This window comes from Bradyrhizobium cenepequi (assembly GCF_020329485.1).
GTDB lineage: Bacteria > Pseudomonadota > Alphaproteobacteria > Rhizobiales > Xanthobacteraceae > Bradyrhizobium > Bradyrhizobium cenepequi.
This window is the reverse complement of record NZ_JAGKJI010000051.1, coordinates 1-48,310: the sequence shown is the minus strand read 5'-3', so window position 1 is coordinate 48,310 and position 48,310 is coordinate 1. Positions and strand designations below refer to the sequence as shown.

Below are 48,310 nucleotides of genomic sequence, written 5' to 3'. Positions count from 1 at the left end.
AAACATTCCGCTTCCGCCGTCGGGCAAATCAGTGATTTAACTCCGCGCGTCTCACCCGAAATGAGGGGCGGCTCGCGATCGTCACGAACGTTGCGGTGAGATGCGGTGGACGCGGGTGTCGCGACTGACGAGCGCGGCACTCGCGGACGGCGAAGTCGTGTGGTTCTGGCGCCCCGACGCTGGCGCTAAGTACGCGAGCAGCAAGAGCTGCCGCGGATGACGGTGGCAAGAAAGCCCGGTCACCGGGAAGAGCACGAAGTAAGCCGTAAACCACTGCGCAGGGAAAGCCGGTGTTGCTCCGGTTGACCTGTGGTCCTACCCCCGTGCTTTTTGTTGCACGGGGCCTACGGGTGCGACCGGCACCCGGCTTTCCCTGCGCCCTCTGCTATCGAGGAGGGCGAACGAGACGCAAACCTCGGGCACATCATGCCGCGAGAATATAGACTCACATCCCCTCCGCTATTTGACAATTGAATCAGATCTCTCCTCCCGTCGTCCCGGGCTTGACCCGGGGCCCATAACTACAGGCGTTTGTCCTGTGCTCCGCTGCAACAGCTTGCCTGCGCCACAACATCTTCCTGTGGTTATGGGTCCCGCTTTCGCGGGAACGACACCGGTGCGAGGCGTGAGAGAATCGTAGGATGGGTAGAGCGCAGCGAAACCCATCAGTCGCGCAGCTTGCTCCATCGCGATGGGTTTCGCTTCGCGAAACCCATCCTACGGGGCGCCCGTCACGACAGCCGCATCTCGAGCAGTCGCCTGCCTTCGCCCTTGAGCAGCTTCTTCACCGCGCTGGAGGCGATCACCTCGCCGTTGTTGGCATAGGCTTCGTGATTCTTCTCGATATCGTCGAGGCGATAGAGGTAGTTGACCATGACGCCGGCGGATTCGCGCAGGCCCTTCGGCGAGAGGTCGCCAAGCCAGTTGATACGTTCCAGCCGCGCGCCGTTGCCGAGGTGGAAGCGGGCGACCGAGTCGATCAGCCGTCCCTTGGGCGTGCGCGCCTTCAGGAAGTAATAGGCGGCGAGCGGCTCCAGCAGCGCGCGGAGCTGCGCGGCCAGTTCGGCGTTCTCGAACCAGTCGGGCTTGCCGAGGCTTTCGAGCAGCTGCCGGTCCTCGTCGGAGAGCGGCACGTCGGTCGCCTGCTTCAGCCATTGCATGAAGCCTGGCACCGGCGACAGCGTCACGAAGTTGTCGAGCTTCGGCAATTCGCGGCGCAATTCCTCGACCACCTGCTTGATCAGGAAGCTGCCGAAGGAGATCCCGCCGAGTCCACGCTGGGTGTTCGAGATCGAATAGAACACGGCGGTGCGGGCGCGCTCGACCGGCACCGGCTCACGCTGCTCGGCGAGGAGAGGTGCGATCGCGCCGGGGATCGTCTCGGTCAGCGCGACCTCGACGAAGATCAGCGGCTCGTCGTTCAGCGCGGGATGGAAGAAGGCGTAGCAGCGGCGGTCGACGGGATCGATACGGCGGCGCAGATCGTTCCAGTCACGGATCTCGTGCACCGCCTCGTAGCGAATGATCTTCTCCAGAATATTGGCCGGCGTCGACCAGTCTATCCTGCGCAGCACGAGAAATCCCCTATTGAACCAAGAAGAGAGCAGGTGGGTGACGTCGCGGTCGAGCGACGCCAGGTCCTTGTTGCCTTTCATCAGGTTGAGCAAATCGGCGCGCATCGCCACCAGTTCGCTGGTGCCGCCCGGCGCGCGGTTGAGCCGGCGGATCAGTTCCTGCCGGCGCGGCTCGGAGGCGAAATGCAACTCGCTGGCTTCGCCGTCATCGGAACCCTTGCGCCAGGCCTCGATCGCCTGCATGAGTTTTGCGCGGTCAGGGCCGAAATCCCGCGCCAGCGTCTGGAAGAACGACAGCCGCCCCTCAGCATCGAGATGATGATAGCGGTCGAGCACCTCGCGCGCCATGGCGGTGCCGGACGCCTCGCCGAGGCCCGACAACAGCGCCTCGCACAGTTCAAGAAGCTCGGAGGCATCTTGCTTCGTCTCCAACGAATTGCCTCGCCGCAACAGAGTGCGGCCACGCTCGGAAATCGTTGCAAGCAGGTCGGAGAAAAAGGCGCTGGCCATGGGAAGGATCGAATCCGGTGATGCCAAACGTTACAGAGGATTTAGGTTCCTGCCGACTATAATCAAGAACACCATTTTGTCATGACTTGCCAACGAAGTCTTCCATTCATTCCTTGCCCGCGAATTTTGTCGGCGTCTTGCCGGTCACCTGGCGGAAGGCATGGGAGAACGCCGGAATGCTGGCATAACCGAGATCGGAGGCGATCTGCTTGATCGACACACTAGAATCTGTCGACAATCGTTCGATTGCGGCTGCGATGCGGGCACGCTGGCACCAGCTCTTGAAGCTGAGCTGCGTTTCCGACGAGAACAGGCGCGACAATGTTCGCGCCGACGTGCCGACCTCACGTGCCAGCGTTTCGATTTCATGCTGAGCGGTGGGATTCGCAAGCACGATGTTGGCGGCACGCCGGCAGCGCGGTTCCTGAGGCAGCGGAATAAAGGTCGCAGAGTTCTCGGCCTGATTCAGTTCCAGCATGACCAGTTGCAGCAGAAGTCCGGTCCGCTCGTGATCGTCCCGTCTGTCGAACAACGCCAGGATGGTCTGGTGCAACAGTGGCGATACCCGCACCACGAATTCGGCACCAAGGCTGTTGCCGCGCGTGTTGCGTTTCAGCCAGGGCAACTCGAAATACAGCGTCCGCATCTGGATATCAGCCAGCACGTCGATCGAATGCTCCAGCAGGGCCGGCACCCATACCGCGCGGTCCGGCGGCACCAGCCAGCGGCCCTTGGGAGTCGTCACCTGCATCGTGCCCGCGGCGGCGTAGACCAGTTGCGATTCGCGATGCATGTGGGTGTCGAGGCGGACGCCGCGCCGGTAGTGGCGCGCGACCAGATGCACGCCGTCGTCGGTGGCGCGCTGGCCTCGCAAGATCCCAGCGATTGGCGTTTCGGCGACAGTCATTGGCGACATCCCGTCAGGACAAGTCCCTATAACCTAGTTCGGAAATCAAGAGGATTCCCAAAAAGACCTTCCAAAAGGGATCGAAACAGGATCAACACATGAACAACCCCGGCCGGGTGATCGCCTTCGTCAACGCCGCCCATTTCATTGACCATTATTCGATGCTGATCTTCGCCGCCGCCGTCATCGTGATGGGGCCGGCGCTCGGCATGGCCTATTCGGAATTGCTGCCTTACGCCACCCCGGGCTTCATCGCCTTCGGCGCGGGCTCGCTGCTCACCGGTTGGCTCGGCGACCGCTGGAGCCGCCGCCATATGATGGTGATCTTCTTCATCGGCATCGGGCTATCCATGGTCTCGGTTGGCCTCGTCTCGACCCCGCTGCAGCTCGGCGCGGCGCTACTCGCGATCGGCGTGTTCGCCTCGATCTATCATCCGGTCGGCACCGCCATGATCGTGTCCTATGCCGACAAGCTCGGCCGCGAGATGGGGCTGAACGGAGTCTGGGGCAATCTCGGCGTTGCCTCCTCGGCGCTGGTCACGGGCGTGATCGGCCAGTATCTCGGCTGGCGCTTTGCCTTCATCATTCCCGGCGTCGTCACCGTGCTGCTCGGCATCACCTTCGCACTTGCCGTGGTGCATGAGGATCGCAAGGGCAGCAAGCAGGCCGCTGCGCAAGCGCGCGTCGCGAAGAAGGACATGTGGCGGGTGATCCTGGCGCTCCTGATCGTGGTGATCGCGATCTCGACCACGTTCAACGCGGTGACTGTGGCGCTGCCGAAACTGTTCGCCGAGCGGCTCGCCGACCTGACCAGGAGCCCGGCGCTGCTCGGCGTGATCGCGGCCGGCGTCTATGTGTTCGGCGCGATGACGCAGTATACGATCGGCAAATTGCTCGACCGCCATTCGCTCAAGACGGTGGCGCTGCCGCTGTCCTTCATGCTGGCGCCGTTCCTTTATCTGGCAGCGACACTGTCGGACCTGCCGCTGATCCTGGTGTCGATCGGCATCGTGATGGGCGCTTTCGGTCAGGTCACGGTCAACGATGCCATGGTCGGCAAATACACCAGCGAGGAATGGCGCTCGCGCGCCTATGCGGTGCGCTATTTCGTCGGCTTCACCGCGGCCGGCGCCTCGGTCGGGCTGGTCGCCTGGCTCTACGAGCAGGGCGGGTTCGTCACCATGTTGCATGCATTCGCCGCACTCTGTCTATTGGCGATTGCGGCGGCTATTATCCTGCCCAATGAGATCAGAACGCCGGCGCCGCAGCTGAACTGAGCATGGGGATATTTTGTCGCGGACACGCAAGCTTGATTGATATGTGAAGTACATCACTTCATGCGCCGCACAATATCTGGCAAGCTTGTTCCGGGTAAGGAGTGTGATAGGCTCTTTATGGGTAGACCTTTAGGTTTCGGGGGCTGAGGCTGATTGCGCCTTAACGCTGTATTTGCGGTTATTGGAGCCCAACCGATCCATGGGTGAGATTCGCGACTTCAAGTCGGGAAGGCAAGAGCGGCCGCCGGGCGATCCGACGCCGAGGCGTCTTGCTGCGATCGTCGCAGGCGACATCGCCGGCTACAGCCGACTGATGCAGGTCGACGAAGAGGGCACGCACAACCGCGTCAAGCGGATCGAGCGTGACCTGATCGAGCCAACCATCGTCGAGCATCACGGCAGGCTGGTGAAGACGACTGGCGACGGCTTCATCGCGATGTTCGACAGTCCGGTCGAAGCCGTCCGCTGCAGCATCGTGATCCAGCAGAACCTGGTCGGCCGCAATGCGGCGGTGCCGAAGGACTACTGGATCGAGTATCGGATCGGCGTCAATCTCGGCGACGTCATCATCGAGCCTGACGACATCTATGGCGACGGCGTCAACGTTGCCTCGCGCCTCGAAGGCATCGCCGAGCCGGGGCAGGTCTTCATCTCCGGCGGCATCTACGAGCAGATCAAGCACAAGCTGGTGTGCGGCTACGAGTCGCTCGGCGACCGCAAGGTCAAGAACATCACCGACCCGGTGCGGGTCTATCGCGTGCTGCCGGACGCTTCGGCCTTCCACCGCACGCGCCGGCGGCGCGAGAACATCCTGATCTTCCTGCTCAGCATCACGCTTCTGATTATCGCCGGCGGCATTCTCTGGTCCATGCTGATCCCGCGGAGCGAAAAGGTGGCGGACCGGACGCCGGCGCCAGTGTCATCGCCGTCGCCTGCGGCATCCCCGAAGGCGGCCGAGCCGGCCCCCGCCCAGAAGCAGGCGACAGCTCCTGCTGCCAGTCCCACAGCGCAACCACAGCCGCAGCCTTCCGCGAGCCCGGCCGTGACTGCGATCACCCCGCCGCCGCCTGCGCGGGAGCCCGAGATGGTTTCGCTCCAGGGCGGCAGCTTCTCGATGGGCAGCAATGATGATCCGTCGGAACGGCCGATCCGAAGGGTGACGATCAAGCCGTTCTCCATCGGCAAATATCCGGTCACGGTCGGCGAATGGAACGCGTGCGCCGCCGCCAACGTGTGCGGCTTCACCGCGACCGGAAACGACGAGGCGCCGATCACCAATGTGAGCTGGAGCGATGCCAAGCAGTACGTCACCTGGCTCGCGGACGTCACCAAGAAACCATATCGGCTTCCGAGCGAAGCCGAATGGGAATTCGCCGCTCGCGGCGGAACGCAGGCCAAATATTGGTGGGGCGACCAGATGCAGCTGGGCATGGCCAGTTGCAAGGATTGCGGCGACAGCGCCGCCGCCGAGCAGCCGATCAAGGTCGGCAACTTCAAAGCCAATCCGTTTGGCCTGCATGACATGGGCGGCGGCGTCGACCAGTGGGTAGAGGATTGCTGGCACAAGAACTACCAGGGCGCCCCGACCGACGGTTCAGCCTGGCTCGGGGGAGACTGCACGTCCCATGTGCTGCGCTCCGGTTCATGGAAGAATGACTCGCGTTATGTGCGGCCGGCCAATCGGGACAACTACGACACCAACGTTCGGTATCCGACCCATGGCTTGCGGGTCGCGCTGTCGCCTTAGTGTTCGGATCGGGGAGGGGGCAATGAAAGTCGCGCGCACGCTTCTGATTTCGGCGGTCTTGTCGTCGCTTGCGAACGTCGCGCAGGCGCAAGACAAGCCAGCGCCAAAGGACGCGGTCCTGTATTTTGTCTGGCCGCAGAATGGCACGACGATCAAGGGGGCATTCTGGTGCCGCTTCGGCCTGCGTAACATGGGCGTGACCCATGCCGGCGACGAGTATCAGAACAGCGGCCATCACCATCTGCTGATCGATGTGAACGAGCCGCTCAATCCGAAGGAGCCGATCCCGTCGGACAAGTCGCATCTGCACTTCGGCGCCGGCCAGACCGAAGCGCGTATTGAGCTGCCGCCCGGCAAACATACTTTGCAGCTCGTGCTCGGTGACGCCAAGCACTATCCCTTCAACCCGCCGGTCGTCTCGGAGAAGATCACGATCCGCGTCAGATGAGTGTGTTGCGTCTCGCAGGCCTTGTTCTCGCAGCCGCCATGATGGCAGCGCCGGCCAGTGCTGACGCGCTGAAGGACGAGATCGCTCCGGCCGGCAAGCTCCGTGTCGCGATTGCGATCAGCCCGGCGGGTGGCGCGTTCTGGTGCACCAAGACCGAAACCGGCTATGCCGGCGTGCCGGTCGATCTCGGCAAGGCAATGGCCGCGCGGCTCGGCGTACCCGTGGAATATATCGTGCACCAGAATTCCGGGCAGATCACCGATGCGGCCTCGAAGGGCACCTGGGACGTCACCTTCCTGCCCAAGGATCCCGAGCGCGAAACCAGGATGACGTTCGGCCCGATCTATGAGGTCGCGGATGCCACTTACATCGTCAAGCCCGGCTCGACGGTGACGAATTTCGCAAGCCTCGACCAGCCGGGCATCAAGGTCGCTGCCGTCAACAACACCACGACCATGCGCGGCGCGATCGCGCACCTGAAGAATGCGAAAGTAACCGGTTATCAGACTTATGACGAGATATTCAATCTCCTGAAAAGCGGCGACGTCGACGCGTTCGCACTGTCGCGCGACCAGCTCAATGCGATGGCAAAGAAGATTCCGGGCACGCGCGTGCTGGATGAGACCTTCAAGCAGACGGTGACCGCGGTCGCGGTCCCGTTGAACCATCCGCTGTCCGCGGCGTTCGCGACCAAGTTCATGACGGAAGCCGCTGCCAACGGCACGCTGCGCAAGGCCTATGACAACAGCGGGCTCAAGGACGCGCCGATCCGGACGAAGGCCAAATAAGGCGCACCGTCCTCAACGTGCGTGCCATATGAGCAGCTTGCCCAAATCGAGGGCAGGGCATTCGGCGAGCCGGCGCGCGGACACCTGCAATCCCGTTAATTCCGCGCCGTTTTCCAGCAATCGGCGAAGACGGCTGTTGGCACATCCATTGCTTTTAGGTCCACCAGTCAATGACGACTGCCGTCCGTCGGATTGCCTTGGCCAGCGTTGGCTGAAGGCGCAGGGATCAAGGCGACCTTATCAGGGCGCTACGAGTGGTCATTAAAGACGCCACCACATCCCTGTTCCAACCGGGCTCCGCCAACCGCAGCGTCGCAGCAGGAATTGTCTCATTCCTGTCGCGCCGTAAATCCGGCGCGTGTCCAGGACGGTCCACTCATCCTTCATATCAGCGCCGCGGCCAAGCCGTGGTGCCCTGTGTTTTGCGAATAAGGGGAACTGGAATGGCTTATCTCGTGCCTTCGGAATTCGTCACCAAGATGGTGGACGCTGGCGAGTCGAAGATCTTCATGTCCACGCGCGACACGGTGATCCGCGCCTACATGGCCGGCGCGATTCTCGCCCTCGCCGCGGCCTTTGCAGTGAGCGTCAACGTATCGACCGGTGTGCCGATCGTCGGCGCGGCGCTGTTCCCGGTCGGTTTCTGCATGCTCTATCTGTTCGGCTTCGACCTGTTGACCGGCGTGTTCGTGCTGTCGCCGCTCGCCTGGATCGACAGGCGGCCGGGCGTGACGCTCGGCGGCGTGCTGCGCAACTGGGGCCTGGTGTTCATCGGCAATTTTGCCGGCGCCTTCACGGTGGCCGTGATGATGTCGATCGTGTTCACCTTTGGCTTCTCTTCGCCGCCCGACAAGGTCGGCCAGATCATCGGCACCATCGGTGAAAACCGCACGGTCGGTTATGCGGCGCACGGCGCGGCGGGCATGCTGACGCTGTTCGTCCGCGGCATGCTCTGCAACTGGATGGTCTCGGCCGGCGTGGTCGGCGCGATGGTCTCGACCAGTGTCAGCGGCAAGGTGATCGCGATGTGGATGCCGATCATGCTGTTCTTCTTCATGACCTTCGAGCATTCGATCGTGAACATGTTCCTGTTCCCTTCGGGGCTGCTACTCGGCGGCAAGTTCACGATCATGGACTATCTGATCTGGAACGAGATTCCGACCGTGGTCGGCAACCTCGTTGGCGGTCTCGCCTTCACCGGGCTGACGCTCTACGCCACGCATGTGAAAACAGCGCCGAAGCGCGAGCGCCAGCGCCTCGCAGCTTGATCTTTGTGGGCAGACGGATCCCTCCCGTCAGGACGGATCCGTCTGCTACTGTTACGCGATGCCGTGCGAACTCAAAATATCGGTCGGGCAGTGTTCCGATAAGGGCCGCAAGGAAACCAATCAGGATTTTCATGGCGTCCTGATTCCGAGCGAGCCGCTGCTCGGCCTGAAGGGCATCGCCATCGTCCTTGCAGATGGCATCAGCTCGAGCAGCGTCAGCCGCATCGCGAGCGAGTCGGCCGTCAAGGGCTTCCTGACGGATTACTACTGCACGTCGGAATCCTGGTCGGTGAAGACGTCGGCGCAGCGCGTGCTGGAGGCTACCAATTCCTGGCTGCACGCGCAGACCAGGCGCAGCCAAAACCCATACGAGAAAGACAAGGGGTATGTCTGCACGCTGAGCGCGATGGTGATCAAGTCGACCACCGCGCATATCTTCCATGTCGGCGACTGCCGGATCTATCGCCTCGCCGGCAGCAGCCTTGAGCAGCTCACCAGCGATCACCGCGTGGTTCTCTCTTCAGTGCAGAGTTATCTCGGCCGTGCGCTCGGCGTGAATCCGCAGGTCGAGATCGACTACCAGTCATTCAGGGTCGAGCGCGGCGATACGTTTCTGTTGGCGACCGACGGTATCTATGAGCATGTCACACCGCGCCAGTTGGCGAGGGTCATCGCCGACGGCGCCGATGATCTCGACAAGACGGCCAAGACCATCGTCGAGCAGGCCTATGAGCGCGGTAGTCAGGACAACCTCACGATCCAGATCGTGCGTGTCGACGAACTGCCGGAGAGCAGCGCCAGCGAGGCGTTCGGCCAAGCGAGCGAGTTGCCGTTGCCGCCGCTCCTGGAAGCCAGAATGGCGTTCGACGGCTACACGATCGTGCGCGAGCTGCACGGCAGCAGCCGCAGCCACATCTACCTCGCCGTCGACGACGACACCGGCGCCACGGTGACGCTCAAGATTCCGTCGATCGATCTGCGCGACGACCCCGCCTATCTGAAGCGGTTCATGATGGAGGAGTGGGTCGCCAAGCGCATCGACAGCCCGCATGTACTGAAACCCTGGTCGCCATCACGCAAGCGCAACTATCTCTACGTCGCGACCGAGTTCATCGATGGGCAGACGCTTCGGCAATGGATGATCGACAATCCGAAGCCGGCGCTGGAGACGGTACGCGGCATCGTCGAGCAGATCGCCAAGGGCATTCGGGCCTTCCACCGCAAGGAGATGCTGCACCAGGACATCAGGCCCGACAACATCATGATCGACAAGACCGGCACGGTGAAAATCATCGATTTCGGATCGACCAGGATCACCGGCGTGGTCGAAGCGGCGCCTTCGGAGGACCGCAACGACATCCTCGGCACCCAGCAATATACGGCCCCGGAATATTTCCTGGGCGAGCCTGGCACGCCGCGCTCGGACTTGTTCTCGCTCGGGGTCATCACCTATCACATGCTGACGGGAAGACTGCCCTATGGCGCCCAGCTCGCCCGCGCGAGGACGCGATCGGACTTCAACAAAGTCATCTACGGCCCGGCCACGCACATCTGTCCGGAGATCCCGATCTGGGTCGATCGAACGATCGAGCGGGCCGTGCATCCCAATCCATATAAGCGATATGATAGCCTGTCGGAGTTCTTGTTCGACCTCCGCAATCCCAACGCAAAATATCTCACGACGTCATCGACGCCACTGATCGAGCGCAACCCGCTATTGTTCTGGAAATGCACGACGCTCGTGTTGGCGCTCGCCCTGGTTCTCTTGCTGGCCTACGTCTCGCATCATGTTCATTAGTGCGTGGTGCCGGAAGGGATCGGCTCCAGCCCGCTCTTAATCAGCTCAGCGCGGCCGTCCGGAGATGCGAGAAACTGGATCAGCGCCCGTCCGGCGTCGGGTTCCTTGGATACGCTGACGATCCCCGCGGAAAACACCGTGATCTTTTGCAGCTCGTCCGGCAGCGGCCCGACGATATCGATGCCGGCGACGGGCTTCAGCTCGCTGATCTGCTGGAAGCCGATCTCGGCCTCGCCCCTGGCCACGATCTCGCCAACCGGCGTGGCTGGGATCTTCCTCGCTTTGTCCTTCATCGTCTCTGCAATTCCGAGCTTCCGGAACATTTCGGTCGATACATAGACGCCGCTGGCGCTATCGGAATAGGCGATCGACTTTGCCGCAAGCAGCGCGCGCTTGACGGCATCCGCCGAGCTGATGTCCGGCTTTTGCGCGCCTGATTTCACTGCGATCCCGATCGGCGACTTGACGAGATCGACGCGGCTATCGGCAATCACCTTGCCCTGTGTGGCGAGGTCATTGAGAGCGTAGCCGACCATGATGAGCACATCGGCGGGCTCGCCGCGCGCGAGCCGCACCGGAATCGCGTTGACGGTGGTTCCCATCGACGGCCCGTAGGCGGTTGATACCTTGTGGCCGGTCTTGCGCTCGAATTCAGGCACCAAGGCTTTGTAGGCGGCGGTCAACCCGCCCGAGATCATCACGTGGATTTCGGCGGCGGACGCAGAAGTGGTGAGGAAGAGTACGGCGAAGCAGGCGAGGGCGAATGCGCGGAAGCTGGCGCGGTGCCGCATGGGCGTTTCTCCCAAAAGATTCTTTGATCACGGTGCGACGTTACTTCGGCGAGCGACACACGGCCAGCAGTTACCGCGCATGTTGAAGTATGTTCAGCCATGCCATGGGAGAGGGACGAGGCGAGTTCGCTGCTTGTCACGAATTCACGTGCACGAAGTCGCGCAACAGCGGATAGATCTCGTTGTTCCAGCGCTTGCCGCTGAACACGCCGTAATGGCCGACGCCGGCCTGCATGTGATGCACCTTGCGATAGCCACGGACGCCGGCGCAGAGGTCTTGCGCGGCCAGCGTCTGGCCGATCGAGCAGATGTCGTCGCGTTCGCCTTCGACGGTCATCAGGCCCATGCGCCTGATTGCGGTGGGATTCACCGGCCGACCCCGGTGCATCAGCTTGCCCTGGGGCAGCAGGTGCTCCTGGAACACGTCGCGCACGGTCTCGATGTAGAATTCCGCCGGCAGATCCATCACCGCGAAATATTCATCGTAGAAGGTCTTGATGACGTTTGCCTTCTCCTTCTCCCCCTTGGCGAGATGATTGGCGAGGTCCATGTGCTGCTTGATGTGGCGCTCGAGATTCATGGACACAAAAGCCGTGAGCTGCACGAAACCCGGATAGACCTTTCGGAACGCACCCCGGCACTGGATCGGGACATAGTTGATGAGGTTGTCCTCGAACCATTTTATCGGCTTGCTCTTCGCAAATTCGTTGACCTTGGTCGGCTGGATGCGCGTGTCGATCGGTCCCGCCATCAAGGTCAGCGATGCGGGCCGTGCGGGATGATTGTCCTCCGACATGATCGCCGCCGCCGCGAGCGCCGACACCGAGGGCTGGCAGATCGCGACCATGTGCGTGCGCGGGCCGAGCTTGTCGAGGAAGGTGATGAGATGGTCAGTGTAATCCTCGAGCCCGAAGCGGCCCTGATCGAGTGGAATGTCGCGCGGGTTGTGCCAGTCGGTGATGTAGACGTCGTGGTCCTGCAGCAGCGTCGCCACGGTGCCGCGCAATAGCGTCGCGAAGTGGCCGGACATCGGCGCCACCAAGAGCAGGCTCGGGTGCTCGGGCCCATCGACTTTCTTGAAGTGCAGCAGCGATCCGAACGGCGTGGCGTAGGTGACTTCCTCCCGCACCTCCAATTCCCGATTGCCAACCTTCACGCTGCGGATGCCATAATCGGGTCGGGTATAGGTCAGGGTCGAGCGCGAGATCAGTTCGAGTGTGGCCGCAAGCCGGCCGAGCAGCCGGTCCGAGGCTCCCTGCGGTACCAGATTAAGATATCTAAGTGCCGCTGCCGCCCCCGTGCGCCATGGTGCGGTCAGGTCCATGTGATTCTGGTAGGCTTGGTAAAGCATTGACATCATACACGACCGCCTTTGCCCCGTGGTGCTATGCAATATCGGAGCCAACGCGGAGTCGAACCGCCCTCGAAATTGGCACGTGGCTTGCTGCTCGGGATACTTGGCGCCCAGGCAATAAGCAGGGGCGATATCCGCATGGATAGGCTCGCCGCTTTAAGTTCCTGCGGTCGACGTTGAGGCGTGAGGGAAAGGCCCTATGGCGACAACGACACTGACCATCAGCAGCAAGAACTACTCGTCATGGTCGCTGCGCGGCTGGCTGCTGGCGAAATTCGCGGGGCTGGAATTCGAGGAGGTCATCACCGCTCTCGACGACGCCTCGGCCCGCGCGGAACTCCTGCTGCTGTCGTCATCGATCCTGGTGCCCTGCCTGCGCCACGAGGGCGCCACCGTCTGGGACACGCTGGCGATCGCCGAGTACCTCAACGAGATCATGCCGAATGCCGGCTTGTTGCCGGAAGACCGCATCAAGCGGGCGCATTGCCGCTCGATCTGCGGGGAAGTTCATTCCGGCTTTACGACGCTGCGCGCCTCACTGCCGGTTAACCTGAAAGGCCGTTTCCCCGGCTTCAAGATCTGGTCGCGCGCGCAAGCCGACATCGACCGGGTCTGCACCATTTGGCGTGATTGCCTTGCGGAGTCCGGCGGGCCATTCCTGTTCGGTGAGCGCCGCACCATGGCGGACGCGATGTATGCGCCGGTTGTCACCCGCTTCATCACCTATGACGTCAAGCTCGAGCCGACGCTTGCGGCCTATGCTGAAACCATCATGTCGATGCCGGAGATGCGCGAGTGGGTCGAGGCTGCCAAGGCCGAGCCCGCCGACGTCGAGGAGCTGGAGGTCGAATATTAGGCAGTGCGGCCGGCGGGATGCTCGTTCGGCGGGCTCAAGTGCGGTGCAGGTTTGGCCTAAAGCTCGTGCTACGAAAGCCCGCGTGAGTAGCGGTCGCAGGACGTCGGTTGCGCCGCAAAAAATCGGTGGACTTCACGACCGTCGACATGCCGCCGGCGACCGAGAAGGTGCCGCCAGTGACGCCCCGGAAGTAGCCGATTGAAAGTGACTGATCATGTCGCCCCCGGAGGAATTAACTTTAATGGTCGGCCGTTGGCTGCAGCCGCTCGTTGTGCTCCTGCATGTGGTGCGTCGTCTTGGAGTGGCGCCGACATCTAGCCGTGAACAACAGCGTACGGCGCTCCATCACTGATTCGGACGCGCTTCGTTCCACCGGCGTTCCGAACCTTAAGGCAGCGAACTCTTCCGTTGCATTTTGAGACAGAACGGTGTGGGAGGGATGATCCTTCATCCCTCTCGCACTTTCCGTTTGAGCATGATCTCCGCGCAGCGCTTTGTCGCGAAGAAGAACGGTAGCAACTCTTCTGCGATCTCCCTAAGCTGCACCCGTTTGCTTGACGCGTGGAAAGCGCCAGGCGATCACGGTCGCCTCGACCATGCCGCCGGATTGGTCATTGAGCCAATGACCGTCGATAAAGCGACAGGCGAACGGCAACTGATATGTGCCGCTCTGATCTTCGCAAAGCACTTCGACGATCTCGTTCGGCGGAGGTTCGCCGCTGCCATCGAATTGCGCCAGTCGCTTTTCGCGCGTTGCCATCTGATTATTCTCCACTTCCGATGCGTGGAAACGTTTGAGTTCCCAAAAGCCCCCCGCACCCCGCAATAGGCAAAGGACAACGCCGGAATACGGTTAGAGTGTGGTATCTCTGACGATGTCGCCGCCCTTCGAGCACATTGCCGTGAAGAGCGCGTGGAGGATTTAATGAACATTAACATGACGCTCGCAGCGCTCGTGACACTTGCATCCGGCGCACTGGGATGCACCGAGGTTCATGCGCAGGACGTCCCAGGCATTGAGATCTGTACCGTCGAGAAAACCTGGGAGCGGCGGACGAGTTGCCTGCAGAGCAACGTCGACTTCCTGCAGAAAACGATCACGAAGCTTGTGACCGATCACCAGCAGAAGCTCGATGCCGCCAATCGCCAGATCGAAAGCCTCAAGAGTGCATCTGCGACCCTGCAGAAGCGCGTGGACGATCTGCTGGCTGCGCAGAAGAAGATGGACGAGGACTTGAAGAAGAAAGCCGACGTGCCGGCAAAGGACGCGGCGCCGGCAGCGAAAGAAGGTGGCAAATAGTCCGTCATTGCGAGGAGCGACAGCGACGAAGCAATCCATCTTCCCGCTTGCGGTGGCATGGATTGCTTCGCGGAGCCTGTCATCGGGCGGCGCTACGCGCCGACCCGGTGGATCGCAATGACAGCTGAGGGTGACAAGCCCCTATACGCGGTAGTGCTCGATCACGTCTCTGTCGGGCTCATAGCCGAGTCCGGGCCCTCGCGGCACCTCGATATCTCCGTTTGCATCGACATCGGCGCGGCCGCGCCAGAGGCAGGCCGGCCGTTTCATGTAAAAGACTTCGATAAAGCCGTCGTCCCGCATCGACATCAGGTGCAGCGTCGCCAGGAAGCCCGGTCCGAAATAGGGCGAGTGCGGAACGATCTTGACGCCGAGTTCGTCGGCGAGCGCCGCAACTTTCAGGAATTCGGTGATGCCGCCGACCTTGGTCACCGAGGGCTGGGCATGGCTGACGGCGCCTGCCGCCATCATCTGGCGGAATTGGTGTACGGTGCAGGCATTCTCGCCGGCCGCGATGTCGAGGCCGCCTTTGGCGCGCACGTCGGCGAGCGTAGCAAAATCCTCCGGTGGCCAGACCGGCTCTTCGAGGAACATCGGGGTTGCCGCCTGGCAGTCTCGCGCGAAGGCAATCGCGCTCGGGCCATCCAGCGGGCAGTTCATGTCCACCATTAGCGGGATGTCGCTGCCGATCGCCTTGCGTGCCGCAAACACCGCTGGCGTCGTAGTCTCGTGCAGCTTGATCGCGCCGTAGCCGCGACGGAGCGCGGCTTCGCATTCGCCGGCAATATGTTCCGGTTTGCCGATCCGCATCAGGCTCGCATAGGCCGGGATCTTCGCGCGTCTGGCCTCGCCGATCAGCCGATGCAGCGGCACGCCCTTGATCTTTCCGGCGAGATCCCACAGCGCGATGTCCAGGCCCGAGATCGCGAACATCGTGATGCCGTAGCGACCGAACAGGTGCAGATTGCGCTGGATCTGCTCTATCACGGCAGGAATGCCGGAGGCTTCAGGCAAATCGAGGCCGCGCGCCTGCGGCGCGATCATCTCCTCGATCGCAGTGCAGGTCGTGCGTGGACAGACATAGGCGAAGGCGTCGCCCCAGCCGGTGAGGCCGGCATCGGTCGAGACTTCGACCAGCACCATATCAAGCGCTGCGATCGACGACGCACCCTGCCGGAAGCTCGCGGGGCCGGCGTCATAGGGGATGCGGATGTGGTGCGCGCGGACATTCGTGATTTTCATGGGGTTTCTCCAGGGCGGAATGCGTATCCCGCGGGAGCGGGATACGCCGATTTGAAGCGATGCTGGATTCTTGTTGTGACGCGTTTTCTTCACGCGAACCGGTGTCCACTTCGCTCGAAAACGCTCTAGTTTTAAGAGCTCTTCTCGCCACTCATGACGGGGCCGAACCGTTCCCAGCTCTCGCCCTTGAAGCGCATCATCTGGAGCTGCTCGATCGGCGCATAGTCGTTCGGGCCGGTCTTGATGCGGGTGCCCGGCAGGTAGATGCCGATCTGGAAATCGAGATTGGCCGCCTGCTTCATGATATTCTCGCGGGTGAGGTTGTCGCCGCATTGGCGCAGCACTTGTTCGAGCCCCTTGGCGACGCCATAGCCGAACACGGTCGCGGCATCGTCGAGATCGCCTTCGGGATACCACTTGGCCATGAACGCGCGCCACTCGTTCATCGCGGGATCGTTCTTCCATTCGGCGTCCTTGGGATCCTTCAAATAGGCGGTCGACAGTATGCCCTGGCTGGCCTCGTAACCGGCAGGCTTGATGACGCCGCCGATCGAGCCGGATACGTTGGTCAGGAACTGCACCGGGTGCCAGTCCAGCTCGGCGATCTTCTTGATCGCCTGCGCCGCGAATTTCGGGGTGGCGATATTGACGAAGATGTCGGGATTGGCGCCCTTGATCTGCACCACCTGTGAATCCACCGTGGGTGAACTGGTCTCGTAGGAGGCCTCCACGGTGATCAGTTTGCCTGCCTGATCGCCAAGGCCTTCGCGCAGGCCGATCACATAGTCCTTTCCGAAATCGTCGTTCTGGTAGAGGACGCCGATGGTCTTGCCGGGATAGTTCTGCAGGATGTACTTGCCGTAGATCCGCGCTTCGACCTGATAGCTGGGCTGCCAGCCCATGGTCCACGGGGAATTCTTTGGGTCGTTCCACTTGGCGGCGCCGGTGGAGACGAAGAGCTGCGGCACCTTCTTCGAGTTCATGTATTTCTGGATCGCGGTGTTGCCCGGCGTGCCCAGCGGGTTGAAGATCAGCAGCACCTCGTCGTTCTCGACCAGCTTGCGTGCCTGCTCGACTGTCTTCGGCGGGCTATAGGCGTCGTCATAGCTGATGAAGTTGACCTTGCGGCCGTTGATGCCGCCTTCGGCGTTGAGCTTGTTGAAATAGGCCGCTTCGGTCTTGCCGATGGTGGCATAAGCCGACGCCGGGCCCGAGTAGGGCATGATGTTGCCGATCTTGACCTCGGTGTCGGTTGCACCGGGGTCGTATTTCTTTTGTGCGCTGGCTGTTCCGGCGAGCGCGACGGCGAGAAGTCCAGCGAGCAGCGTGGATTGGGCATAGTTATAGTTCAAGAGCCGGTCATGCATCATTGTCCTCCCTGACAGTTCGCCGCGGCTCTGCAGTCTTGATTATGGGCAGCTTGAGATGAGCCGTCGGATCGATGCGTCAGCGAGTATGCACGATTGGCTTGGTCTTGCCAGCGAAGGGCTGGGTTGTAATTTCCGCGGGATGGAACAACGCTCCGGTCGCTCACGGGACAGCAAGGACTGTCAAACGGTGCAGGGTGCGATCGCGCATGATGGATGCGCTTCGAAGGAAGGCCGACAGTCATGAACCCAGCCCAGAAGTCGCTCTGGTACATCGAGAGCCATCTCGGTCAGCCGCTGACGCTCGACGAGATCGCCGGCATCGCCGGTATCTCGCGCTTCCACCTGGTGCGCGCGTTTGCGGCGGCCACAGGATTCTCGGTAATGCGTTACGTGCGCGCCCGCCGTCTCAGCGAGGCGGCTCGCGCGCTCGCGAGCGGCGCACCTGATATTCTCAGCCTGGCGCTGGATGCGGACTACGGCTCCCACGAAGCGTTCACCCGCGCGTTCCGCGACCATTTCGGCGTCACGCCCGAAACGGTTCGCGCCACGACGTGCCTCAGCAAGCTGAAGCTACAGGAGCCGATCATGATGGATTCAACCGCGCTCGATCATCTCAATCCGCCGCGTATTGCGACCGGCAAGGCGTTCCTCGTCGCCGGCGTCGGAGAGCGCTACAATCACGGGGATTGCGGCGGCGGTGCCGGCATTCCGAGCCAGTGGCAACGCTTTCACCAAACGGTCGATCATATTCCCGGCCGCATCGGCAACGTGGCCTATGGTGTCTGCTGCAATGGCGATGACGCCGGCAATTTCGATTACATCGCCGGCGTCGAGGTCTCCGACTTCTCGGACCTGCCGCGCGAGTTCAGCCGGGTGCGAATTCCCGAGCAGAAATATGCGGTCTTCACTCATGGCGAGCACATTTCCACGATCCGGCGGACCGTGAACACGATCTGGAATCACTGGCTGCCGGCATCCGGCATGAAGGCCGCGGATGCGCCGAACTTCGAGCGCTACGACGAGAAGTTCGATCCGGCCACCGGCAATGGCGGCCTCGAGATCTGGGTGCCCGTGAAGGAGTAGGGTAGCGTGTAGGATGGGTAGAGCGAAGCGAAACCCATCAATGCGCCGGGTCAGACGAGGCGAGATGATGGGTTTCGCTTCGCTCTACCCATCCTACGGCAGCTCGCAAAGCTGCCTTGCTTCACCCTTGCTTGGCAAGCAACGGTGTCTTTGTCATAACGTCACGCCAACAACACGTTGCGTGGGGCGGTTGAAAATCCCCTTGCAGCCATAAGCAGCCGGGAGGATTTCATGGCCAATATCCGCGTTCTCGCCACCGATCTTGAATTTCCGGAAGGTCCGGTGGTGATGCCGGACGGATCGGTGGTGCTGGTCGAAATCCGTGGGAAGCGGTTGACGCGGGTCTATCCGGACGGGCGCAAGGAAGTGGTGGCGCAGATTCCCGGCGGTCCCAACGGCGCGGCGCTCGGTCCCGACGGCAAGATGTACATCTGCAACAATGGCGGCTTTAGCTGGATTCCGACGCGCAGCACGATCATGCCGGGGCCGCAGCCGGAGGACTATCTCGGCGGCTCGATCCAGCGCGTCGACTTGCAGTCGGGCAAGGTCGAGACCGTCGTCGACAAATGCGGCGAGCATGCCTTAAGGGGACCGAACGACCTTGTCTTCGACAGGCAGGGCGGGCTCTGGTTCTCCGATCTCGGCAAGCGCCGTGCCCGCGAGATGGATGTCGGCGCGTTCTATTACATCAAACCCGGCATGAAGGAGATCGTCGAAGGCGTGCACGGCCTGCTGCCGGCCAACGGCATCGGCCTGTCGCCGGACGAGAAGACGGTCTACATCGCGGAGACGCCGACCGCGCGGCTCTGGGCCTACGAACTCTCCGAGCCGGGCACGGTGAAGCCGCGCGAGGTGATCTATCGCGGCGAGCGCGGCAAACCGATCGCAGGGCTTGGCGGCTACCAGATGTTCGACTCGCTCGCGGTGGAGGCGAGCGGCAATGTCTGCGTGGCGACCCTGGTCTCGGGCTGCATCTCCGTGATCGCACCCGATGGTACCCTCGTCGAGCAGGTTCCGACCGGCGACCGCGTCACCACCAACATCGCGTTTGGCGGACCCGAGCTGAAGACCGCCTACATCACGCTGTCGGGCAAGGGCGAACTGATCGCCATGGATTGGTCGCGGCCTGGGTTGCCGCTGAATTTTTTGAACAGGTGATGGCTGTGCAATGCTAGACCCTCATGGTGAGGAGCGCCGCATCAGCGGCGCGTCTCGAACCATGAGGCCATCGCCCGCGGCCATCCCTCGAGACGGCAGCTGCGCGGCCTCCTCGGGATGAGGAGAGACGATCGAAATGCCCTGGCTTGAACCCATCACCCTTGGCGGCGCGCATGCACGGCTGGAGCCGCTGTCGCAGGATCACGCCGATGGGCTCATTGAGGCCGTGAAGGACGGCGAGCTCTGGAAGCTCTGGTACACGTTCATTCCGCGTCCCGAGGACATGCGCAAAGAGATCGACCGCAGGCTTGGCCTGCAGGCGACGGGATCGATGCTGCCGTTCACGGTGTTCGATGCCGGCGGCGCCATCGCGGGCATGACGACCTACATGAATGTCGATGCGCCCAACCGCCGCGTCGAGATCGGCTCGACCTGGTACGCGAAGTGTGTGCAGCGCAGCGCGGTCAATACGCAGTGCAAATTGTTGTTACTGACGCACGCCTTTGAGACGCTCGATTGCATTGCGGTAGAGTTCCGCACGCATTTCTTCAACCACCAGAGCCGCCGCGGCATCGAACGGCTCGGTGCCAAGCTGGACGGCGTCCTGCGTAGCCACCAGATCGCACCAAACGGCACGTTGCGTGATACCGTCGTCTACAGCATTATCGCCAGCGAATGGCCGACCGTGAAGGCGCACCTCAACTATCAACTCAACGAAAAGCCGCGGTAGCCGCTCTGCCGCGCCAGAAACGAGACGATGGAAACGTTCGATTATGTAATCATCGGCGCGGGCTCCGCCGGTAGCGTTCTCACCAACCGCTTGAGCGAGGATGCCGGCACCACGGTGTGCGTGCTCGAGGCAGGCCCGAAGGACTGGCACCCCTACATCCATCTGCCGGCCGGCTTCATCAAGACGTTCCACATGAAGAGCGTCAACTGGGCCTACCAGCAGGAGCCGGGCCCGTGGACCGGCGGCCGCAGCATCTACGCGCCGCGCGGCAAGACGCTTGGCGGCTCGTCGTCAATCAACGGCCACATCTACAACCGCGGCCAGCGCCAGGATTTCGACACCTGGGCGCAGCTCGGCAATCGCGGCTGGGGCTATCCGGACGTGCTGCCCTACTTCAAGCGGATGGAATGCCGCGTCGGCGAGTGTGACGACACCTATCGCGGCCGCGACGGCAGCCTGACCGTCACCACCATGGACTGGAACGACCCGCTCTGCGAGGCCTTCATGGAGGGCGCCGTCAGCCTCGGTATTCCGCGCAACCCCGACTACAACGGTGCGATCCAGGAAGGCGTGTCCTACTGCCAGCGCACGATCCAGAATGGCCTGCGCATGAGCGCGGCGAAGGCGTTCCTGCATCCGGCGCGGAAACGGCCAAACGTCCACGTGCACACGCATGCGCATGTCACCAACATCATCTTCGAAGGCAAGCGCGCGGTCGGCGTGCGCTATCTCAAGGGAGGACGGGGCGGCGAGCCGGTCGAGGTGCGCGCCAACAAGGAGGTGATCCTCTCCGGCGGCGCCTACAACTCGCCGCAGATCCTGCAATTGTCCGGCGTCGGCTCGCCGGAACTGTTGCAGTCGCACGGCATCGAGGTGCGTCATGCGTTGCCCGGCGTCGGCGAGGGATTGCAGGACCATTACGCGCCGCGCTCGGTCGCGCGCGTCAAGAACATCAAGACCATCAACGAGCTCAGGCGGGGCTTAAGCCTGTGGGTCGAGGCGTTGAAATGGGCGACGACGCGGCGCGGCTTGCTGTCGCTGTCGCCGACCATGGTCTATTGCTTCTGGCATTCGGGCGAGACCACGGAGAGCTCGGACCTCCAGCTCACCTTCACGCCCGCGAGCTACAAGGAAGGCGTGCAGGGCCAGCTCGAGGACGAGCCCGGCATGACCGTCGCCTCCTGGCAGCAGCGCCCCGAGAGCCGCGGCTATGTCCGCATCCGCTCGTCGGATCCGTTCGCACCGCCGATCATCCAGACCAACTATCTCGTCGAAGAGCTCGACCGCCGCGTTGTCGTCGCCGGCATGAAGCTGGCGCGCCGGCTGTCGGCGCCGCTTGCGCCCTATTACGACTACGAGGATTTTCCGGGACCCAACGTGCAGACCGACGATGAATTTCTGGCGGCGGCAACCGAGCGTGGCACCACCACGTTCCATCCGGGCTGCACCTGCCGGATGGGCCCGGTCGATGCCAAATGGGCCGTGGTCGACGACCAGCTCCGCGTCCATGGATTGCAGGGCCTGCGCGTGGTCGACGCCTCCATCATGCCGCGCATGATCTCGGCCAACCTCAACGCCTCGACGATGATGATCGCCGACAAGGCCTCCGACATGATCCGCGGCAAGCAGGCGATGTCCACTGTGGCGCTGGCGGAGTACGCGTGATACTCGGCTGCGAGCGCGGTCTCTCCTGTATGGAGCGCGCCGCTGTTTCCCCTCATCCTGAGGAGCGCGAAGCGCGTCTCGAAGGATGAGGCCACCGGCGGGGCCTCATGGTTCTCCTGGCGATGCGAAGCATCGTCCGGAGACGGTGCTTGCGCGCCTCCTCACCATGAGGGGCGGGCACTTCACCCGTACACGAACGCCTTATCCGTTAAATCAATGGTCGGAAACTCGTCCTTCTCGGCCCAGTAGTCCTGGTTGTGCTGCCATTCCGGCTTGTCGCCGCGCTTCGGCAACAGGTGCATGCCGCGCAGCATATAGCCGGGATTGAAGTTTTCCTCGTCGATCCACGGCAGGATCGGCATGTTGTGGTCTTCGGCGCGCAACGCGGGGGTAACCTTCTTCGCACCGGTCTGCTTCATGTGCGTGAGCAGGCGGCAGACGAAATCGGCGACGAGATCGACGCGCAATGTCCAGCTCGCCCGGAAATAGCCGAACACCCAGACGAGATTGGGCACGCCGGTGAACATCATGCCGCGATAGGTCAGGGTATCGGCGAAATCGAGCGGCTTGCCGTCAACCTCGAACTCGATGTCGCCGGTGGCGCACAGATTGAAGCCGGTGGCGGTGACGATGATGTCGGCCTCCAACTCCTTGCCGGACTTCAGCAGGATGCCCTTCTCGGTGAAGCGTTCGATCTCGTCGGTCACGACGGAAGCTTTGCCGTCCTTGATGCCCCGGAACAGGTCGCCGTCCGGAATGAAGGCGATGCGCTGGCGCCACGGGCGGTAGCGCGGCGTGAAGTGGGTGGCGATGTCATAGTCCTTGCCGAGATAGGCTTCGACCGCCGACAACAAATCCTTCTTGGCCTCTTCAGGCTTCTCGAAGGTCTTGCGGGTGAAAGCGTCCTGGTCGAACAGGATCTTGCGACGCGTGATCTCGTGAATCCATGTCTCGTCGATCTGCAACTGCCGCAGCTGCTCCGCGATTTCGATCGCGTTGCGGCCGGTGCGGAAATAGGTCGGCGAGCGCTGCAGCATGGTCACATGGCCAGCGTCCTTGGCCATCGCGGGGATCAGCGTCGCGGCGGTGGCGCCGGAGCCGATCACGATGACGCGCTTGCCATTGTAGTCGAGGTCCTCGGGCCACTTCTGCGGATGCACGATCGGGCCCTTGAACTTGGCCATGTCCTTCCACTCGGGCGTATAGCCCTCGGCATGGCGATAGTAGCCCTGGCACATCCAGAAGAAGTTGGTGGTGAAGCGGAAGTATTCGCCGGTATCGGTGCGCGTGGCGTCGATGGTCCAGAGGTTGGCCTCGCTCGACCACTTCGCTGAAGTGATGGTGTGGCGATAGCGGATGTGGCGCGCGAGGTCGTTCTCCTCGACCACTTCGCCCATATATTTCAGGATCTCCGCCGCGGTTGCGATCGGCGCGCTGGTCCACGGCTTGAAGCGATAGCCGAAGGTGTGCAGGTCGCTATCGGAGCGGATGCCAGGATAGCGGTGCGTGCTCCAGGTGCCGCCAAACGTCTTCTGCGTCTCCAGCACGACGAAGCTGGTTCCCGGGCATTGCGTGGTCAGGTGATAGGCGGCGCCGACGCCGGAAATGCCGGCGCCCACGATCAGGACGTCAAAATGCTCCGACGTAACGGGCTCGGCGGTGCGTATCTGCGTTTGGACGTTCATCTTCCCAGCTCTTTTATTGTTTCGTTGGTCGTGCGCACGAAGCGCCGGAATCTCCGGCGCCTCGCAAATCGTCGAATCAGACTTCGCGGCGGCTCAGGAAGGCCAGCCGCTCGAACAGGTGCACATCCTGTTCGTTCTTGAGCAGTGCACCGTGCAGCGGCGGGATCAGCTTGCGCGGATCGCGCTCCCGCAGCATCTCCGGCGTGATATCCTCGTTCAGGAGCAGCTTCAGCCAGTCGAGCAATTCGGAGGTCGAAGGCTTCTTCTTCAATCCCGGCACTTCCCGCACCTCGAAGAAGATGCGCAAGGCCTCTTCCACCAAGCGCCGTTTGATGCCGGGGAAATGCACGTCGACGATCTTCTCCATCGTGTCAGCGTCGGGGAATTTGATGTAGTGGAAGAAGCAGCGGCGCAGGAAGGCGTCCGGCAGCTCCTTCTCGTTGTTCGAGGTGATCATCACGATCGGGCGGAGCCTGGCCTTGATGTTCTCGCCGGTCTCGTAGACGAAGAACTCCATGCGATCGAGCTCGAGCAGGAGATCGTTGGGGAATTCGATATCGGCCTTATCGATCTCGTCGATCAGCAGCACCGGGCGCTTCTCGTTGGTGAAGGCCTCCCACAGCTTGCCGCGCTTGATGTAGTTCTTGATGTCGGAGACGCGCGCATCGCCGAGCTGGCTGTCGCGCAGCCGCGACACCGCGTCATATTCGTAGAGGCCCTGCTGCGCCTTGGTGGTGGACTTGATGTGCCAGGTCAGAAGCGGTGCATCGAGCGCCTTGGCGACTTCTTCTGCCAACACCGTCTTGCCGGTGCCGGGCTCGCCCTTCACCAGAAGCGGGCGCTCCAGCACGATGGCGGCGTTGACAGCGACTTTGAGATCATCGGTGGCGACATAATCCTTGGTACCAGTGAATTTCATACTACCCCGTCAGAATGAGTTTCAATTTGATACTAGTGGAAAAACCCTGCAGGTCTAGCGTGGATTCCAGCGCCTGCACGCAACTGGGTCATCGCGACCGCCTTGAATTTAGGCGGACCGTTTCCGCCTTGCGGAATGATCCTCACAGCTTGGTACCGAGCCCGTAATGCCGAAGTTGGGACCTGAGCGCCCTTGACGCCGCGACGGCGGCGGGCGATCTATGGAACATGTTCTTGCAGTTCTTCACATCGCTGCGCGACGCCCAGGTCCCCGTGACCTTGCGCGAATATCTGACGCTGATGGAGGCGCTCGACGCCGACCTCGCGGAGCAGAGCGTCGAGAATTTCTATTACCTGTCGCGCTCGGCGCTGGTGAAGGACGAGCGTAATCTCGACAAGTTCGACCGCGTCTTCGGCGCCGTGTTCAAGGGGCTGGAGAGCCTGCTCGATGCCATGGACAAGGCCGAGATCCCTGAGGAGTGGCTGAAGAAGCTCGCGGAAAAATACCTCACCGAGGAAGAGAAGAAGCAGATCGAAGCCATGGGCTGGGACAAGCTCATGGAGACGCTCCGCAAGCGCCTCGAGGAACAGAAGGGGCGACACCAGGGCGGCAACAAATGGATCGGCACCGCCGGCACGTCGCCCTTCGGATCCCACGGCTACAATCCCGAAGGCATCCGCATCGGGCAGGAGAAGAACCGCAACAACCGCGCCGTGAAGGTGTGGGACAAGCGCGAATTTAGGGATCTCGACGGCAATGTCGAGCTCGGCATCCGCAACATCAAGATCGCGCTGCGGCGACTGCGCAAATTCGCCCGGACCGGCGCGCCCGATGAACTCGATCTCGATACCACGATCAAGGAAACCGCCAATCACGGCTATCTCGACGTGCACATGCGTCCCGAGCGGCGCAATGCCGTGAAGGTCCTGGTGTTCTTCGATATCGGCGGCTCGATGGATTCGCACATCGAGCAGGTCGAAGAATTGTTTTCGGCGGCAAAAAGCGAATTCAAGCATATGGAATATTTCTACTTTCACAACTGCCTCTATGAGGGCGTGTGGAAGCAGAACAAGCGGCGCTTCACCGACCGCACGCCGACCTGGGACGTGCTGCACAAATATCCGCACGACTACAAGGTCGTGTTCGTCGGCGACGCCTCGATGTCGCCTTACGAGATCATGGTCCCCGGCGGCTCGGTCGAGCATGTCAACGAGGAGGCCGGTTCGGTCTGGCTCGAGCGTATCATTCGAACCTATCCGCACACGGTGTGGCTCAACCCGGTCGCGCAGAAGCACTGGGACTATTCGGAATCAACCACCATCATCCGCCGCATCTTCTCCGAACGCATGTACCCGATTACGATCGAAGGTCTGGAGAATGCGATGAAGGAGCTGGTAAGATAGGTTCAACCGCCGTCATTCCGCGGCGCGCGAAGCGCGAACCCGGAATCCATTTGGCCACTTGCTTCGGCGGAGGAATGGAATCTCTGATGTGCAATTGCACGTCATAGTGCGATGCTTACGCATCGCCCCGGAATGACAAGAATCAATCAGGGAGAGCCACATGCCCCAGACCATCCACCGCGGCATCAAGCAGATGATGGACGATGCCAATGCCGAGATCGAGACCATCAGCGCGGCCGATGCCGTCGAGCTTCTTCCGAACGACGATGTCGTGATCGTCGACATCCGCGATCCCCGCGAGATCGAGCGCGAGGGAAGGATCCCCGGCGCCTTCTCCTGCACCCGCGGCATGCTCGAATTCTGGATCGATCCGGCGAGCCCCTACGCCAAGCCGATCTTCCAAGAGGACAAGAAGTTCATCTTCCATTGTGCCGGCGGCATGCGCTCGGCACTCGCCGCGAAGACTGCGCAGGACATGGGGCTGAAGCCGGTCGCCCATATGAGCGGCGGTTTCGCCGCCTGGCGCGATGCCGGTGGCCCGATCGAGAAGTGGGAGCCGAAGAAGAGGGATTGAAGAGGGATTAGAGACGCGCCGGCGTTTCTCTCCTCGTCATTCCAGGGCGCCCAAACGGGTCCGCACGAAATGCGGCCCGATAGACAGTCTCTGCGCGAGCCCGCAAGCTTGCACACTGAATCAATCGGCTCGAGGTACCTGAGCACGCGTTCATCGGGCGTTCACCTGTGCAACTTAGAAGCGCTCGCGGGGCTTGGAATGAAGGAAATGCAAATGAAGAAGGTTACTCTCGGATTCGCTGCCGCCGCTGTCTTGGTCGGCCTGTCGTCTTTCTCGGTTCCTGCTACCGCCATGCCGATGCATCCAGTGGCTCCCAGTTCAGAGATCATCCAAGCCCGTTATCACCACCGCAAGGTTTGCACGGTGCGCAGTGTGGTTACGCGCGGCCCGCATGGCAGGCGGATTGTCAAGCGTGTGCGCGTATGCAGGTGACGGTTACACTTCTCCTGACCTGAAAAAAGGGCCGCTTGCGGGATGCAGGCGGCCCAAGTCTAGGGAGGAAACGCCCAAAGAGGGCAGCGATAGCGCGAAGCGCTACCGCGTACCTATCTAAAGCAGATGCTGGAATGAAAAAGCTCCGGGCGATACCGGAGGCTTCATCTTAAGATCCTGGATCTGCGCCGTCGGCGTCTCTTGGAATGACATCAAGGAATCCGCAGCATGACCGCAACCGATGACCCGCTCGTCTCCACCGACTGGCTTGCAGCCCATCTCGGCGACCCCAAGGTCAAGGTGATCGACGCCTCCTACAAGATGCCGGGCGTGCTGCCGTTGCCGGCGGACGATTTTATCGCCGCCCACCTTCCCGGTGCGGTGTTCTTCGACGTCAATGCGATTGCCGATAAGAACGACCCGCGCCCGCATATGTATCCGACTGCTGCGCAGTTCGCGCAGGACGTCTCCGCACTCGGCATCTCCTCCGACGACGCCGTGGTCGCCTACGACGCTGGCGCCTGGGTCGCAGCGCCGCGGGCGTGGTGGATGTTCCTGTCGTTCGGCCATTCCAACGTGAAGGTGCTCGACGGGGGCTTGCAGAAGTGGAAGGCGGAGGGACGTCCGGCCGAATCCGGTTCCGTCACACCGAAGCCTGGAAAATTCCAGGCCACGTTCGATCCGAGCTTTGTCCGCAGCAAGGAGCAATTGCTCGGCAATATCCAGATGAACAAGGAGCAGGTGATCGACGCGCGGCCGCGCCCGCGCTTCGAGGGCACCATCGCTGAACCCTGGCCCGGCCGGCGCTCCGGCCACATCCCCGGCAGCCGCAACGTTCCCTATGCCGATCTGTTCGACGCCAAGACCGGGGCGATGAAGCCGCTCGATGAATTGCGCAAGGCATTCACATCCGCCGGCGTCGATACGGCAAAGCCGATCGTCACCAGTTGCGGCTCCGGTGTCTCGGCGCTGGTGTTGACGCTCGCGCTCTATCGCCTCGGCGTGCGCGGCAGCGCCCTCTATGACGGATCCTGGGCCGAATGGGGCCTGCCTGACGGGCCGCCGATCGCAACAGGACCTGCGTGATCCAGAAAATCAGCGCGTCGGGCGCACGAGCATCGGCTGGCCGAACGGATCGAAGGTCTGCTGAGGCAACGCCTGCTGCGTCGTGGGTGGGCGCTGCGCGACGCGCCGGCGTTCCTTGGCGCGCTGCGTCCGTGCCTGCTTCTTGGTCCCGCTTTGCCCTGGCTTGGTTTCGGCGCGTTTCGTCGGCGTCTTTTTCTCAACGGTGACGGCTGGGCCACCCAGCGTGGCGATCTTGGTCGCCGCCGGACTCTCTTCCGCCGCGGCCGGCGCCTCCGGTGCGGAAGGCGTGGCGTCGCTTGCAGGCGGAGCCTCGGCAACCGCCGCGGGCTTGGCTTGCTCGGTCGGAGCAGGAACTTCCGCGGCGGGAGCGGGAGCTTCCGCTTGGGGCGCCGTTGGCAGTGCCTGGGGTTCCAGAGCATCTGCCACGGGCGGCCCGACTGGCGGCGCCTCGGTCGAGGCAGGCTCATCGGGCGTCACAGCGGCCATCTGCTCGGGCTCGGCTGGCGCGGATGCATCGGCGGTTGGCGCAGCGGGAGCAGGCGACGTCTCGGCGCTTTCCGGAGCCTTTTCTGTCGTCTCTACCGCAGGCGGATCAACGCGCAGCATGGCGAGTGTCGGCGGCGGCTCCGTCGATGGCTTCTCTTGGACTTGCGCGAAGACCGGCTCTGGCGGGCTGCGCCGCGCCGGGATATTCGCGACTTCCTCATGGGCAGCCCGCAACAGCGCGGCGGCGCCCAGCCCAAAGATCAGGACCGAGGTCGACAGCACGATCGCCGCGAACAGGAAGCGAAGGCCGGGAAGCATGGGCGCGGTTCCGTTTTTGCCGAAGTGTTTTTGAGCCAGAGGAAACGCGGTGACCACAGGGAAAGGCCGGCTCGCAGGCAGCGAATCAAGCCGATTCGAGGATATCGCAACCAATGTCGAAGAGATGACGTCCGTAGTCCACAGGAATAATTTTTCCCGGGCGGTGAGACATCTTTGCCGCAGCGATCGCTGCCCAATCACAAAATGACCGATCTGGACCGGATTTCGCGGAATTGTCTTGAATGCGCCGCTATCTTCCTTCAACTGCCGTTAACGGTCCGGTGTGGCTTGGGGACTATACAAGAGCGATGATGATCAACCGCATTCTAACGATTTGTGCTGCCGCTGCGCTCGGCGCGGCAGGAACTTCGGTTGCCCAGGCACAGCAAGCCTATCCCCCAGGGCCTGGTCCGGTCTATTCTGCTCCTCAGGGCTCCTATCCTCCGCCGGCGCCCGGCTATGTGCGCGACGATCGCCGCCCGTCGGACTTTGATGTCTTTGAAGAGGACGACGACGCGTCGGCGCCGAATGGCCAGAACTCGGCGGCGCTGTCGTCGCCTGGACCGGTGCTTTCGCCCAACGATCCCCGCTATGGCCGCCCGATGGCCGCACCGCCCCCGGTCTATTCGGATCGTAACGTGCCGACCGGCCCGATCCTGTCGCCGGATGATCCGCGCTACGGCCGTCCGTCCGGCCCGCCGCCGGTGATCTATGCCGATCGTCCTCAGGGCCCGGCGCAAAATTATAATTATCCCGATCGCGGCGACGATCGTGCCCTGCGTCCGCCGGAGTCCGTGGGCGCCGCAGGCGGCACGCCCACTGTGACCGGCGCCGTGCCGCAGCCGCAGGTCGGCAACGATGGCAAGCCGATGACGGTCGCGGCCCTGCCGCCTGAGGAGCAGCCGGAAGCCGCTCCCGTGCAGTTACCGCCGAACCTGCGTCGTCAGGAAGTCTCGTTCGCGACCAAGGAGCCGGCAGGCACCATCGTGGTCGATACGGCGAACACCTACCTCTACTACATCCTGGGTAATGGCCGCGCGATGCGCTATGGCGTTCGCGTCGGCCGCGACGGCTTCACCTGGACCGGTGTGCAGAAGATCAGCCGCAAGGCGGAATGGCCGGACTGGTATCCGCCGACCGAGATGATCGAGCGCCAGCCTTATCTGCCGCGCTTCATGGCAGGTGGCCCCGGCAATCCGCTCGGCGCGCGCGCGATGTATCTCGGCTCGACCGTGTATCGCATCCACGGCACCAACCAGCCATCGACGATCGGCAAGTTCGTCTCATCGGGCTGCATCGGCATGCTGAACGAGGACGTCTCCGATCTCTTCGATCGCGTGAAGGTCGGCACCCGCGTGGTGGTGCTGCCGGGCGGTCCGCCGCCTGGAACCGCCACCGCTTCCGCTGCGCCGCCCGCCGGTGGGCCCGTTGCCGCCGCTCCGCCGCCGACCCAGGCGCAGGCCGCCGTGCCGTTGCCGGGCACGCAGCCAACCGCAGTGCCGCCGCTGCCGGCACCGGTCACGATCCGCTAGGGCGATTGCAGTTCCAACATCGGAAGGCGCGCGAATAGCGCGCCTTTTGTTTGTTGCAACATCACGCGGCGCTTCGACGTTTGCAGAAGCGATGCTGCACGAAGATCATCTCACATATCCGCCACTGAACACGCTCAAGCAGGTCGCTGGCGACGTCTGGATCATTGACGGCCCAGCGATCCAATTCGGCCCGTTCTGGTTCAAGGCACCATTTCCCACGCGGGCGACGATATTTCGCTTGGCCGGAGGAAACCTGTTCGTTCACTCGCCGACACCCTTGGTTCCCGAACTGAAGGCAGAGATCGACAGGACGGGGGTTCCGCGCTGGATCATCGGGCCGAACCGGCTGCACTACTGGTGGATACCGGATTGGCGTGCGGCGTATCCGGATGCTCGGGTCTTCCTTGCGCCCAAGACGAGGCAGCAGGCCGGCAGCCGATTGGACCTCGATTGCGAAACGCTCGATCGGACCTCCGGCTATCCCTGGGATGACCGGATCGCGACGCTGCCGATCGCGGGCAGCTACATGACCGAAGTTGCATTCTTCCACAGGTCATCCCGGACGCTGGTCCTCACCGACCTGATCGAGAACTTCGAGGCACGAAAGGTCGAAGCGCGGCTCATGCGGTTCCTTATCTGCGCAGGGGGCGTTCGAGACCCCAATGGCAGCACACCGCGCGATATGCGGTTGAGCTTCTGGCGGAACAAGGCCGCGGTGAAGGCTGCCGTCCAAGTCATGATCGATTGGGATCCGGAACGGATCATCCTCGCCCATGGGCGCTGGTATGACCACGATGGCCGCGCCGAGTTGCAGCGCGCGTTCCGCTGGATTTTGCTGCGTCAGTTTGCGCGTCCGTCACACTCGCGTGCTTGAATTCATTCTCGGCCCGATTACGTCCCGGGCGGTCGCAACGAACATGGGAACCACGCCATGCGCATCCTTGTGGCAGGTGCTACCGGCGCCGTCGGCCGGCAACTCGTTCCCGCCCTGATCCTGGCCGGCCATTCGGTGATCGGCACCACGCGAACATCAGCCAAAGCCGAGACTATCAAGCAGATGGGCGCGGAGCCTGTCATCCTCGATGGGCTCGATGCACAGGCCGTTCGCGCGGCGGTCCTTGCGAAGCAGCCCGAAGTGATCGTCCATCAGATGACAGACCTCGCTGCTGTCACCGATCTCCGCCATTTCGATCGCGCCTTCGCCGTCACCAACCGGCTGCGCACCCTCGGCACCGATTTTCTGCTGGCGGCCGCACGCGAAGCTGGCACACGGCGTTTCGTTGCGCAAAGCTTCTGTGGCTGGACCTATGGCCGCGGCGGCGCACCGGTCAAGACAGAGGCCGATCCGCTCGATCCCGATCCGCCGCAGGAATTGCGCCGCACCCTGGAAGCGATCCAGTATCTGGAGCGGACCGTCACCGGCTCGGAACAACCGGAAGGAATCGTGCTCCGATACGGATCGTTCTACGGTCCCGATACCGGCATACTCTCGCGGGCTATGATCGATCAATTGCGGCGCCGGCGCGTACCTATGATCGGCGATGGCGGCGGCTGGTGGTCGTTCATCCATGTCGCTGATGCCGCATCCGCGACTGTTGCTGCAATCGAGCGTGGCAAGGCCGGCAACATCTACAACATTGTCGACGACGAGCCCGCGGAGGTCAGCGAATGGCTTCCGGCGCTTGCAGCGATCGTAGGCGCCAAACTGCCATTCCATGTGCCGGCTTGGCTCGGCCGCCTGCTCGGCGGCGAACACTTGGTGGCGATGATGACCGAGGTGCGGGCGGGCTCGAACGTCAAAGCCAGGCGCGAACTCGGCTGGCAGCCATCGCATCCATCCTGGCGCACCGGCTGTGCCGAAATCGCTGGGCATTCCGACGGGCACAGCGCCGCCGCTTGAGCAGATGGTGCCAAGGCGCCGTGCGGTCAGCCCTCCGATCGTCGCTGCAGGGCGGCGCCATCCATGCCGTCCTGCGCCAGTCGAAGGTGAGCCAGGATCGTTGGGGCGATATCGACCACCGTGGCGGCGGTCTCGCGAACCTTGCCCGCTGCAAAACCGTTGCCGCTGATCATCAGGAACGGCGATTGTTCGTAAGCGCCAAATCCGCCGTGTTGGCCACAGCCCAACCGATCCGCTTTGCCGGACGAAGGTTTGGCGACGAGGCTCGTGCCACGCACGCCATAGGCATTGGGCTCATCATTCGCGCGCATTGAAACCGCGAAGGCAAGCTGATGGTGCGGCGCCTGCCCAATACGGTGCAGGTCGTCGGCCGATACGATGCGACCGGCCCACGCGGCTCGGTCGAGGTGGGCGGCGAGCGCGCCTAGTCGATCGGAGCAATCCGGATGCACGTAGATCAGGGCGGACGTACCGTTCGAACTGACGATAACGTCACGCGAGGGTTCGGAATCCTTGAGCCCGGCCGCGACCAGATCCTGATCGATATCGACGACACTGGTCACGGTTTGGTGGCCGTGGTCCGAACCGATCATGAGCAGGATGTCCTCAGCGCGGGCACGACAAGCCTCGACGGCTTCGATCACCTCCTGCGCCCGCAGATCCGATTGCCTTAGCGCCTCGAGATGCTCGGCGGAGCCCAAGGGAGAGATGTGCTGGGTTGCGTCGGGATCTCCCAGCCAGAGAATGCCGAGTGCCGGGCGTCGCCCGAACACAACTTCATGGATGAACCGCTCCGTCATCGCCCGATCGCTGCCAAGGTCCGGCTGAACATGCAACGCATCGGGCTCGGGGATCGGAATACGGCCCGGTCCGAACGAACCGGCGCGATGATAGACGTGGCCATAACCATCGGGATCATGCGCGTACGCGGCACCGGGCGAGACATTGCTGAAGACGATCGCGCCGCCGATGGTCGACACGCGCTCGGCAAGCGTCGGCACCGCCAGCGAGCGGCCCGTGATATTGCGCTTGTGCTGCAGGAAGTCGGGCGTGCCTGCGTCATGGGGGACCAGTTCGCCGTTCTCCACCAGCACCATCGAATTGCCCTGCAGTTCATGGCGCGCCGGGAAGCATCCCGTGGCGATGCTGGCCGAGACCACGCGCGTGCAGGAGGGAAATACGGTGCGGTAATCGGCGAAAGTCTCGGCACGTCGGCTGAAGGCGACCAGGTGCGGCATGGTTTCCGGGGCGATGAGATCGCGCCGGAGCCCATCGAGGGTGACAAGGATCGTGCGTCGCATCAGGCCTCCGCTCCATCAGCGCGTTCGCAGGCCGCATTCTCGACCCAACCGGCGACGCGCAACAGATCGCCATCGCGCCCGCGAGCGCCTATCAGTTGAACGCCAATTGGAAGCCCATGGCCACCCCTGAGCAGCGGCAGCGAGACGGTCGGCAGGCCGCAGAGGCTCCATGGCATCGACATGACGCCGGAGCCCGGTCCTTCTTCCAGCCGCATCGCCTCGCCCGGCGCCGACAGGGTGATCAGCGCATCGTGTTCGACCAACAGTCGCGAGGCCAGTTCAACGAGACGGTCGGCCTCTGCATCGAGCGTGAGGTAGCGCGCCGCGCTGATGATGCGGCCGGCTTCGATGCCCTGCTGCAGTGGCGCGCAATAGCGGCGGATGATTTCGGCCGGGCTCGAACCGAAGCGATAAGCGAGATGCGCGTTGAGCAGCCCGAAGGCGACATCGAGCGCCTGATCGAATTCAACCGGGAGTTCGACCTCGACGATCTTGGTCGGCAGTGCCTCGATGAACGTCTCGAATGCTTGGCCCGCATCGTCGTTGATCAGCTTCCAGCCGGGCCCCTTGACCACGCCGAGACGAGGCACTGGGGCCGCAGGCTGGACAGCAGCCAACGCGGGATCGAACGCGCCGGCGAAAAGACACAAATCCGAGATCGAGCGAGCCAACAGGCCAAGATGCGCCATCCTCGGCACCAGCACATTCGATCCCGCCATCGACGTGAATCCGAACGAGGCCTTGAACGCGAATGCGCCGCAATACGATGCGGGGAGGGTAGTCGAAGCGGTATGCTGCGTGCCGAGCGCGAGCGGCACCATGTGGTCGACGACCGCGGCGGCAGAACCCGCCGATGACACGCCCGGAGAGCGCGACAGATCCTTAGGATTGCGGGTCGGGCTCGGATGGTACATCCCGAATTCGGATGTCGCGGTCTTGCCGACAATGATCGCGCCTGCGCGGCGCAGTGCCGCAACGGCGTCCGCATCGGCATCCGGCTGCCGGCCGCGAAGCGTTTCGCTGCCATATTCGGAAGGCATGTCGGCGGTGTCGAATACGTCTTTCACCCCGATCGGCAGGCCATGCAGCGCGCCGAGCGATTGGCCTGAGGCGCGCTGCGCGTCCGCACGCCGTGCCTGCTCGCGCGCCCGTTCCGCATCGAGGAAAGTCCACGCCTTGACCTCCGGCTCACGCGCGGCGATCCGGTCGAGGCAGGCATTCATCAGATCGAGGGCGCTTGTCTCGCCCCGCTTAAGCCTGCTCGCCAGCACGCTGGCCGACAGGTGATTTGGAAGCGTGGACCCGGTCATCATCGAACCGAGGCTGTGATGCTGCAGCCGGACTCGGCGGCCGAGCGGAACGCGGTCGCGGCGGGAACGGTGGCGATCCGCTCGTAATAGTCCCAGGGCTGCCGGCTCGCTGCGGGCGACTTCACGCTGTAGACGCCGAGGTCATAGGCGAGGCGGCCGTTCTGCTGCAGGACAGCCCGCTGCCCGAACCGATCGACGGGGAGCTGGCGCATCTCGGCATTGACGATCACGGCATCGTCGCTATTGGCGCTTCTCGCGGCTTTCAGGAAATGCAGGACGCCGGAATAGACGCCGGCCTGTTCGCGGGTCGGCATTCGGCCGTGCTCCTTCAGGAAACGCAGCGCGAAATCGCGGGTGCCGTCGCTGTCATCCCAATAGAAGCCGGTGGTGATGATAAGCCCTTGCGCCGCTTCCAGGCCAAGGCTGTGGACATCGGTGATGAAAGCGTGGAGCGCCGCGATCTTCTGCGTGCGCATGATGTCGAACTGGCCGGCCTGCTTGATCGCATTGACCGTATCGGCGCCGGCGCTCGCGAGTGCGACGACCTGCGCGCTCGAGCTTTGGGCACGCAACAACAGCGAGGCGAAATCGGCGGTGTTGAGCGGATGGCGCGCGCTGCCGAGCACCTTGCCGCCGCGCTCCCGCACCACGGCGGTAGCATCTTTCTCCAGGTCGTGGCCGAAAGCGTAGTCGGCAGTGAGGAAGAACCAGGACTTCTGCCCCTGCTCGGTCAGCGCCGCAGCCGTGCCGCGCGCTAGCGCGTAAGTGTCGTCGGTCCAGTGGGTGACGTAGGGCGAGCAACGTGCGCCGGTGATCTCGACGCTGGCGGCACCCGATACCAGGAGCGACCGCTTCTTCTCGGTCGCGATCGTCATCAGCGCGAATACCGCGCCCGAATGGGGCAGGTCGACAATGGCGTCGACGCCTTGCCGGTCAAACCACTCGCGTGCAATGGCTGAAGCGACATCCGGCTTGTTCTGATGATCGGCGGTGATGATCTCGATCGGGACTCCGTCGATCGAGCCGCCAAAATCGGCAACGGCCATCCGCGCGGCCTTGATCGAGCCCGGCCCGCCGACATCGGAGACCACGCCGCTTTGATCGCCCATGACCCCGATGACGACCTTACTGTCCGAAAATTGAGAGAAGGCCGGCGACGTGAGTATTGAGCTAAGTGCAATTGAAATCAGGATTTTTCGATACATTTCGCTGCTCCGCGTGAGGTGCAGCGCACCCTAACAATTCGGCGCGACACATATGTGACATATGTGGTACATATGTGTCGGCTGATGAAGGCGGCCTAGATATCGAAGTCGATGGGGAAAGAGCGTGACCAGACAGGCGACGGAAATCGAAACATTCGGGCCGGAGACGGAGAACGGGGACGCGTTGGTCGCCCGCATCTGCTGGCACTACTACAAGGAGGGGCAGACCCAGGACGTCATCGCGCAGCACCTGAAAATCACCCGAAAGCGCGTCAACCAGATCCTCGGAGAGGCGCGGGAACGCGGCGTCGTCCAGATCTCTATCGCCAGCCCCTTCGGTCCCTGCAGTGAACTTGAGGCGCGCCTAGTTGCGCGGTTCAGGTTGCGCAACGCCATCGTCGTGCCCGGGCCGATTGGCGATACCGATGTCCGCAACCTCGTCGGCGCCGCCGCCGGCCATTACATTTCCGAGCACTTGCCGCCCGCCGGAACGCTCGGTATCACATGGGGCGGCACCATCAACATGGCCGCGCAAAATCTGCGGCGCCGCTCCGGCGACGGCTGTCGTGTCGTTCTGCTGTGTGGCGGGCTTGCCGAAAGCACGGCGATCAACCCTTACGACAACGCAGCGATGATGGCGCGCGCTTTGGGCGCGACGTGCTACTATGTGACCGCACCGATGTTCGCGCCAACGGCACAGCTCCGCGACGCGCTGGTTTCCAGCGAGCCGGTTCGCTCGGTTCTCGCAATTGTCGCCGAGCTGGATATCGCCCTGTTCAGCGCGATCGATCTGTCCGAACAATCGAAAGCGCTGGAATACTGCGTTATATCGCGGCAGACATGGCAATCGCTGCGCGACGCCGGCGCCGTCGGCGATATCTGCGGCCACTATCTCGACGAGGATGGCAATACCGTCACGCATCCCCTGACCGAGCGCGTGATCCATCCGTCGATGCGCGATCTCAAGGCGGTGCGCGAGCGCATCCTTGCGGCCGGCGGCCTTCAGAAGCTCCCGATCATCAGAGCGGCAATCCGCGCGGGGCTCGCCGACATCCTGATCACGGACGAACGTGTCGCGACCGCCCTTTGCGAAGATCGGTGATTACGCCAGTCGCCGCGGCGGTTCGCCACCCTTGGTCCAGGCATCGATGCACTCGACCATCTGGCCGTAATGGATGCCAAGGCTCTCCTGGGTCGCGTAGCCAAGGTGCGGCGTCAGCACGAGGTTGCCGAGTTTGCGGAAGGGATGGTCGACCGGCAGCGGCTCGACCGAGAACACGTCGATGCCCGCACCCGCGATCTTCTTCGCGCTCAGGACTTCCAATAGTGCGTTCTCGTCGACGATCGGCCCGCGCGCGGTATTGACGAGATAGGCCGTCGGCTTCATCCGCGCGAGATCGGCGGCGCCCACGAGCCCGCGCGAGCGCTCGCTCAGCACCACATGGATGGTGACGATGTCGGCGGTCGAAAACAACTCCTCCTTGCTGGCGTAGCCGACACCGACCTCCTTGCATTTCTCGGCCGTCAGGTTGGGGCTCCAGGCGATGACGTTCATGCCGAACGCCTGCGCGAGCTTGGCCACCCGGCTGCCGAGCTTGCCGAGCCCGACCACGCCGAGCGTGCAGCCCTCGATCTCGACGCCGGCAAAGGTCTGCCAGGGCTCGCCGGCATGCATCCGCGCGTTCTCGCGGCCGATGCCGCGCGTGAGTTCCAGGATCAGGCCGAGCGTCAGGGCAGCTGTCGGGTCGCGGCTATATTGCGTCCCGCACAGCACCACCTTGTGGTCCTTGGCGGCGTCCACATCGATCGCGGCATTACGCATGCCTGATGTCAGCAGAAGTTTCAGCTTGGGCAGCGCTGCGAACAGCGTGCGCGGAAATGCAGTGCGCTCACGCATCGCGCAGATGATCTCGAAATCGGCGAGCGTGCTCGCGGCCGCCGCCTGGCTCGCAAACGGCTCCCTGAATACGGTGACGTCGACGCGGCCCGTGATCCCGGACCAGTCCGCGACCGAAAGTGACAGGTTGAAATAATCGTCGAGGATTGCACAGCGCAGCCGCGTCATCGGAGAATCCGTCTCTGGTGAGAGGACGACAGAATACCGTCAGGAGAGATCGTCATGGTTGCGCGCAATCGTCGGGTCGCGCAAGCGGACTTGAGGAACGTCAGCTCAAATATCCGACAGGCTCGACCGCACCCGGTGCTTGGCGCGCCAGGCCGGACCAGGTCCGCGCATGTAGTGCAGTTCCGGCCGGTAGGGGTTGAACGCCCTGATGAAGAATTCGTGGCAGAAGGCGCGGAATTCGGCGACAATCTTCACAAGGCCAGCGCGGCCGGTCCCGGTTGCGGGCAGGGAAGTGCTCGTTGCCATAACGCAGCCCTCCTGTTCGTCATGCGCGGCTTTCTCGCGCAAAATGCCGTTTTCGACGCCGAAAGCGAGATTTCGCCCGATTTATTAAAAGATGGTTTCAATTGTCGTCATCTTGCGCACACATGGTTTCGACCCCGTAATCATCGGGGTGAACGGATGGAAAACGTGCGGGGTGCGGTTGCGCTTTGAAGGCCCGGCGGCTACATCGGCGGCAGCAAAAATTTCCACAAATCCTGCCGATTCCAGGGGACTCAATGGCCCGCCAGTTCGTCTATTTCATGCAAGGTCTGACCAAGAGCTACCCGACCCGCAAGGTGCTCGACAACATCCACCTGAGCTTCTACCCGGAGGCCAAGATCGGCGTGCTCGGCGTCAACGGCGCCGGTAAATCGACGCTGCTCAAGATCATGGCCGGCATCGACAACGAGTACACGGGCGAAGCCTGGGTCGCCCAGGGCGCCCGCGTCGGCTACCTTGAGCAGGAACCGCAACTCGATCCCAAGCTGACCGTACGCGAGAACGTGATGCAGGGCGTCGCCAAGCAGAAGGCGATCCTGGATCGCTACAACGAGCTGGCGATGAACTACTCGGATGAGACCGCCGACGAGATGACTAAGTTGCAGGACGAGATCGAGGCGCAGAGCCTCTGGGATCTCGACAGCAAGGTCGACCAAGCGATGGACGCCCTGCGCTGTCCGCCCGACGACGCCGACGTCACAAAGCTGTCCGGCGGCGAGCGCCGCCGCGTCGCGCTGTGCCGGCTCTTGCTCGACCAGCCCGAGCTGCTGCTGCTGGACGAACCGACCAACCATCTCGACGCCGAGTCGGTGTCCTGGCTGGAAGGCCACCTGCGGCAATATCCCGGCGCGATCCTGATCGTCACCCACGACCGCTACTTCCTGGACAACGTCACGGGCTGGATCCTCGAGCTCGATCGCGGCCGCGGCATTCCCTATGAGGGCAATTACTCCTCCTGGCTGGTGCAGAAGCAGAAGCGGCTCGAGCAGGAGGGCCGCGAAGAGGCCGCGCATCAGCGCACGCTCGCGCGCGAGCAGGAATGGATCGCGGCCTCGCCGAAGGCGCGCCAGGCCAAATCCAAGGCGCGCTACCAGCGCTACGAAGAACTGCTCAAGAAGGCGAGCGAGAAGCAGACGCAGACCGCGCAGATCATCATCCCCGTTGCCGAACGGCTCGGCCAGAACGTCGTCGATTTCGAGGGCCTGACGAAATCGTTCGGCGATCGCATGCTGATCGACAATCTCACCTTCAAGCTGCCGCCCGGCGGCATCGTCGGCGTGATCGGTCCGAACGGCGCCGGCAAGACCACGCTGTTCCGCATGATCACCGGCCAGGAGAAGCCGGATCAGGGCACCATCACGATCGGCGAGTCCGTTCATCTCGGCTATGTCGACCAGTCGCGCGACAGCCTGGAGGCCAACAAGACGGTGTGGGAGGAGATTTCCGGCGGAAACGAACTGATCCTGCTCGGCAGGCGCGAGGTGAATTCGCGCGGCTATTGTTCGGCCTTCAATTTCAAGGGCGCCGATCAGCAGAAGAAGGTTGGCTCACTTTCGGGCGGCGAACGCAACCGCGTGCATCTTGCCAAGATGCTGAGGTCCGGCGCCAACGTGCTGCTGCTCGACGAGCCCACCAACGACCTCGACGTCGATACGCTGCGCGCGCTCGAAGAGGCGTTGGAGGATTTCGCCGGCTGCGCCGTGATCATCAGCCACGACCGCTGGTTCCTCGACCGTATCGCCACTCACATCCTCTCCTTCGAAGGCGACAGCCATGTCGAATGGTTCGAAGGCAATTTCCAGGATTACGAAAAGGATAAGCTGCGACGTCTTGGCCAGGATTCGATCATCCCGCATCGCCTGAAGTATAAGAAGCTGACGCGGTAACGGCGTTCCTGCTGCGGCCAGTTGTCGCTTTTCACCGCCGGGAGATTGCGTAGATATAGCGCTCCGCAATCTCCAATCCTGCCGCGAGCCATTCAGAATGTCTGCCACCTCCGACGCATCCGTGCCGCCGAAGAGCATATCGCTGCGTCCGGTTCCCATGCTGATCTTCGGATCGCGCTGGCTGCAATTGCCGCTTTATGTCGGGCTGATTATCGCCCAGGGCGTCTATGTGGTGCTGTTCATCAAGGAGTTGTGGCACCTATTCGCCCACGCCTTCGATTTCAGCGAGCAGCAGATCATGCTGGCGGTGCTCGGCCTGATCGACGTCGTCATGATCTCGAACCTCCTGGTGATGGTGATCGTCGGCGGCTACGAGACCTTCGTCTCGCGTCTCAACCTGCGGGGCCATCCCGACGAGCCGGAATGGCTGAGCCACGTCAACGCCAGCGTGCTCAAGATCAAGCTCGCGATGGCGATCATCGGCATCTCCTCGATCCACCTGTTGCGGACATTCATCGAGGCCGGTGCATTGGCGTCGGGCAAGACCAACTACACAGAGACGGGCGTGATGTGGCAGACCATCATCCACACCGTCTTCATCCTGTCCGCGATCGGCATTGCCGTGGTCGACCGGCTGTCGAACGCGTCGGTTGAAGACGCCAGGCAGGCGGCTGAACATTGAACGTGCAGCTATCGGGAGGTCGTGCTAGGTTTATACACGGAGTGCGACCGATATCCGCTGTGAGAACAGGACGGCACTCCGATTGGACCGCTGTGTGAATAGGCCGTTCGACTTGCCATTCCTTCGCGCGCTCGCCTTCGGCCTTTTCTTGACGTTAGCAGCGGCCTCACCCGCCCGCGCCGCCGATGCGGCCTTCACTCAGTTCATCGCTTCGCTGTGGCCGGAGGCGCAGGCTGCCGGCGTATCGCGCGCGACGTTCGATCGCGAGACGCGCGGGCTTGAGCCTGATTACAAGCTGCCGGACCTGATCCTGCCGGGCCGTCCGGCGACCGGTGCGCCGTCGCAGGCCGAATTCGTCCAGGTGCCGGCGGATTATATCAAGGAAGCCTCGATTGCGCGGCTCGCGGCCGAAGGGCAGCGGCTGATGCAGAAATATCGCGCTGACCTCAATGAGATCGAAAATCGCTTCGGCGTGCCCGCGACCGTGGTGCTCGCAATTTGGGGGCGCGAGACCGATTACGGCCGCTACAAGCTGCCTTACGACACGCTGCGCGTGGTCGCGACGCAGGCCTATGTCGGCCGCCGCAAGGACCAGTACCGCACCGAGTTCATCCTCGCGCTGAAGATCCTCGGCGAGGGCGCGGTGACGCGCCAGGAGATGCGCTCGTCCTGGGCCGCCGCGACCGGGCTCACGCAGTTCCTGCCGTCCGAATACTACAAGCACGGCGTCGATCTCGACGGAGATGGCCGCATCGACATCTGGCACTCGGTGCCGGATGCGCTCGCTTCCGCCGCCCAGCAGCTCGTCAACAAAGGGTGGCAGAAGGGCGTGCGCTGGGCCTACGAGGTGAAGGCGCCGACCAATGTCGATTGCACGATGGGCGTGCCCGAAGTGTCGAGACCGATCGGCGAATGGCTGCGCTCAGGCTTTGTGCCGGTGCGCGGACAGAAGCTCAATGCGACGGAGCAGGCGCAGCCCGCCTCATTGTTGCAGCCCGAAGGCATCTACGGTCCGGCATTCCTGACCACGAAGAACTACTTCGTCATCAAGGAATACAATTTCTCGGATCTCTATGTGCTGTTCGTCGGCCATCTAGCCGACCGAATGACGAGTCCGCTGCCGTTCGCGACGCCCTGGTCGGCGACGACGCAATTACGCACCACCGATGTCGAGGCGATGCAGCGTCATCTCACGCGGATCGGTCTCTACAAGGACAAGCTCGACGGCAAGGCCGGGATGCTGACCCGCGCCGCGCTCGGCGCCTACCAGAAATCGGCAGGCCTGAAGGTCGATTGCTGGCCGAGCGAAGCGGTGCTGCGTTCCATGAGCGCGGCGCGCTAGGCTAGGGCTGCGATCGACAAACAAAAACCCGGCCGCGAAAGGCCGGGTTTTGAAGCAAAACGCGGAGTTCGCGTCGATGGCGGTTAGTCGCAAACCTCAACGCGACGGAAACGCCAGCCGTAGCCGTCCCAGAAGCGCTCGCGAACCATGCGGCACGGAGGTTCTTCGACATAGACCGGGGCCGGCGCGACATAGACCGGAGCCGGACGGCTCGCTGCAATGGCGCCGCCGAGCAGCGCGCCGCCGATCAGGCCGCCGGCAACGCCGGCCGCGACCGCGCCGTCTCTGGCGTTAGCAGCCGGGGCGACCGCCAGCGAACCGGCAATCGTGGCGACCGCGACGAAGGCAGCTAATGTCTTCTTCATGTCTTGGGTTCTCCTGGATGGCGCCTTCAGCCGACGCCGGGTTTAACGATGACTCGCACGCTGGTTTCGAAACGCCTGTCGCAAAAAGAGCGCACAACAGTCAATCGAAAGTAAACGTCTGCGCGCTAATGGCCTGAGAAAAAGGTTTTTTCTGGCCATCAGCTGTTAAGGTTCCGGAAAACCCAAGGTTTTTCCAGCTTCCTGTGTGAGATTTAATGAAGGTGAATGCGCGTTAATCGCAAACGCGCACGCTACGAACCCGCCAACCATAGCCATCCCAGAAACGTTGGCGCTGCCATACGCAGGGCGGACCGTATTCGTAGGGATCGGCGACGTAGTAGCCTGGGCCCGGACCGTAGTAGCCGGGTCCGTAGTAGCGGTTCTGCGAGGCGATCGCGCCGCCAATAAGGGCGCCCCCGATAAGGCCGGCTGCAACGCCCGCGGCAACGCCGCGCTGCGCGTGCGCTGGAGGAGGTGCCGCCACGATCGAGCCGGCCAATGCAATGGCGGCAAATCCGAGCAATGTCTTCCTCATGGCCTCACCTTTCTTCGAGTCATCTCCTGGAGCGCTGATCTCTATCAGAGTTCCACATTTCCCCGTGACGATCAATCAACGCCGCGGCGGATGATCGGAGAAACAGTGGCTAGCGTGTGGTGCGATGATCCAGATCAGACTTAGAGCCATTCCAATCTACCTCCGCCATCAGTTTGGAATTGCTTCAAATTCCGGTTTTTCCTTTTGCTTCGTCTGGTCGCGTTCAATATTTCTTAGGTCAGTATCACCGACCGGACCCGCCTTTTCGATGATCGTTTGTTCCTGCAACATCCTTAGCGACCACGACGTCCGCAATGCCGTGAGCGCCGGCCAGTCCTTGCCGCGAAATGCGAAGCAGCTCTATGGCTGCCTCGGCTGCAGCGCCGAATGCGGCCGCTGCGCCCGGACCATCAAGACCATCATCGACGAGGCCCTCGGCCCCTGCGCCAAGGCTTGCTGTGCCGGCTGCCCGCACAGTCACGAGGCGGCCGAGGAACCGGTGCAGACTGAGTTCGCGCTCGCGGCCTGCTGAATCCCCGAGTTCCCCCGATTTTCGTGCTGGTGTCGCCAAGGTGGAGCCTTGCTCCTGCCTCAAATCTGATTTAGAAGCGTTCTAAATTTTGATTCAGGCCCGATCGGGGCCCTCTGAGGATTTGGAGTGGACTATGCAGGGCGACCCTAAGGTCATCGAATATCTCAACAAGGGTCTGCGCCACGAGCTTACGGCTATCAATCAATACTGGCTGCACTACAGATTCCTCCACAATTGGGGTCTGTTGGAGATGGCCAAGGTATGGCGCAAGGAATCCATCGAGGAGATGGAGCACGCCGACAAACTCACCGACCGCATCATTTTCTTCGACGGCTTTCCCAACATGCAGGTGCTGGATCCCCTGCGGATCGGCCAAAACGTTCGGGAAATCATCGAGTGCGATCTGGCCGCCGAGATGAGCGCCCGCGCACTCTACGAGGAAGCGGCCACATATTGTCACAGCGTAAAAGACTACGTCAGCCGCGACCTATTCGAGAAACTGATGAAGGACGAGGAACACCATATCGACTTCCTCGAGACTCAGCTCGACCTGATCGAGCGCATCGGCCTTGAGCTCTACACTCAGAAGCACGTCGGCCATCTCGAGAACGGGGACTGAGCGCTGCGGATCATCACCCACTCCTGAAAGGGGAGGGTGATGCGCGCCAGCCCTCAGAGCTGCGTCTTGTAGCGCTCTTCCACCGCCGCCTGGCTCTCCGGTTCGCCGAGCGTGGTCTGGTCGTGGATCACTTCGCTGATGCTCGGGAAGACCTTGCGCTCGACGCGAGTGTCAGCCGACCACAGTTTCGAGCGCATCAAGGCCTTTCCGCAGTGGAAATAGGCTTCCGTCACGTCGATGCGCAGCACCGCGCGCGGCGGCTTGCCGAATTCCACCATCGAAGCCAGCAGGTCGGGATCACCCGACACCCGTCCCTTGCCGCCGACCCGCAGCGTCTCGTCGATTCCCGGCACGAAGAAGATGAGCTGCACAAAGCCTGAGCCCTCGACGATGTTCCGGAAGCTGTCGATGCGGTTGTTGCCGGAGCGGTCCGGCATCAACAGAAGGTTCGGCGAGGCGACGCTGATGAAGCCCGGATTGCCACCGCGCGGGGAGGCATCGACACTGCCGTCGGAGCCGGACGTCGCCAGCACGCAGAACGGCGACATGCCGATGAACTTCCTCGCATGCACATCGATCTCCGGCCGTGCTTTTGCGATCACGCGCGCGGTCGGCTTTGGATAGATCGAGGCGAGGTCGGTGGCGGCAAGATCAGTCACGGGCGCTCTCCGGATGTCGTATTTGTGACGAGCGTATCATCACGCAATTCCGCCGTCATCCCGCACTGGCGGAAGCGTGTTCATGCTCAGCCGCGATCCTCGACATCCGTCTCGGGGCGGTCGGTGCCGGCGGCCGTCTCGGTGCGCCATTGACCGTCGGAGGTTTCATACTCGATCGCCTCGGTGCGCCCGGGCACGCGTTGCTCGGCGGCGGCACGGCGAGCTGCAGCCAGCGCCGCGGCGTGGGTGGCGAACGGTTCGGAGAACACGCCGTCCACCGTGTAGGCCCATCCGCCATCATGTTCGACGACCTTGTAGATCACATGGCTCATCGGGAACTCGCTTCACAGCTGCGGCCGGGAGGGTGAAGCTACCGGCGCTTTCATGACAGAATAGGCGATGATGTAGGAATTTCCATGGGCCGATCGTCCTGGGATCGGGCGATGGATCCAGCTCGCCGGTGACAGGAGCAAAGCATGTGCCGCAACATCAAGACGTTGTTCAACTTCGAACCGCCCGCGAGCGAGGACGAGATCAACGCTTCCGCGCTGCAATTCGTGCGCAAACTATCCGGCTTCAACAAGCCGTCGCAGGCCAATGAAGCCGCCTTCAATCGCGCGGTTGCCGAGGTCTCCGATGCCGCGCGCCGGCTTCTCGCCTCGTTACACACCACGGCACCGGCGCGCGACCGCGAGGTGGAGGCGGAAAAGGCGAGGGAGCGTTCGCGGCTGCGGTTCGGGTGAGCTGCGCCGGGCGTGATCTGGCTCGATCGACTGGCGGCCTATTTCTTGTCCTTCTTCTTCTTTTTCTTCTCCTTGCGATCCTCGTCATCATCGGGATCGTCGAGGCCGTCGGGCTGCTCGGTCACGGCCGCAGCCAGCGCTTCGCGCTCGGCCGCCTCCTGCTCGCGCTGGCGGCGATAGTCTTCCCAGGCGTCAAAGATCATGTGCAGCCAGGGCATCACCTGTTCGATCGACGGCAATTGCCCGGGCGGGCCCGGCTCGCCGCGCGGACCGGCCGGCCCTTGCGGCCCGGCGGGACCTTGCGGACCGGGCGCACCCTGCTGGCCTGGTTCGCCCCTTTTGCCTTGCGGACTGGGCTTGCCCGGTGCTCCCGGCTTGCCTTGAGGGCCCGGCTTGCCGCGGGCGCCATCCGGGCCGCGCCGGCCGGGATGTCCCTGCGGTCCCGGCCGCCCCTGTTCGCCGGGCCGGCCACGTGGGCCCGGCGGTCCCGGTGGTCCGCGCCGGCTGGAAGCATCATCGGCCACAGCTGCACTCCGAAAGAAAATTGCGTCGCGCGTTCTTAGCGGCGTTTCGCGACTGCTTCAATTGCGCGAGCGGCCATTGCCGGATTGATCAACATCAATGATGCATTCGCGGGCCATGGCATCGTCGCAGTGTGGTGGTGGAACGGGAGCGAAGCCGTGAACGCAGGCTGGAAGATCTTCTTGCTGTCGCTGGCCCTATTCGCGATTGCCTTCGGTGCCGAGCGGCTGTTGGTGCCCGACATCGTGCCGATCGGCTTTGCCGAGGAGCCTCAGCCGCTGTTGTCGGTCCAGACCGCTTTCGTGCTGCGCGCTATCGAACTGATCGCGGGAAGCGTCGCGGCGCTCTCGCTCGTCATCACGCTCGGCGCCTGGGTGAGAAGCACGCGATCGCACGCGTAGCCAGCTCCGCTTAATCGCTCGGCCCGGGGACTTCGATTCCGTCAGCCGAATAGCTCCTGATCTTGTTGCGCAAGGTGCGCACGGAAACGCCGAGCACGCGCGCGGCGCGGGTGCGGTTGCCATTGCAGCGCATCAGTGTTTGCAGCACCAGCTCGCGCTCGACCTCGCCGACGGTGGCTCCGATCAGCAGCGGCACGATTTCATTGGGGGCAAGTGAGGCCGCCGGAATCTCCGGCAGGGGATGCGTGGACACGTAGGACATGACACCTCCCGAGCAACGCCCGTTCGCAACATGCGAATCGGAAACATCGAGAACACCAAAACCCCATGCCCGCGCGAGACGGTGGGCGCAGATGGTTAACAAACGCTTAACGAAATCGTTACCATCCACATTTGCGCATGGTTCCCGCCGGCGGCGGTGCTCACACCGCCCGGTAACCGCCATCCACCATCACGATCGATCCTGTGACATAGGCCGACAGATCGGAGGCGAGGAAGATCGCCGGTCCCACGATGTCCTCCGCCTTGCCGGCGCGGCCGAGTGGAGTATGCGCGATGAAGGTCTTCGCGAGCTCCGGATTGGTCGCGCGCGTCTGGGCGTTCAGCGGCGTCTCGATGAAGCCGGGACCGATCGCGTTGACGCGCACGCCTTCCTTGCCGAGCTCGGCGGCGAGCGCCTTGGTAAATCCGAGCACGCCGTGCTTCGAGGCGGTGTAGGCCGGTGAACTCGGCGTGCGCACATGCACGAAGGACTGGATCGATCCGATATTGACGATGCGCCCCTTCGCGGCGCGGATCTGCGGAAGGAACGCATGCGTCACGTTGAAGACGCCGGTGAGATTGATCGCGATGACGTCTTCCCAATCCTTGATGACAGCCTCGTCGGCGCCGAGCATGCCGTTGCGCCGCGCGATCCCGGCATTGTTGACGAGGATCGAGACCTGTCCGATCTTCCCGGCAATCTCCTTTCCAAGCGCAACGCAATCCTCGCGCCTGGTGACGTCGAGCGCAAAGCTGTCGGCTTTGCCGCCTGTGTCGCGGATCTCCTTCGCCGCTTCGGCCGCCGCGCCCTCGTTGACGTCGAGCAGCACGACGCGTGCGCCTTCGCGCGCGTAGCCGGCTGCGATCGCGCGGCCGATGCCGGAGCCCGCGCCGGTGACGACGGCGATGTGGTTTTCGAGAAAGGCCATGGATGTTTCCTCTTGCTTGTTGTTGAACGCCGCATGGAGGGTAGTTCAAATCACGAGGAATTTGTAGGGTGGGCAAAGCGTAAGTGTGCCCACCATCGCGAGCGGAGTGCTTGATGGTGGGCACGGCGCTTTCGCGCCTTTGCCCACCCTTGTATTAGCGCGTTGGAGTAGAGTGAGATCGTTCCGTGAGGAATGGCCCAGCCCGGGTGGCCGCCCGAGCTGGGCTGCCGATCGATCGGATCGCTGCCCACCGAAGCCTTGAGGCTGCCTTGTAGCAAGATCGCGGTCGGCGCTTCATCGGGACCCGAATGGTTGAACGAACTTCAGGTTCGCATCACAAGGGAGGGTCGACGAAGATGGCCAAGCCTATCACAATCTGCGCCGGGATCGATACCGGCAAACGGAAGCTGGACGTGGCGCTCGACGGC

General features: G+C 62.7%; 48 protein-coding genes. 26 read left to right on the top strand and 22 right to left on the bottom strand.

Annotation, left to right across the window (positions count from 1 at the left end; all coding sequences use genetic code 11):
• Positions 1–731 precede the first annotated feature (731 nt).
• Both J6497_RS33590 and J6497_RS33585 read right to left on the bottom strand, forming a co-directional pair.
• Complete coding sequence (locus J6497_RS33590) at positions 732–2,084, bottom strand: malonyl-CoA decarboxylase (RefSeq protein ID WP_225708499.1); 1,353 nt, start codon at positions 2,082–2,084, stop codon at positions 732–734.
• Positions 2,085–2,190: 106 nt separating this feature from the next.
• Complete coding sequence (locus J6497_RS33585) at positions 2,191–2,991, bottom strand: AraC family transcriptional regulator (RefSeq protein WP_225708498.1); 801 nt, start codon at positions 2,989–2,991, stop codon at positions 2,191–2,193.
• A gap of 98 nt (positions 2,992–3,089) precedes the next feature.
• Here J6497_RS33585 and J6497_RS33580 point away from each other — a divergent pair, with 98 nt between their 5' ends.
• The 6 genes from J6497_RS33580 (at position 3,090) to J6497_RS33555 (ending at position 10,317) form a co-directional block, all read left to right on the top strand.
• On the top strand, positions 3,090–4,268 hold the full coding sequence (locus J6497_RS33580; protein WP_225708497.1) for an MFS transporter: 1,179 nt from the start codon (positions 3,090–3,092) through the stop codon (positions 4,266–4,268).
• A gap of 199 nt (positions 4,269–4,467) precedes the next feature.
• Positions 4,468–6,015 carry an SUMF1/EgtB/PvdO family nonheme iron enzyme gene (locus tag J6497_RS33575; RefSeq protein WP_225708496.1) on the top strand — a complete coding sequence of 516 codons (1,548 nt, stop codon included), beginning with the start codon at positions 4,468–4,470 and terminating at the stop codon, positions 6,013–6,015.
• Positions 6,016–6,037: 22 nt separating this feature from the next.
• A complete protein-coding gene (locus tag J6497_RS33570; protein WP_225708495.1) occupies positions 6,038–6,463 on the top strand; it encodes a DUF4399 domain-containing protein in 426 nt (141 codons plus the stop codon).
• Positions 6,460–7,251 carry a transporter substrate-binding domain-containing protein gene (locus J6497_RS33565; protein WP_376708311.1) on the top strand — a complete coding sequence of 264 codons (792 nt, stop codon included), beginning with the start codon at positions 6,460–6,462 and terminating at the stop codon, positions 7,249–7,251. The genes J6497_RS33570 and J6497_RS33565 overlap by 4 nt, the downstream gene beginning before the upstream one ends.
• 443 nt (positions 7,252–7,694) lie before the next feature.
• Entirely contained in the window at positions 7,695–8,519 is an 825-nt protein-coding gene (locus J6497_RS33560) for a formate/nitrite transporter family protein (protein ID WP_225708494.1), read from the top strand.
• A 58-nt stretch (positions 8,520–8,577) separates the two neighbouring features.
• Positions 8,578–10,317: a bifunctional protein-serine/threonine kinase/phosphatase gene (locus J6497_RS33555; RefSeq protein WP_225708493.1), complete on the top strand. Its 1,740-nt coding sequence runs from the start codon at positions 8,578–8,580 to the stop codon at positions 10,315–10,317.
• On the opposite strand, the gene J6497_RS33550 is transcribed toward J6497_RS33555, so the two are convergent.
• Together J6497_RS33550 and J6497_RS33545 are read right to left on the bottom strand one after the other, a co-directional pair.
• Positions 10,314–11,108, bottom strand: a complete 795-nt coding sequence (locus tag J6497_RS33550) for a substrate-binding domain-containing protein (protein WP_225708492.1) — start codon at positions 11,106–11,108, stop codon at positions 10,314–10,316. The two genes, J6497_RS33555 and J6497_RS33550, sit on opposite strands and share 4 nt — an antisense overlap.
• A gap of 136 nt (positions 11,109–11,244) precedes the next feature.
• Positions 11,245–12,468, bottom strand: a complete 1,224-nt coding sequence (locus tag J6497_RS33545; RefSeq protein WP_225708491.1) for a polyhydroxyalkanoate depolymerase — start codon at positions 12,466–12,468, stop codon at positions 11,245–11,247.
• 193 nt (positions 12,469–12,661) lie between these two features.
• Here J6497_RS33545 and J6497_RS33540 point away from each other — a divergent pair, with 193 nt between their 5' ends.
• A complete protein-coding gene (locus J6497_RS33540) occupies positions 12,662–13,318 on the top strand; it encodes a glutathione S-transferase family protein (protein ID WP_225708490.1) in 657 nt (218 codons plus the stop codon).
• A 535-nt stretch (positions 13,319–13,853) separates the two neighbouring features.
• Here the strand turns inward: J6497_RS33540 and J6497_RS33535 are convergent.
• Positions 13,854–14,078 carry a hypothetical protein gene (locus J6497_RS33535; protein ID WP_225708489.1) on the bottom strand — a complete coding sequence of 75 codons (225 nt, stop codon included), beginning with the start codon at positions 14,076–14,078 and terminating at the stop codon, positions 13,854–13,856.
• 177 nt (positions 14,079–14,255) lie between these two features.
• Here J6497_RS33535 and J6497_RS33530 point away from each other — a divergent pair, with 177 nt between their 5' ends.
• Positions 14,256–14,618 (top strand): hypothetical protein, encoded by a 363-nt coding sequence (locus J6497_RS33530; protein WP_225708502.1) that lies wholly within the window; start codon positions 14,256–14,258, stop codon positions 14,616–14,618.
• A 141-nt stretch (positions 14,619–14,759) separates the two neighbouring features.
• Here the strand turns inward: J6497_RS33530 and J6497_RS33525 are convergent, their stop codons facing one another.
• Positions 14,760–15,860: a mandelate racemase/muconate lactonizing enzyme family protein gene (locus J6497_RS33525; RefSeq protein ID WP_225708488.1), complete on the bottom strand. Its 1,101-nt coding sequence runs from the start codon at positions 15,858–15,860 to the stop codon at positions 14,760–14,762.
• A 131-nt stretch (positions 15,861–15,991) separates the two neighbouring features.
• Positions 15,992–17,227 (bottom strand): ABC transporter substrate-binding protein, encoded by a 1,236-nt coding sequence (locus tag J6497_RS33520; RefSeq protein WP_376708310.1) that lies wholly within the window; start codon positions 17,225–17,227, stop codon positions 15,992–15,994.
• 243 nt (positions 17,228–17,470) lie between these two features.
• Here J6497_RS33520 and J6497_RS33515 point away from each other — a divergent pair, with 243 nt between their 5' ends.
• From J6497_RS33515 to J6497_RS33500, 4 genes are all read left to right on the top strand, one after another.
• Positions 17,471–18,313: an AraC family transcriptional regulator gene (locus tag J6497_RS33515; protein ID WP_225708486.1), complete on the top strand. Its 843-nt coding sequence runs from the start codon at positions 17,471–17,473 to the stop codon at positions 18,311–18,313.
• A gap of 231 nt (positions 18,314–18,544) precedes the next feature.
• Positions 18,545–19,471 carry an SMP-30/gluconolactonase/LRE family protein gene (locus J6497_RS33510; RefSeq protein WP_225708485.1) on the top strand — a complete coding sequence of 309 codons (927 nt, stop codon included), beginning with the start codon at positions 18,545–18,547 and terminating at the stop codon, positions 19,469–19,471.
• Positions 19,472–19,607: 136 nt separating this feature from the next.
• Entirely contained in the window at positions 19,608–20,201 is a 594-nt protein-coding gene (locus J6497_RS33505; RefSeq protein WP_225708484.1) for a GNAT family N-acetyltransferase, read from the top strand.
• A gap of 27 nt (positions 20,202–20,228) precedes the next feature.
• Complete coding sequence (locus tag J6497_RS33500) at positions 20,229–21,866, top strand: GMC family oxidoreductase (protein ID WP_225708483.1); 1,638 nt, start codon at positions 20,229–20,231, stop codon at positions 21,864–21,866.
• A 182-nt stretch (positions 21,867–22,048) separates the two neighbouring features.
• Here the strand turns inward: J6497_RS33500 and J6497_RS33495 are convergent, their stop codons facing one another.
• Positions 22,049–23,551: a flavin-containing monooxygenase gene (locus J6497_RS33495; protein ID WP_225708482.1), complete on the bottom strand. Its 1,503-nt coding sequence runs from the start codon at positions 23,549–23,551 to the stop codon at positions 22,049–22,051.
• 76 nt (positions 23,552–23,627) lie between these two features.
• Positions 23,628–24,470: an AAA family ATPase gene (locus tag J6497_RS33490; RefSeq protein ID WP_225708481.1), complete on the bottom strand. Its 843-nt coding sequence runs from the start codon at positions 24,468–24,470 to the stop codon at positions 23,628–23,630.
• Positions 24,471–24,697: 227 nt separating this feature from the next.
• On the opposite strand from J6497_RS33490, the gene J6497_RS33485 reads away from it, so the two are divergent.
• The 3 genes from J6497_RS33485 to sseA all read left to right on the top strand — a co-directional run bounded on the left by J6497_RS33485 (position 24,698) and on the right by sseA (position 27,965).
• Complete coding sequence (locus J6497_RS33485; protein ID WP_225708480.1) at positions 24,698–25,873, top strand: vWA domain-containing protein; 1,176 nt, start codon at positions 24,698–24,700, stop codon at positions 25,871–25,873.
• A 160-nt stretch (positions 25,874–26,033) separates the two neighbouring features.
• Positions 26,034–26,447 carry a rhodanese-like domain-containing protein gene (locus tag J6497_RS33480; protein ID WP_225708479.1) on the top strand — a complete coding sequence of 138 codons (414 nt, stop codon included), beginning with the start codon at positions 26,034–26,036 and terminating at the stop codon, positions 26,445–26,447.
• A 660-nt stretch (positions 26,448–27,107) separates the two neighbouring features.
• Entirely contained in the window at positions 27,108–27,965 is an 858-nt protein-coding gene (gene sseA, locus J6497_RS33475; RefSeq protein ID WP_225708478.1) for a 3-mercaptopyruvate sulfurtransferase, read from the top strand.
• A gap of 9 nt (positions 27,966–27,974) precedes the next feature.
• Here sseA and J6497_RS33470 read toward each other — a convergent pair whose 3' ends face one another.
• Positions 27,975–28,769, bottom strand: coding sequence for a hypothetical protein (locus J6497_RS33470; protein ID WP_225708477.1), 795 nt, complete (start codon positions 28,767–28,769; stop codon positions 27,975–27,977).
• Positions 28,770–29,080: 311 nt separating this feature from the next.
• On the opposite strand from J6497_RS33470, the gene J6497_RS33465 reads away from it, so the two are divergent.
• From J6497_RS33465 to J6497_RS33455, 3 genes are all read left to right on the top strand, one after another.
• A complete protein-coding gene (locus tag J6497_RS33465; RefSeq protein ID WP_446479933.1) occupies positions 29,081–30,301 on the top strand; it encodes a L,D-transpeptidase in 1,221 nt (406 codons plus the stop codon).
• Between the two features lie 91 nt (positions 30,302–30,392).
• Positions 30,393–31,175 carry a DUF4336 domain-containing protein gene (locus J6497_RS33460; protein WP_225708476.1) on the top strand — a complete coding sequence of 261 codons (783 nt, stop codon included), beginning with the start codon at positions 30,393–30,395 and terminating at the stop codon, positions 31,173–31,175.
• Positions 31,176–31,232: 57 nt separating this feature from the next.
• Positions 31,233–32,201: an NAD-dependent epimerase/dehydratase family protein gene (locus tag J6497_RS33455; protein ID WP_225708475.1), complete on the top strand. Its 969-nt coding sequence runs from the start codon at positions 31,233–31,235 to the stop codon at positions 32,199–32,201.
• A 26-nt stretch (positions 32,202–32,227) separates the two neighbouring features.
• Here J6497_RS33455 and J6497_RS33450 read toward each other — a convergent pair whose 3' ends face one another.
• Genes J6497_RS33450 through J6497_RS33440 form a run of 3 tightly spaced genes read right to left on the bottom strand, consistent with a single transcriptional unit; the run spans position 32,228 to position 36,017 of the window.
• Entirely contained in the window at positions 32,228–33,502 is a 1,275-nt protein-coding gene (locus J6497_RS33450) for an alkaline phosphatase family protein (RefSeq protein ID WP_225708474.1), read from the bottom strand.
• Complete coding sequence (locus J6497_RS33445) at positions 33,502–34,812, bottom strand: amidase (RefSeq protein WP_225708473.1); 1,311 nt, start codon at positions 34,810–34,812, stop codon at positions 33,502–33,504. Before J6497_RS33445 ends, J6497_RS33450 begins: the two co-directional genes overlap by 1 nt.
• Positions 34,812–36,017 carry an ABC transporter substrate-binding protein gene (locus J6497_RS33440; RefSeq protein ID WP_225708472.1) on the bottom strand — a complete coding sequence of 402 codons (1,206 nt, stop codon included), beginning with the start codon at positions 36,015–36,017 and terminating at the stop codon, positions 34,812–34,814. Before J6497_RS33440 ends, J6497_RS33445 begins: the two co-directional genes overlap by 1 nt.
• 124 nt (positions 36,018–36,141) lie before the next feature.
• Here J6497_RS33440 and J6497_RS33435 point away from each other — a divergent pair, with 124 nt between their 5' ends.
• A complete protein-coding gene (locus tag J6497_RS33435) occupies positions 36,142–37,119 on the top strand; it encodes a sugar-binding transcriptional regulator (protein WP_225708471.1) in 978 nt (325 codons plus the stop codon).
• Here the strand turns inward: J6497_RS33435 and J6497_RS33430 are convergent, their stop codons facing one another.
• Together J6497_RS33430 and J6497_RS33425 are read right to left on the bottom strand one after the other, a co-directional pair.
• Complete coding sequence (locus J6497_RS33430) at positions 37,120–38,082, bottom strand: D-2-hydroxyacid dehydrogenase family protein (protein WP_225708470.1); 963 nt, start codon at positions 38,080–38,082, stop codon at positions 37,120–37,122.
• A 105-nt stretch (positions 38,083–38,187) separates the two neighbouring features.
• Entirely contained in the window at positions 38,188–38,388 is a 201-nt protein-coding gene (locus tag J6497_RS33425; protein WP_225708469.1) for a hypothetical protein, read from the bottom strand.
• Between the two features lie 254 nt (positions 38,389–38,642).
• Here J6497_RS33425 and ettA point away from each other — a divergent pair, with 254 nt between their 5' ends.
• The 3 genes from ettA (at position 38,643) to J6497_RS33410 (ending at position 42,316) form a co-directional block, all read left to right on the top strand.
• Positions 38,643–40,292 carry an energy-dependent translational throttle protein EttA gene (gene ettA, locus J6497_RS33420; RefSeq protein WP_225708468.1) on the top strand — a complete coding sequence of 550 codons (1,650 nt, stop codon included), beginning with the start codon at positions 38,643–38,645 and terminating at the stop codon, positions 40,290–40,292.
• Between the two features lie 97 nt (positions 40,293–40,389).
• Complete coding sequence (locus J6497_RS33415) at positions 40,390–40,974, top strand: TIGR00645 family protein (RefSeq protein ID WP_225708467.1); 585 nt, start codon at positions 40,390–40,392, stop codon at positions 40,972–40,974.
• A gap of 112 nt (positions 40,975–41,086) precedes the next feature.
• Positions 41,087–42,316, top strand: coding sequence for a lytic murein transglycosylase (locus J6497_RS33410; RefSeq protein ID WP_376708312.1), 1,230 nt, complete (start codon positions 41,087–41,089; stop codon positions 42,314–42,316).
• Positions 42,317–42,399: 83 nt separating this feature from the next.
• On the opposite strand, the gene J6497_RS33405 is transcribed toward J6497_RS33410, so the two are convergent.
• Together J6497_RS33405 and J6497_RS33400 are read right to left on the bottom strand one after the other, a co-directional pair.
• Positions 42,400–42,681, bottom strand: a complete 282-nt coding sequence (locus J6497_RS33405) for a hypothetical protein (protein WP_225120370.1) — start codon at positions 42,679–42,681, stop codon at positions 42,400–42,402.
• Positions 42,682–42,913: 232 nt separating this feature from the next.
• Entirely contained in the window at positions 42,914–43,216 is a 303-nt protein-coding gene (locus J6497_RS33400; protein ID WP_225708466.1) for a hypothetical protein, read from the bottom strand.
• A gap of 268 nt (positions 43,217–43,484) precedes the next feature.
• Between J6497_RS33400 and J6497_RS33395 the strand changes: the two genes are divergently transcribed.
• Positions 43,485–43,748, top strand: coding sequence for a (2Fe-2S)-binding protein (locus J6497_RS33395; RefSeq protein ID WP_225708465.1), 264 nt, complete (start codon positions 43,485–43,487; stop codon positions 43,746–43,748).
• 133 nt (positions 43,749–43,881) lie between these two features.
• Positions 43,882–44,367, top strand: coding sequence for a bacterioferritin (gene bfr, locus J6497_RS33390; RefSeq protein ID WP_225708464.1), 486 nt, complete (start codon positions 43,882–43,884; stop codon positions 44,365–44,367).
• Between the two features lie 53 nt (positions 44,368–44,420).
• Here the strand turns inward: bfr and J6497_RS33385 are convergent, their stop codons facing one another.
• Together J6497_RS33385 and J6497_RS33380 are read right to left on the bottom strand one after the other, a co-directional pair.
• Positions 44,421–45,026 carry a pyridoxamine 5'-phosphate oxidase family protein gene (locus J6497_RS33385; RefSeq protein WP_225708463.1) on the bottom strand — a complete coding sequence of 202 codons (606 nt, stop codon included), beginning with the start codon at positions 45,024–45,026 and terminating at the stop codon, positions 44,421–44,423.
• Positions 45,027–45,112: 86 nt separating this feature from the next.
• The gene (locus J6497_RS33380) at positions 45,113–45,358 is read right to left on the bottom strand and encodes a DUF2188 domain-containing protein (RefSeq protein WP_225708462.1); all 246 of its coding nucleotides are present in this window, start codon (positions 45,356–45,358) and stop codon (positions 45,113–45,115) included.
• 144 nt (positions 45,359–45,502) lie between these two features.
• Here J6497_RS33380 and J6497_RS33375 point away from each other — a divergent pair, with 144 nt between their 5' ends.
• Positions 45,503–45,769: a DUF2277 domain-containing protein gene (locus tag J6497_RS33375; protein WP_225708461.1), complete on the top strand. Its 267-nt coding sequence runs from the start codon at positions 45,503–45,505 to the stop codon at positions 45,767–45,769.
• A 38-nt stretch (positions 45,770–45,807) separates the two neighbouring features.
• Here the strand turns inward: J6497_RS33375 and J6497_RS33370 are convergent, their stop codons facing one another.
• Positions 45,808–46,293 (bottom strand): collagen-like protein, encoded by a 486-nt coding sequence (locus J6497_RS33370; protein WP_225708460.1) that lies wholly within the window; start codon positions 46,291–46,293, stop codon positions 45,808–45,810.
• 84 nt (positions 46,294–46,377) lie between these two features.
• On the opposite strand from J6497_RS33370, the gene J6497_RS33365 reads away from it, so the two are divergent.
• Positions 46,378–46,692 (top strand): hypothetical protein, encoded by a 315-nt coding sequence (locus tag J6497_RS33365; protein ID WP_225708459.1) that lies wholly within the window; start codon positions 46,378–46,380, stop codon positions 46,690–46,692.
• A 10-nt stretch (positions 46,693–46,702) separates the two neighbouring features.
• On the opposite strand, the gene J6497_RS33360 is transcribed toward J6497_RS33365, so the two are convergent.
• Positions 46,703–46,954 (bottom strand): helix-turn-helix domain-containing protein, encoded by a 252-nt coding sequence (locus J6497_RS33360; RefSeq protein WP_225708458.1) that lies wholly within the window; start codon positions 46,952–46,954, stop codon positions 46,703–46,705.
• A gap of 160 nt (positions 46,955–47,114) precedes the next feature.
• Positions 47,115–47,882, bottom strand: coding sequence for an SDR family NAD(P)-dependent oxidoreductase (locus J6497_RS33355; protein WP_225708457.1), 768 nt, complete (start codon positions 47,880–47,882; stop codon positions 47,115–47,117).
• Positions 47,883–48,310 lie beyond the last annotated feature (428 nt).

Excerpts from the sequence above, each read along its gene's own strand:
- J6497_RS33465 (WP_446479933.1), top strand. The coding sequence starts at position 29,081 with ATGATCAACCGCATTCTAACGATTTGTGCTGCCGCTGCGCTCGGCGCG.
- J6497_RS33570 (WP_225708495.1), top strand. The coding sequence starts at position 6,038 with ATGAAAGTCGCGCGCACGCTTCTGATTTCGGCGGTCTTGTCGTCGCTT.
- J6497_RS33560 (WP_225708494.1), top strand. The coding sequence starts at position 7,695 with ATGGCTTATCTCGTGCCTTCGGAATTCGTCACCAAGATGGTGGACGCT.
- J6497_RS33440 (WP_225708472.1), bottom strand. The coding sequence starts at position 36,017 with ATGTATCGAAAAATCCTGATTTCAATTGCACTTAGCTCAATACTCACG.
- J6497_RS33500 (WP_225708483.1), top strand. The coding sequence starts at position 20,229 with ATGGAAACGTTCGATTATGTAATCATCGGCGCGGGCTCCGCCGGTAGC.
- J6497_RS33540 (WP_225708490.1), top strand. The coding sequence starts at position 12,662 with ATGGCGACAACGACACTGACCATCAGCAGCAAGAACTACTCGTCATGG.
- J6497_RS33430 (WP_225708470.1), bottom strand. The coding sequence starts at position 38,082 with ATGACGCGGCTGCGCTGTGCAATCCTCGACGATTATTTCAACCTGTCA.
- J6497_RS33480 (WP_225708479.1), top strand. The coding sequence starts at position 26,034 with ATGCCCCAGACCATCCACCGCGGCATCAAGCAGATGATGGACGATGCC.
- J6497_RS33455 (WP_225708475.1), top strand. The coding sequence starts at position 31,233 with ATGCGCATCCTTGTGGCAGGTGCTACCGGCGCCGTCGGCCGGCAACTC.
- J6497_RS33360 (WP_225708458.1), bottom strand. The coding sequence starts at position 46,954 with ATGTCCTACGTGTCCACGCATCCCCTGCCGGAGATTCCGGCGGCCTCA.
- ettA (WP_225708468.1), top strand. The coding sequence starts at position 38,643 with ATGGCCCGCCAGTTCGTCTATTTCATGCAAGGTCTGACCAAGAGCTAC.
- J6497_RS33395 (WP_225708465.1), top strand. The coding sequence starts at position 43,485 with ATGATCGTTTGTTCCTGCAACATCCTTAGCGACCACGACGTCCGCAAT.
- J6497_RS33515 (WP_225708486.1), top strand. The coding sequence starts at position 17,471 with ATGAACCCAGCCCAGAAGTCGCTCTGGTACATCGAGAGCCATCTCGGT.
- J6497_RS33520 (WP_376708310.1), bottom strand. The coding sequence starts at position 17,227 with ATGCATGACCGGCTCTTGAACTATAACTATGCCCAATCCACGCTGCTC.
- J6497_RS33530 (WP_225708502.1), top strand. The coding sequence starts at position 14,256 with ATGACGCTCGCAGCGCTCGTGACACTTGCATCCGGCGCACTGGGATGC.
- J6497_RS33580 (WP_225708497.1), top strand. The coding sequence starts at position 3,090 with ATGAACAACCCCGGCCGGGTGATCGCCTTCGTCAACGCCGCCCATTTC.
- J6497_RS33400 (WP_225708466.1), bottom strand. The coding sequence starts at position 43,216 with ATGAGGAAGACATTGCTCGGATTTGCCGCCATTGCATTGGCCGGCTCG.
- bfr (WP_225708464.1), top strand. The coding sequence starts at position 43,882 with ATGCAGGGCGACCCTAAGGTCATCGAATATCTCAACAAGGGTCTGCGC.
- J6497_RS33495 (WP_225708482.1), bottom strand. The coding sequence starts at position 23,551 with ATGAACGTCCAAACGCAGATACGCACCGCCGAGCCCGTTACGTCGGAG.
- J6497_RS33505 (WP_225708484.1), top strand. The coding sequence starts at position 19,608 with ATGCCCTGGCTTGAACCCATCACCCTTGGCGGCGCGCATGCACGGCTG.
- J6497_RS33490 (WP_225708481.1), bottom strand. The coding sequence starts at position 24,470 with ATGAAATTCACTGGTACCAAGGATTATGTCGCCACCGATGATCTCAAA.
- sseA (WP_225708478.1), top strand. The coding sequence starts at position 27,108 with ATGACCGCAACCGATGACCCGCTCGTCTCCACCGACTGGCTTGCAGCC.
- J6497_RS33510 (WP_225708485.1), top strand. The coding sequence starts at position 18,545 with ATGGCCAATATCCGCGTTCTCGCCACCGATCTTGAATTTCCGGAAGGT.
- J6497_RS33380 (WP_225708462.1), bottom strand. The coding sequence starts at position 45,358 with ATGAGCCATGTGATCTACAAGGTCGTCGAACATGATGGCGGATGGGCC.
- J6497_RS33445 (WP_225708473.1), bottom strand. The coding sequence starts at position 34,812 with ATGACCGGGTCCACGCTTCCAAATCACCTGTCGGCCAGCGTGCTGGCG.
- J6497_RS33565 (WP_376708311.1), top strand. The coding sequence starts at position 6,460 with ATGAGTGTGTTGCGTCTCGCAGGCCTTGTTCTCGCAGCCGCCATGATG.
- J6497_RS33425 (WP_225708469.1), bottom strand. The coding sequence starts at position 38,388 with ATGGCAACGAGCACTTCCCTGCCCGCAACCGGGACCGGCCGCGCTGGC.
- J6497_RS33485 (WP_225708480.1), top strand. The coding sequence starts at position 24,698 with ATGTTCTTGCAGTTCTTCACATCGCTGCGCGACGCCCAGGTCCCCGTG.
- J6497_RS33585 (WP_225708498.1), bottom strand. The coding sequence starts at position 2,991 with ATGACTGTCGCCGAAACGCCAATCGCTGGGATCTTGCGAGGCCAGCGC.
- J6497_RS33555 (WP_225708493.1), top strand. The coding sequence starts at position 8,578 with ATGCCGTGCGAACTCAAAATATCGGTCGGGCAGTGTTCCGATAAGGGC.
- J6497_RS33460 (WP_225708476.1), top strand. The coding sequence starts at position 30,393 with ATGCTGCACGAAGATCATCTCACATATCCGCCACTGAACACGCTCAAG.
- J6497_RS33450 (WP_225708474.1), bottom strand. The coding sequence starts at position 33,502 with ATGCGACGCACGATCCTTGTCACCCTCGATGGGCTCCGGCGCGATCTC.
- J6497_RS33545 (WP_225708491.1), bottom strand. The coding sequence starts at position 12,468 with ATGATGTCAATGCTTTACCAAGCCTACCAGAATCACATGGACCTGACC.
- J6497_RS33415 (WP_225708467.1), top strand. The coding sequence starts at position 40,390 with ATGTCTGCCACCTCCGACGCATCCGTGCCGCCGAAGAGCATATCGCTG.
- J6497_RS33590 (WP_225708499.1), bottom strand. The coding sequence starts at position 2,084 with ATGGCCAGCGCCTTTTTCTCCGACCTGCTTGCAACGATTTCCGAGCGT.
- J6497_RS33355 (WP_225708457.1), bottom strand. The coding sequence starts at position 47,882 with ATGGCCTTTCTCGAAAACCACATCGCCGTCGTCACCGGCGCGGGCTCC.
- J6497_RS33550 (WP_225708492.1), bottom strand. The coding sequence starts at position 11,108 with ATGCGGCACCGCGCCAGCTTCCGCGCATTCGCCCTCGCCTGCTTCGCC.
- J6497_RS33470 (WP_225708477.1), bottom strand. The coding sequence starts at position 28,769 with ATGCTTCCCGGCCTTCGCTTCCTGTTCGCGGCGATCGTGCTGTCGACC.
- J6497_RS33575 (WP_225708496.1), top strand. The coding sequence starts at position 4,468 with ATGGGTGAGATTCGCGACTTCAAGTCGGGAAGGCAAGAGCGGCCGCCG.
- J6497_RS33525 (WP_225708488.1), bottom strand. The coding sequence starts at position 15,860 with ATGAAAATCACGAATGTCCGCGCGCACCACATCCGCATCCCCTATGAC.
- J6497_RS33405 (WP_225120370.1), bottom strand. The coding sequence starts at position 42,681 with ATGAAGAAGACATTAGCTGCCTTCGTCGCGGTCGCCACGATTGCCGGT.
- J6497_RS33375 (WP_225708461.1), top strand. The coding sequence starts at position 45,503 with ATGTGCCGCAACATCAAGACGTTGTTCAACTTCGAACCGCCCGCGAGC.
- J6497_RS33535 (WP_225708489.1), bottom strand. The coding sequence starts at position 14,078 with ATGGCAACGCGCGAAAAGCGACTGGCGCAATTCGATGGCAGCGGCGAA.